This window comes from Photobacterium sp. DNB22_13_2, assembly GCF_052873915.1.
In genome coordinates, this window is the sequence record NZ_JBNNXU010000008.1 from 57,672 (window position 1) to 115,342 (window position 57,671).

43 protein-coding genes and 6 pseudogenes (2 of these 49 cut by a window edge) are annotated in these 57,671 nt (G+C 40.2%); 35 read left to right on the forward strand and 14 right to left on the reverse strand.

Annotated features, from left to right (window positions below; genetic code table 11):
• From ACVA58_RS13865 to ACVA58_RS13880, 4 genes are all read left to right on the forward strand, one after another.
• Positions 1 to 960, forward strand: the 3' portion of a protein-coding gene (locus tag ACVA58_RS13865) for a glycoside-pentoside-hexuronide (GPH):cation symporter (protein ID WP_446511035.1). 429 nt of this gene lie to the left of the window's left edge; the window shows 960 of its 1,389 coding nt (coding positions 430-1,389); its start codon lies off the left edge, out of view; it ends in the stop codon at positions 958 to 960.
• Between the two features lie 127 nt (positions 961 to 1,087).
• Positions 1,088 to 3,445 carry a glycoside hydrolase family 3 N-terminal domain-containing protein gene (locus ACVA58_RS13870; RefSeq protein ID WP_446511036.1) on the forward strand — a complete coding sequence of 786 codons (2,358 nt, stop codon included), beginning with the start codon at positions 1,088 to 1,090 and terminating at the stop codon, positions 3,443 to 3,445.
• A gap of 255 nt (positions 3,446 to 3,700) precedes the next feature.
• Positions 3,701 to 4,723 carry an aldose epimerase family protein gene (locus tag ACVA58_RS13875; RefSeq protein ID WP_446511037.1) on the forward strand — a complete coding sequence of 341 codons (1,023 nt, stop codon included), beginning with the start codon at positions 3,701 to 3,703 and terminating at the stop codon, positions 4,721 to 4,723.
• A gap of 15 nt (positions 4,724 to 4,738) precedes the next feature.
• On the forward strand, positions 4,739 to 6,229 hold the full coding sequence (locus ACVA58_RS13880) for an L-fucose/L-arabinose isomerase family protein (RefSeq protein WP_446511038.1): 1,491 nt from the start codon (positions 4,739 to 4,741) through the stop codon (positions 6,227 to 6,229).
• Between the two features lie 72 nt (positions 6,230 to 6,301).
• Here ACVA58_RS13880 and ACVA58_RS13885 read toward each other — a convergent pair whose 3' ends face one another.
• Together ACVA58_RS13885 and ACVA58_RS13890 are read right to left on the reverse strand one after the other, a co-directional pair.
• Entirely contained in the window at positions 6,302 to 7,351 is a 1,050-nt protein-coding gene (locus tag ACVA58_RS13885; protein WP_446511039.1) for a glycoside hydrolase family 43 protein, read from the reverse strand.
• Between the two features lie 93 nt (positions 7,352 to 7,444).
• Positions 7,445 to 8,788, reverse strand: coding sequence for a XylR family transcriptional regulator (locus ACVA58_RS13890; protein WP_446511040.1), 1,344 nt, complete (start codon positions 8,786 to 8,788; stop codon positions 7,445 to 7,447).
• A 68-nt stretch (positions 8,789 to 8,856) separates the two neighbouring features.
• Between ACVA58_RS13890 and xylB the strand changes: the two genes are divergently transcribed.
• The 4 genes and pseudogenes from xylB to ACVA58_RS13910 all read left to right on the forward strand — a co-directional run bounded on the left by xylB (position 8,857) and on the right by ACVA58_RS13910 (position 12,599).
• Positions 8,857 to 10,308, forward strand: a complete 1,452-nt coding sequence (gene xylB, locus ACVA58_RS13895; RefSeq protein WP_446511041.1) for a xylulokinase — start codon at positions 8,857 to 8,859, stop codon at positions 10,306 to 10,308.
• A gap of 459 nt (positions 10,309 to 10,767) precedes the next feature.
• The gene (locus tag ACVA58_RS13900; protein WP_446511042.1) at positions 10,768 to 11,409 is read left to right on the forward strand and encodes a DJ-1/PfpI family protein; all 642 of its coding nucleotides are present in this window, start codon (positions 10,768 to 10,770) and stop codon (positions 11,407 to 11,409) included.
• 215 nt (positions 11,410 to 11,624) lie between these two features.
• Positions 11,625 to 11,811: pseudogene (locus ACVA58_RS13905) on the forward strand (transposase); the annotation flags it as partial.
• Positions 11,790 to 12,599, forward strand: coding sequence for a hydantoinase/carbamoylase family amidase (locus tag ACVA58_RS13910; protein WP_446511136.1), 810 nt, complete (start codon positions 11,790 to 11,792; stop codon positions 12,597 to 12,599). The pseudogene ACVA58_RS13905 and the gene ACVA58_RS13910, both read left to right, overlap by 22 nt.
• A 498-nt stretch (positions 12,600 to 13,097) precedes the next feature.
• On the opposite strand, the gene ACVA58_RS13915 is transcribed toward ACVA58_RS13910, so the two are convergent.
• On the reverse strand, positions 13,098 to 14,261 hold the full coding sequence (locus ACVA58_RS13915; protein WP_446511043.1) for a glycoside hydrolase family 88 protein: 1,164 nt from the start codon (positions 14,259 to 14,261) through the stop codon (positions 13,098 to 13,100).
• 287 nt (positions 14,262 to 14,548) lie between these two features.
• On the opposite strand from ACVA58_RS13915, the gene ACVA58_RS13920 reads away from it, so the two are divergent.
• The 7 genes from ACVA58_RS13920 to ACVA58_RS13950 all read left to right on the forward strand — a co-directional run bounded on the left by ACVA58_RS13920 (position 14,549) and on the right by ACVA58_RS13950 (position 26,223).
• Positions 14,549 to 15,868, forward strand: coding sequence for a sulfatase-like hydrolase/transferase (locus tag ACVA58_RS13920; protein WP_446511044.1), 1,320 nt, complete (start codon positions 14,549 to 14,551; stop codon positions 15,866 to 15,868).
• 19 nt (positions 15,869 to 15,887) lie between these two features.
• A complete protein-coding gene (locus ACVA58_RS13925) occupies positions 15,888 to 17,666 on the forward strand; it encodes a sodium:solute symporter family transporter (protein WP_446511137.1) in 1,779 nt (592 codons plus the stop codon).
• Positions 17,667 to 17,762: 96 nt separating this feature from the next.
• The gene (locus tag ACVA58_RS13930; RefSeq protein WP_446511045.1) at positions 17,763 to 20,426 is read left to right on the forward strand and encodes a family 78 glycoside hydrolase catalytic domain; all 2,664 of its coding nucleotides are present in this window, start codon (positions 17,763 to 17,765) and stop codon (positions 20,424 to 20,426) included.
• A 25-nt stretch (positions 20,427 to 20,451) separates the two neighbouring features.
• Complete coding sequence (locus ACVA58_RS13935) at positions 20,452 to 22,125, forward strand: glycoside hydrolase family 43 protein (protein ID WP_446511046.1); 1,674 nt, start codon at positions 20,452 to 20,454, stop codon at positions 22,123 to 22,125.
• Positions 22,126 to 22,443: 318 nt separating this feature from the next.
• The gene (locus ACVA58_RS13940) at positions 22,444 to 23,157 is read left to right on the forward strand and encodes an oligogalacturonate-specific porin KdgM family protein (RefSeq protein ID WP_446511047.1); all 714 of its coding nucleotides are present in this window, start codon (positions 22,444 to 22,446) and stop codon (positions 23,155 to 23,157) included.
• Positions 23,158 to 23,239: 82 nt separating this feature from the next.
• The gene (locus tag ACVA58_RS13945; protein ID WP_446511048.1) at positions 23,240 to 24,703 is read left to right on the forward strand and encodes a sulfatase; all 1,464 of its coding nucleotides are present in this window, start codon (positions 23,240 to 23,242) and stop codon (positions 24,701 to 24,703) included.
• Between the two features lie 44 nt (positions 24,704 to 24,747).
• On the forward strand, positions 24,748 to 26,223 hold the full coding sequence (locus tag ACVA58_RS13950) for a sulfatase (protein ID WP_446511049.1): 1,476 nt from the start codon (positions 24,748 to 24,750) through the stop codon (positions 26,221 to 26,223).
• A 304-nt stretch (positions 26,224 to 26,527) separates the two neighbouring features.
• On the opposite strand, the pseudogene ACVA58_RS13955 reads toward ACVA58_RS13950, so the two are convergent.
• Positions 26,528 to 26,776, reverse strand: a pseudogene (locus ACVA58_RS13955) (transposase); the annotation flags it as partial.
• Between the two features lie 59 nt (positions 26,777 to 26,835).
• On the opposite strand from ACVA58_RS13955, the pseudogene ACVA58_RS13960 reads away from it, so the two are divergent.
• Positions 26,836 to 27,045 (forward strand): annotated as a pseudogene (locus ACVA58_RS13960) (IS66 family transposase); the annotation flags it as partial.
• Between the two features lie 40 nt (positions 27,046 to 27,085).
• Here ACVA58_RS13960 and ACVA58_RS13965 read toward each other — a convergent pair.
• Positions 27,086 to 27,304: pseudogene (locus ACVA58_RS13965) on the reverse strand (helix-turn-helix domain-containing protein); the annotation flags it as partial.
• A 488-nt stretch (positions 27,305 to 27,792) separates the two neighbouring features.
• On the opposite strand from ACVA58_RS13965, the gene ACVA58_RS13970 reads away from it, so the two are divergent.
• Positions 27,793 to 28,047 carry a hypothetical protein gene (locus tag ACVA58_RS13970; RefSeq protein ID WP_446511050.1) on the forward strand — a complete coding sequence of 85 codons (255 nt, stop codon included), beginning with the start codon at positions 27,793 to 27,795 and terminating at the stop codon, positions 28,045 to 28,047.
• 119 nt (positions 28,048 to 28,166) lie between these two features.
• On the opposite strand, the gene ACVA58_RS13975 is transcribed toward ACVA58_RS13970, so the two are convergent.
• The 3 genes from ACVA58_RS13975 to ACVA58_RS13985 form a co-directional block, all read right to left on the reverse strand.
• Complete coding sequence (locus ACVA58_RS13975; protein ID WP_446511051.1) at positions 28,167 to 29,663, reverse strand: BNR-4 repeat-containing protein; 1,497 nt, start codon at positions 29,661 to 29,663, stop codon at positions 28,167 to 28,169.
• 289 nt (positions 29,664 to 29,952) lie between these two features.
• Positions 29,953 to 31,104, reverse strand: coding sequence for a hypothetical protein (locus ACVA58_RS13980; RefSeq protein WP_446511052.1), 1,152 nt, complete (start codon positions 31,102 to 31,104; stop codon positions 29,953 to 29,955).
• 135 nt (positions 31,105 to 31,239) lie between these two features.
• Positions 31,240 to 32,217, reverse strand: coding sequence for an AraC family transcriptional regulator (locus ACVA58_RS13985; RefSeq protein WP_446511053.1), 978 nt, complete (start codon positions 32,215 to 32,217; stop codon positions 31,240 to 31,242).
• A gap of 433 nt (positions 32,218 to 32,650) precedes the next feature.
• Here ACVA58_RS13985 and ACVA58_RS13990 point away from each other — a divergent pair, with 433 nt between their 5' ends.
• The 10 genes and pseudogenes from ACVA58_RS13990 (at position 32,651) to ACVA58_RS14035 (ending at position 44,328) form a co-directional block, all read left to right on the forward strand.
• On the forward strand, positions 32,651 to 34,435 hold the full coding sequence (locus ACVA58_RS13990) for a sodium:solute symporter family transporter (protein WP_446511054.1): 1,785 nt from the start codon (positions 32,651 to 32,653) through the stop codon (positions 34,433 to 34,435).
• Between the two features lie 328 nt (positions 34,436 to 34,763).
• Positions 34,764 to 36,089, forward strand: coding sequence for a glycoside-pentoside-hexuronide (GPH):cation symporter (locus ACVA58_RS13995; RefSeq protein ID WP_446511055.1), 1,326 nt, complete (start codon positions 34,764 to 34,766; stop codon positions 36,087 to 36,089).
• Positions 36,090 to 36,208: 119 nt separating this feature from the next.
• Positions 36,209 to 37,882: a GH39 family glycosyl hydrolase gene (locus ACVA58_RS14000; protein ID WP_446511056.1), complete on the forward strand. Its 1,674-nt coding sequence runs from the start codon at positions 36,209 to 36,211 to the stop codon at positions 37,880 to 37,882.
• Positions 37,883 to 38,281: 399 nt separating this feature from the next.
• Positions 38,282 to 38,605 (forward strand): annotated as a pseudogene (locus tag ACVA58_RS14005) (integrase core domain-containing protein); the annotation flags it as partial.
• A 257-nt stretch (positions 38,606 to 38,862) separates the two neighbouring features.
• Positions 38,863 to 40,236, forward strand: coding sequence for a rhamnulokinase (rhaB, locus tag ACVA58_RS14010; RefSeq protein ID WP_446511057.1), 1,374 nt, complete (start codon positions 38,863 to 38,865; stop codon positions 40,234 to 40,236).
• Between the two features lie 12 nt (positions 40,237 to 40,248).
• Positions 40,249 to 41,514, forward strand: coding sequence for an L-rhamnose isomerase (locus ACVA58_RS14015; RefSeq protein WP_446511058.1), 1,266 nt, complete (start codon positions 40,249 to 40,251; stop codon positions 41,512 to 41,514).
• Positions 41,514 to 42,326 (forward strand): rhamnulose-1-phosphate aldolase, encoded by an 813-nt coding sequence (gene rhaD, locus ACVA58_RS14020; RefSeq protein WP_446511059.1) that lies wholly within the window; start codon positions 41,514 to 41,516, stop codon positions 42,324 to 42,326. The genes ACVA58_RS14015 and rhaD overlap by 1 nt, the downstream gene beginning before the upstream one ends.
• An 11-nt stretch (positions 42,327 to 42,337) precedes the next feature.
• Positions 42,338 to 42,652, forward strand: coding sequence for an L-rhamnose mutarotase (rhaM, locus tag ACVA58_RS14025; protein ID WP_446511060.1), 315 nt, complete (start codon positions 42,338 to 42,340; stop codon positions 42,650 to 42,652).
• A gap of 48 nt (positions 42,653 to 42,700) precedes the next feature.
• Complete coding sequence (locus tag ACVA58_RS14030; RefSeq protein ID WP_446511061.1) at positions 42,701 to 44,074, forward strand: sulfatase-like hydrolase/transferase; 1,374 nt, start codon at positions 42,701 to 42,703, stop codon at positions 44,072 to 44,074.
• Between the two features lie 95 nt (positions 44,075 to 44,169).
• Positions 44,170 to 44,328, forward strand: a complete 159-nt coding sequence (locus tag ACVA58_RS14035) for a hypothetical protein (protein WP_446511062.1) — start codon at positions 44,170 to 44,172, stop codon at positions 44,326 to 44,328.
• A gap of 57 nt (positions 44,329 to 44,385) precedes the next feature.
• On the opposite strand, the gene ACVA58_RS14040 is transcribed toward ACVA58_RS14035, so the two are convergent.
• From ACVA58_RS14040 to ACVA58_RS14055, 4 genes are read right to left on the reverse strand one after another with little or no spacing between them, the layout of a single operon-like run.
• Positions 44,386 to 45,675: an anaerobic sulfatase maturase gene (locus tag ACVA58_RS14040; protein WP_446511063.1), complete on the reverse strand. Its 1,290-nt coding sequence runs from the start codon at positions 45,673 to 45,675 to the stop codon at positions 44,386 to 44,388.
• Positions 45,676 to 45,683: 8 nt separating this feature from the next.
• Complete coding sequence (locus ACVA58_RS14045; RefSeq protein WP_446511064.1) at positions 45,684 to 45,953, reverse strand: DUF202 domain-containing protein; 270 nt, start codon at positions 45,951 to 45,953, stop codon at positions 45,684 to 45,686.
• The gene (locus ACVA58_RS14050; RefSeq protein ID WP_446511065.1) at positions 45,950 to 46,318 is read right to left on the reverse strand and encodes a YidH family protein; all 369 of its coding nucleotides are present in this window, start codon (positions 46,316 to 46,318) and stop codon (positions 45,950 to 45,952) included. The genes ACVA58_RS14045 and ACVA58_RS14050 overlap by 4 nt, the downstream gene beginning before the upstream one ends.
• Positions 46,315 to 46,944, reverse strand: coding sequence for a Crp/Fnr family transcriptional regulator (locus ACVA58_RS14055; protein WP_446511066.1), 630 nt, complete (start codon positions 46,942 to 46,944; stop codon positions 46,315 to 46,317). The genes ACVA58_RS14050 and ACVA58_RS14055 overlap by 4 nt, the downstream gene beginning before the upstream one ends.
• Before the next feature lie 143 nt (positions 46,945 to 47,087).
• On the opposite strand from ACVA58_RS14055, the gene ACVA58_RS14060 reads away from it, so the two are divergent.
• From ACVA58_RS14060 to ACVA58_RS14070, 3 genes and pseudogenes are all read left to right on the forward strand, one after another.
• Positions 47,088 to 47,909: a sulfite exporter TauE/SafE family protein gene (locus ACVA58_RS14060; RefSeq protein WP_446511067.1), complete on the forward strand. Its 822-nt coding sequence runs from the start codon at positions 47,088 to 47,090 to the stop codon at positions 47,907 to 47,909.
• Between the two features lie 144 nt (positions 47,910 to 48,053).
• Positions 48,054 to 49,205 (forward strand): iron-containing alcohol dehydrogenase, encoded by a 1,152-nt coding sequence (locus tag ACVA58_RS14065; protein WP_446511068.1) that lies wholly within the window; start codon positions 48,054 to 48,056, stop codon positions 49,203 to 49,205.
• Positions 49,206 to 49,373: 168 nt separating this feature from the next.
• Positions 49,374 to 50,129 (forward strand): annotated as a pseudogene (locus ACVA58_RS14070) (SDR family NAD(P)-dependent oxidoreductase).
• A gap of 78 nt (positions 50,130 to 50,207) precedes the next feature.
• Here the strand turns inward: ACVA58_RS14070 and ACVA58_RS14075 are convergent.
• A complete protein-coding gene (locus ACVA58_RS14075; RefSeq protein WP_446511069.1) occupies positions 50,208 to 51,716 on the reverse strand; it encodes a BNR-4 repeat-containing protein in 1,509 nt (502 codons plus the stop codon).
• A gap of 476 nt (positions 51,717 to 52,192) precedes the next feature.
• Here ACVA58_RS14075 and ACVA58_RS14080 point away from each other — a divergent pair, with 476 nt between their 5' ends.
• Entirely contained in the window at positions 52,193 to 52,909 is a 717-nt protein-coding gene (locus tag ACVA58_RS14080; RefSeq protein ID WP_446511070.1) for a sulfite exporter TauE/SafE family protein, read from the forward strand.
• Between the two features lie 26 nt (positions 52,910 to 52,935).
• Positions 52,936 to 54,069 (forward strand): hypothetical protein, encoded by a 1,134-nt coding sequence (locus ACVA58_RS14085; RefSeq protein WP_446511071.1) that lies wholly within the window; start codon positions 52,936 to 52,938, stop codon positions 54,067 to 54,069.
• Between the two features lie 57 nt (positions 54,070 to 54,126).
• Here ACVA58_RS14085 and ACVA58_RS14090 read toward each other — a convergent pair whose 3' ends face one another.
• Positions 54,127 to 55,026 (reverse strand): PocR ligand-binding domain-containing protein, encoded by a 900-nt coding sequence (locus ACVA58_RS14090; RefSeq protein ID WP_446511072.1) that lies wholly within the window; start codon positions 55,024 to 55,026, stop codon positions 54,127 to 54,129.
• Between the two features lie 444 nt (positions 55,027 to 55,470).
• On the opposite strand from ACVA58_RS14090, the gene pduA reads away from it, so the two are divergent.
• The 3 genes in view from pduA to ACVA58_RS14105 are tightly spaced (at most 19 nt apart) and all read left to right on the forward strand, a layout consistent with a single transcriptional unit that may run on beyond the window.
• The gene (gene pduA, locus ACVA58_RS14095; protein WP_039459926.1) at positions 55,471 to 55,761 is read left to right on the forward strand and encodes a propanediol utilization microcompartment protein PduA; all 291 of its coding nucleotides are present in this window, start codon (positions 55,471 to 55,473) and stop codon (positions 55,759 to 55,761) included.
• A gap of 2 nt (positions 55,762 to 55,763) precedes the next feature.
• Positions 55,764 to 56,597, forward strand: coding sequence for a propanediol utilization microcompartment protein PduB (pduB, locus tag ACVA58_RS14100; protein ID WP_446511073.1), 834 nt, complete (start codon positions 55,764 to 55,766; stop codon positions 56,595 to 56,597).
• Between the two features lie 19 nt (positions 56,598 to 56,616).
• Positions 56,617 to 57,671 carry the 5' portion of a glycyl radical protein gene (locus tag ACVA58_RS14105; RefSeq protein ID WP_446511074.1) on the forward strand. Its footprint extends 1,459 nt past the window's final position, so only the first 1,055 of its 2,514 coding nucleotides appear in the window; the start codon lies at positions 56,617 to 56,619; its stop codon lies beyond the right edge, outside the window.

Below are 57,671 nucleotides of genomic sequence, written 5' to 3' on the forward strand. Positions count from 1 at the left end.
CGCACCTCGCTTCAGTCTTACCGTTTTGCGTTGAGTACCGCTGGTGGTCTTGTGGTAGCAACGGTGGCTTTACCGCTGGTTGATATGATTGGTAAAGGTGATCTGCAGAAGGGCTATCTAGGTGCCATGGCCACCATGGGCGTTATCGCGATTATTTTGTTTCTCGTGAGCTTCGCTAATACCAAAGAGCGATACGTGGCAGAATCTGAAGAAAAACAATCTGTTTGGGCTGATTTGAAGCTCCTGATGAGCAATAACCAATGGCGTGTTTTATTCATTCTAAACGTCATCTTGCTCACAGGAGCTGTACTGAAAGGCGCAACAACCATGTATTACGTGAATGCTGTTATGAAGCGCCCTGATCTCGCTACATTGTTTATGATCGCTGGTATGGTTGCTGCAATTATTGGTGCGCTTATCTCTGCTCCGGTGTTTGGAAAGTATAACAAACCGACGGTATACCGAGCGTTAATTGTGGTATCTGGCACTACTTCGATGCTGATGTACCTAATTGACCCTTCAAATGTCGAGATGATCTTCTCTGTCTCTATCATTCTTGCGTTAGTACAAACCGCAACGACGCCAATCTTATGGAGCATGATGTCTGATGTGGTTGACTACGAGAAAACACGCAGTAACCGCTCGCTCGGTGGCATGGTGTTCTCAACTAACTTATTTGCTATCAAACTGGGTATTGCATTGGGTGGTGCAGCTGTTGGGTGGATTCTGGCCTGGTCTGGTTATGTTGGTGGGGCTGAGACACAAAGCGCAGAGGCAATGAATGCAATTAACTTGCTCTATACAGTCGTTCCAGGTGTGATGTTTGCATCACTGGCAGTGCTCATGCTGTTCTACAAGCTAGATACACAAAAACTGACTCAGATAAAAGCCTTGTTAGAGTTGGATGCAAAACAAACTTCCAATAAAGCAGAGCCAGCACATAACGCCCAGCTTAGTTAACCCCTAGCTCTCATCGCTCCTGATGAGAATCAAATGGCCCTGAAACCCAGGGCCATTATTTTGAAAGAATTTAATTAACAACTATTGCATAGAAACTGATCACAGTTTCAATTGTAGGAATTTATATATGTCTATCTACAAAGACGCAAAATACACAACAGCAGAGCGTGTGACGGATCTGCTTTCGCAAATGACGCTTGATGAGAAAGTCGCTCAGTTGGGTGCACAGTGGCTTATCCTAGATGAAAACGGAGACCACCAAGAGCGTGAACTAGAGATGTCTAGCAACGTTGTCTCACGTACTGTTAAAGAAAAACTAGCGCATGGTCTGGGACAAATCACTCGCCCGTTAGGTACCCATACGGTTGGTGCAGAGAAAGGTGTCAAAGCACTGAATCAGTTACAACAACATTTAGTGGATGAGACGCGTCTAGGTATCCCGGCTATTTCTCACGAAGAGTGTTTGGTCGGTTTGATGGCGAAAGATGCCACTTTATACCCATCGTCATTGAACTATGGCCATACTTGGAATCCGGAATTAATCGAACAAGTTGCGAAAGACATTGGTCGCCAAGCACGAACTGTTGGAGCAAAGCAAGGCTTGGCACCAGTGTTGGATGTATCTCGTGACGTACGTTGGGGGCGAACCGAAGAAACTTTGGCTGAAGACCCTTACTTAGTCGGAGTGATGGCCACCAGTTACGTAAAGGGCTTGCAGGGTGAGGACCGTGATTTGCTGGCGACGCTGAAGCATTATGTTGGCCACTCTGCGAGTGAAGGGGCGAGAAACCATGCACCTGTTAATCTCGGTTTTAAAGAACTTAACGACACGTTTTTGCTGCCGTTTGAAATGGCTGTGAAGTTAGGTAATGCAGGCTCGATTATGCCTGCATACCATGATATTGATGGTGAACCTTGTCATAGTTCATCATACTTGCTAACTGAAGTATTGCGTAACCAGTGGGGGTTTGATGGTCTGATTGTTGCTGACTACGGCGGTATTGAACTACTCAGTGAGCACCACGCTACAGCAGAAGATCGTGTTGATGCCGCTGCCCAAGCGTTCAATGCGGGTTTAGATGTAGAGCTGCCAGATGATGCTTGCACGACTTACATCAGCAAAGCAATTGAGCGTGGTTTGATCACAGAAGAAAAAATCAACGAAATTGTATCAAGAATACTCACGTTGAAGTTTGAAATGGGTCTATTTGAAAATCCATACACGCCAGTGCCAACGGAGTCACTTCACAACAAAGCCAGTGAAGATCTAGCATATCGTGCCGCGAGTGAATCGATTGTACTGATTAAAAATGATGGTCAATTGCCACTTAGCAGTGACACCAAGATCGCTTTGCTGGGGGCAACTGCTGACGATCCATTAGCGCTACTTGGTGGTTACAGCTTCCCTGTTCACTTAATCCTCAGTGGCAGTGAATCAAATGAGCGTGTTGCAAAATCGATTAGAGAAGCCCTTGAAGAGCGTGTGAACGTAGTGGGTTATCATAAAGGTTGCGATATCTTAACTGAGCGTTTAGGCGGAGCTCCTGTCTTCCCTGGAGATGTCGATATGGCGATTGCACAAGATGCGACGTCTCCTGTGAGTATGGATACGTCGAACATTGCCTTCGCAGCATCGATGATCAGCGATGCTGACGTGGCAGTATTGTGTGTCGGTGACCTAGCTGGCCTCTTCCAAACCGGGACAATTGGTGAAGGCTCAGATGCTGATTCTCTGGATTTACCGGGTGTTCAGCAACAATTATTGGATGCCGCTCTAGACAGTGGTAAACCAGTCGTCGTGCTTGTTACTGGCGGCCGCCCATATTGCTTAGGTCGTGCTGAAGAAGAAGCTGCTGCTATTGTTTATGGCTGGGCGCCAGGGCAAGGTGGTGCAGACGCTATTGCAGATATGCTTACCGGTGTCACCAACCCAAGTGGTAAATTGACTATTTCTATTCCAAAGAATGTCGGTGCGGTACCGTATTTCTATAACCATAAGTTGAAGAGTGCGGGTACGCCAATTGCCTTCCATTTTGGCTCAAAGTACAACTTCGGGCATGGTTTAAGTTACACTACGTTTGACTACGGTCAGGCTTGTGTCAATAAGTCAGAGTTCAACTTTGAAGAGGAGATTTCATTCTCAGTTGAGATTACCAACTCTGGTGAGCGTGCGGGTGCGGAAGTGGTGCAACTTTATGTGCGTGATAAATGTTCATCAGTGGTGCGTCCTGTAAAAGAGCTGAAAGGCTTTAAGAAAGTGTATTTAGAGCCGGGAGAGAGCAAAACCATTACTTTCTCACTACCAGTGGATATGCTTAACTTTACGGATGCTTCACATCGTCGTGTGGTTGAAGGCGGTGAGTTTGACTTGATGATTGGCCGCTCGTCTCAAGATATTGAAGCCCGTGAGACTATCCGAGTTGAGTCAGGTAAACATTACCTCAATAAAAACTGGAAAATGATTTGTCAGACTAGTGTGAATTAAGTACGAAAGCATTATGTTTCGTAACAATACGTTTAAGTAGAGCATTATTCTTGTTAATACTATCCCCAAGCAGCTTTGCTTCTTGGGGTTTTTTTATGTTCTTTTGTTAAGTAAAGATAAAGCTAAGCAGAAAAGTAATGAAACCTGAACCAGTTCACAATTACATTTTTTATGAATCGAGCTTTAAAAAATCATAATAGAATAACTGGTTGTAACATTTCAAAATACGTCTATTGAAACGTCGTGGGATAAATTATGTCGAGTATAAAAGTGCAAGAGTGGGGTAAGTATCAACTCTATTCGCTAGTTAATTCACAAGGTACACAAATCGATATTTCTGACCTCGGTGGTGTGATTGTTAATTTCTTCATTACAGATGCACAAGGCGAAAAGAAAAATATTGTCTTGGGATATGAAACACCAGAAGAGTACCTGAAAGGTCAGTGCTACTTCGGTTGTATCGTGGGGCCATGGGCAAACCGTATTGCCCATGGTCGCTTTACGCTAAATGAGGTTGAATACAATCTAGAGCAAAATGAAGGAACAAACCACCTTCATGGTGCTTCAGCAAATCTGGGTGCGAAAAGTTGGTTGGTTAACGTGGTTGATGACACAACTTTAGAGCTGACAACGCAAGTAAAAGCGGGTGAAGCAAATTACCCTTGCGATATTGATTTTTTAGTAACTTACACACTATCAGAACAAAATGAACTCGGTATCTGTTATCAAGCAATGCCACATGCGCAAACTCCGATCAATATGACTCAGCATACCTATTTCAATTTAAGTGAAAGTGAAAATGTGCTAGATCATCGTATTCAAATTATGTCAGGTCATTACCTTCATGTAGATGCACTTGCGATACCACTGTTTATTGATTCCGTCGATGAAACACCGTTTGACTTACGTGAAATGCAAGTGATTAAGGATGGGATCAACCAAGACAACGAACAGCTTCATAGTGCGGGTGGCTACGATCATTGTTGGTGTTTTGAACCAAACGGGATCGAACATGTAGCGACCGTAAAAGAAGATAAATCAGGTTTACAGTTAGATGTACTGACTGACCAAATCGGTCTCCAGTTTTATTCAGGTAATTTTATTAGTCAAGAGCTTGGTCGTAATAATAAATTATACGGCAAGCACGCGGGGCTGTGCTTGGAAACACAATGTTATCCAAACCAAATTAATATGGAAAACAAGTCGGATTGTATTTATAGCCCATCTAAACCTTACTGTCACAATGTTGTATACAAAGTACAGACGTCAGAAGTTTAAATAGAGAATTCAACTATGATTAATATACCTCAAGTTAATATGGGCATTGTTGCCGTTAGCCGAGATTGCTTCCCAATTTCACTTTCTGAGCAGCGTCGTAATAATGTTGTTAGCCAGTGCGCTGAAAAAGACATTCAGATTATTGAACTAGAAACCATCATCGAAAACGAAAACGATATGGTTAAAGCGTTGCAAGAAGCGCAAGATAAATCTATCAACTCGCTTGTGATCTACCTTGGAAACTTTGGCCCTGAAGGCCCACTAACACAATTGGCGCAACGTTTTGATGGCCCTGTGATGTTTGTTTCAGCAGCGGAAGAGTCAACATCTTGTCTTGCCGACGATCGCGGTGACGCATACTGCGGTATGCTTAATGCCTCATACAGTGCAAGCCTGCGAAACATCCGCCCACACATTCCAGAGTACCCAGTGGGCACACCAGACGAAGTAGCTGACATGATTGGTGACTTCGTACCAGTGGCGCGTACCATCTTAGGTTTGAAAGGCCTGAAAATCTTTAGCTTTGGTCCACGCCCACATGATTTTGTTGCGTGTAATGCACCAATCAAAGCGCTGTTCGACCTAGGCGTTGAGATCATGGAAAACAGCGAGTTGGACTTGCTGGATATCTATCAACAAGCGGAAGGTCACGAAGACATTCCAGGCATCGTTGCTGAAATGGAGCAAGAGCTGGGCGATAACAACCCATACCCAGATCTGTTGCCGAAACTGGCGCAATACGAAGTGGCACTACTTAAGTTCCATAAAGAAAACCTAGGCGCTTCGACCTTTGGTATCTTTGCTAACAAGTGCTGGCCATCGTTTGAGAAATTCTTTGGTTTCGTGCCGTGCTACGTTAACGCCCGTTTAGCTGAGCGTGGTATACCTGTGGCATGTGAAGTGGACATCTATGGCGCCCTGTCTGAATACATGATCACGTGTGCGACCAACCACCCAGCCACGCTACTGGATATCAACAACACAGTACCGAAAGATATGGTGGCGAATTCTGCCGATCAAATGGGCGACTACACAGAAAAAGATCTGTTTATGGGTTTCCACTGTGGTAACACGGCACCAAGCTGCATGAAGAACTCGCAACTTCGTTTCCAGAAGATCATGCACAGCCTGATGGAGCCAGGTCAGGAGCCGGATATCACTCGCGGAACATTAGAAGGGCAAATCAAAGCCGGTGAAGTTACACTGTTCCGTCTTCAATCCACGGCGGATACCAAGCTTCGCTCTTATGTGGCGCAAGGAGATATTTTAGAGATCGATCCTGAGTCGTTTGGTTCTATCGCGGTGTTTGCCATCCCTGAAATGCAACGCTTTTACCGGCACGTGCTGATCCAAAAACGTTATCCGCACCACGCAGGTATCGCATTTGGTCACGTAGGCAAAACGCTATACCAAGTGTTAGACCTGATTGGCGTTTCTGATATCGACTATAACCAACCTGCTCACGAGCGTTATCCAAATGAAATTCCGAGTTTTTTCATCGGTTAATTCAGAACTAGAGCAGTAAATCAAAAAAGAAGAAAGCGCTTCGATTGAAGCGCTTTTTGTCTATTTGGCAAATTACTTTCCGTAAGGAAAGATAGTTTCAATGCTACCGTCTTCATTGTGCTGAAGCTCAATCATCTTCATACAACGTAGGTGTGTCTGTCCCTCTGATAGAGAGCTATCATGGTAGAACAGGTACCATTTGCCTTGATATTGGACAACAGAGTGGTGCGTCGTCCAACCGATAACAGGTTCAAGGATGGTTCCTTGGTAGGTGAACGGCCCATATGGTGATTCACTGGTCGCGTACGCTATTTTGTGTGTAGTGCCTGTAGAATATGAAAAATAGTACAAGCCGTTGTGCTTATGGACCCATGGCCCTTCGAAATAGCGGCGCTCTTCATCGCCGGCTTTGAGGAGTTCACCATTTTCATCGACAATATCAACTTCAACCAGATCGTGTTCAAGACCAGTCATTGAGTCATCTAGTCTTGCCATTAACGGTTTAAGTGCAGGCTGATCAGGTTCTGGGTAAATTTCTTCACCAAACTCGCCGTCACGCCAACATTGAAGTTGACCACCCATAATGCCACCAACATAAAGGTAGTAGTCGTCATTATCTTGGTAAACGGCTGGGTCGATACTGTAAGTCCCTTGGATGTAGTTGTCTGTCGCTACAAACGGGCCATCAGGTTTATCACTGACTGCGACACCGATTCGGAAAATACCATCATACGCTTTCGCAGGGAAGTATAAGTAATATTTCCCCCCTTTTTCAGCAGCATCGGGTGCCCACATTTGTTTTTCAGCCCACTTGACGTCTTTTACATCGAGTGCATTACCGTGGTCGGTGACTTTGCCAAAAGGTTTCTCAAGTGAAAACACATGGTAGTCACTCATCGCAAAATGATCGCCATCATCACTTTGTCCCTGAGCAGTTTCAATATCGTGAGACGGGTAGACATAAATCTTGCCATTAAATACGTGTGCAGAAGGATCTGCCGTATACATGTGAGTGACAAGTGGTGCAGACTTGGCATTCAGAGCTTCTCCCGAGGCAAGGTTAGTTAGGGCAGTGCCGTTGCCTTCGACGGTTACATTTGAGTCGGTTGGCTTGTTAGTCATTTACAATCTCACTTTTATAGCTAAATACTAACCCACCAGTCGAACTTAATCGTACGACTAGAGGGATTAATAGAATAAATTTAAAGAAAAGGCTTAGATTCCGAACGCGGTTGTTTCGCTGTTCTCGCTTCGGTATTCTTTGGGGGTTTTCGCGAGGTTTTTCTTGAATACTGTGTACATATATTGAAGGGACGGATATCCACAAACTTCAGCAATCTCGACAATAGGTAGAGACGTTGTGATTAGAAGGCTACATGCTCGGTTAAGTTTAGAGTCATGGATCTCTTGATGGATAGAGTGACCTCGCTCTTCTTTAAATCGTGTTTCCATATTAGAACGTGAAATTCCCACGTAGCTCAGAACTTGGTCAACTTTTATACCTTTGCAAGCATTATGACGGATAAAGTGCATTGCTTGTATGACATAAGGGTCTTTAAGTGCTTGGTAGTCAGAGCTTTGTCGTTGATAAACCTGATATGGCGGAATCAATACACGTTCAAATTCTTGCTTTTCCGCTTGATTGTTATTGACGGCTGATTTTGCCTTGATGTACTTGTGCAGCATTTTAGCTGCACGATAACCCATTTCTTTACAACCTTGAGCGACAGAACTTAGCGAAACACGAGTCAAGTAACGAGCAAGCTCTTCATTATCTATACCGATAATGGCTACTTTGTCCGGTACCATTAGGTTGAGGTGATCACAAACTTGCAGTAGGTGCCGAGCGCGTGAATCTGTCGCAGCAATAATACCTGTTGGTTTAGGTAGCATCTGTAACCAATCGGCCAATCGGTTCATATCATACTGCCATGTCTTAGGATTCGTGTCGTTACCGCGAAAAACTGAGCTAGTATAGCCTTCTTGTTTGACTATTTTATGGAAGGCCTTTTCCCTTTCATTGGCCCAGCGTTTATCAGCATCATTAGCAAAGCCATAAAAAGCAAAATGTTGTAACCCTTTATCCTTCAAATGTTGAAAGGCAAGTTCAATTAATGCGTGATTATCCGTTGCTACATAGGGTACTGCTGGGTATTCGTCCATATTTTGATATGAGCCACCCACGCCAACAACAGGAATATCTGTGTTAGTCAAAAGCCTTTCAATCTCAGGGTTGTCAAAGTCCGCAATGATGCCATCCCCCTGCCAAACCTGAATATTTTCGATGTGAGTAGTAAAATCATCTTCAAGAAAAATATCCCAATCGCATTGAGAGGCTTGTAGGTACTCACCAATGCCTTCGATCACTTGTCGGTCGTAAGTCTTGTTGGCATTGAATAGTAAATTAATGCGGAGTTTTTTATCCATAAATATGACCTTAGCGTTAGATGCAGGGCAGTCTAACAACCAAATTGGAATTTCGGTGTGATCATGGACACGTTCGTGAAATCCATGAATTTCAGTATCAAATAACGTAATTGTGAGATGTTCGCCAGCCATGAATACTCTTATTAGACGGTATAGCATTTTGCTGGGCTCCAGAGTCGGGGCAAATAAGAGGATAAATTATGTATATTGGTATCGATTTAGGCACATCGGGTGTTAAATCTATTGTAATGTCACGAGATGGAGACATTGTTGCCTCTAAAACGATAAAACTAGAGGTGTCTCGCCCTTACCCGCTTTGGTCTGAACAAGACCCACAGCAATGGTGGGAGGCAACTTGCCAATCTATCTCAGGGCTCAGCGAACAGGTTGATCTGTCACAAGTGAAAGCGATTGGGCTTTCTGGACAAATGCACGGTGCAACCCTGCTAGATGCTAGCGGTGATGTTCTTCGACCTGCTATTTTGTGGAATGATGGGCGATGTGAAGAAGAGTGTTTCCAACTTGAAGCTGAGGTACCCAATAGCCGAGCTATCACTGGCAATATTATGATGCCCGGTTTTACTGCGCCAAAGTTAAAATGGGTTGCTAACAATGAACCTGAACTTTTTACGAAGATAGATAAGGTTTTACTACCAAAGGATTATCTACGCTATAAGATGACTGGGGTTTTTGCCACTGACATGTCAGACGCCGCCGGAACACTTTGGTTAGATGTCGAAAAACGTGATTGGAATGATGAGCTTCTTTCAGCAACTGGGTTGACCCGCAGTCAAATGCCAAAATTGTATGAGGGCAGTGCAGTGACAGGCTTACTCACTGACGAGGTTGCTACACAATGGGGTATCGGGCAAGTGCCTGTCATTGCTGGCGGTGGTGATAATGCTGCTGGTGCTGTGGGTGTTGGTATTATTAACCCAGGTCAAGCAATGCTTTCGCTTGGCACATCAGGTGTGTATTTTGCTGTTAGTGATGGTTTCATCTCTAACCCAGAGTCGGCACTGCATAGTTTCTGCCATGCGCTCCCAAACACCTGGCATACTATGTCTGTTATCTTGAGTGCCGCTTCATGTTTGCAATGGGTGGCTGACTTTACCGGCTTCCCTGATGTGGGCACCATGTTAAATGAAGTAGAGCAAAAGGCAGATACTTCATCGGGTGTTATTTTCTTGCCGTATTTGTCGGGTGAGCGCACACCGCACAACAACCCTAATGCTAAGGGAGTCTTTTTTGGGATGACTCACTTAACAACTCAGCTAGAATTGGCTCAGGCTGTCCTTGAGGGCGTTGGCTTTGCCTTTGCTGATGGATTTGATGCGCTGCATGTGACAAAGCAAATTCCAGAGGAAGTCTCTTTGATTGGCGGCGGGGCGAGAAGCGAATATTGGCGTCAGATGTTGGCAGATATAGTCGAGCTGCCGTTGGTGTATCGTAAAGGAGGAGATGTTGGCCCAGCTCTTGGTGCTGCAAGGTTGGCTATTCTTGGGGTTGAACCAAATAGCAGTTTGTCTGAAGTCTGTCCTATTCCAGAACTAGTTCAACGGCATGAACCCAACCCTGAAAAATCAGAGTACTACCAAGCAAAGCGTAAGAAATTCCAGGATGTTTACAAGAGACTTAAAGATCTTTTTTAGTCGATAAAACCATCCGTTTCGGATTTCAGACGCTAACTGGTATTTCGTATATGTCATGGTATTTATTCGTGAGTGTATATTTAATTAGATTTGTAACTGCATACTGGGTAATGAACATTTCAGAATTACGGTAGATTATATTAAAGTGTGAGCAAAACCATAAAGACACTATAAGTAATTATATAATTATACTTTGTCATGGATGTAAACTATGATTTCGTGTATTATAAATAAACTCATTACAATTTATCACATCAGACTTGCTTAGTTTGGTGTGATTTTTTTCTAAAAAACATATCGAAATCCATTTAACTTTAGGGTTGGCAATAATTACCCTTAAAAAAGTCAAAAATTAATCTTTAGTATTATAAATGTTTAATTATTATATGACTTAATGTTTAGGGTTTGATATTTTTTTTATGATTTAAGAAATTAAAAAATCTTATTAGGAATGGGAAAATGAAAAAAGTTGCTTTATTGTTAGCTTCTGGTTTTGAGGAAGGAGAAGCCATTAATGTTATTGATATACTACGTCGTTTAAACATATCTTTGACTGTTATTTCATGTGAAGCAAATTCGTATCTTATGTCTTATCATGGCGTTAATATTTATGCGGACGATTTGCTTGAGAACCAACGACAGAATAAATTTGATGCACTTGCATTAGTGGGTGGTCCACCGAACACTGATAGATTAGGTACAGACGAAACGGTCATTCAATTTATCAAGGAACACATTGATTCTGGTGCTTATATCGCTGCACTTTGTTCTTCCGGTGCAAAAGTATTGGCTAAGAATTATCTGCTATCTGGGCGTTGTTATGTCTGCTGCGGAAATTTACATCAAAATTACGAAAATGGTACCTATATCAACCAGCCTGTAGTTATTGATGGCCAATTTGTTACAGGTCAAGATTACGGTTATACCATTGATTTTGCATTTGCATTGGCAAGTGTATTGATTGGCAATCGTCGTACAAGGGCATCAGATATAGATGATATTGATTGGGTATCTAAACACATAAACTATCGGCGTTTTACTGATTATTACATACCCTCAGCAGAAGAGGTAAAGTTTGATGCTGCCGAAAGTATTTTATAGAAAAAGTTAACAGCTTATTAGTGTTGGATAATTATTTAAATATATAATATTAATTGAATTCTACGAGAGAAGATAGCGACATACGCACTATGATTTTTTGAAATTGATTAATCTTATAACATGTATTAATTATCTTTATAACGCTCATTGAAAACTGCTCCTAAACAAGTAAAGGAGCAGTTTTTTTAAATGTACCATCATTCGCTGTATGAACCATGAGTAACCCCAAAGCTCACTACAAGCCCAACAACTGGAAAGAGTACAATCAAGCCCTTATCAGCAGAGGCTCAATAACCTTCTGGATCGATGAGGAAGCATTATCGTCATGGGAATGCTTTTCACCACGGTCGGCCTGGTCGCGGTAATCAATATTCCGACCTATCCATCACGACAGCGTTGATGAAGCCGACTACTTAAAATGGAAATCGAACACTGATAGTAATGGTTTGAACGTATTTGATGCGATGAGAGCGCTTCATTATCCAGCTAAACGAATTTCGGATAGCGCGCTTAACCCATGTAAATATCATGCCTTTATTGAATTGCATATTGAGCAGGGCCGAGTTTTAGAAGCACTAGGTGCACAGATAGGTATTGTTGAAGGTATCGCCGCACCTAGTCGATACCGCGTGGATGTTACTGGTCACAGCGACCATTCTGGTGCAACGCCTATGGGGATGCGACAGGATGCGGTTGTCGCAAGTGCAAAAATTATCGCCAAGATATCAGAGTTGGCATGTGCTGAAGCTAGTTATGGGTCTGTTGGAACTGTTGGCAGAATGCAGATTGTTCCTAATGCTATCAATGTTATAGCGGGGGATGTTGAGTTTTATGTCGATATCCGAGGAGTGGATGTTGCATCAATTGAACGCATCATTAACGGGTTTAAAGATTACGCCAACACAGTTTCCGAATCTGAAAAGGTGCAAATTGATATTAGTGAGTTGTCGCATGATAGGCCCGTTGTTCTGAGTACTGAGATTGCAAGTATTTCGGAGTTATGTGCGATTAATGCTGATCTCAACTTCATCAAGATGAACAGTGGCGCAGGACATGACGCGATGTACATGTCTCAGGTTATGCCTGCATCGATGATTATTGTGCCCTCAAAAACGGTATCAGTCATCACAAGGATGAGCATTCTGATCTGTCCGATATTGCAACGGCAGCAGATCTGCTTGTCGATATGATACGTGTTATAGATGAACGGGATCGTCGTTTTAAATTTGAGCTTTAGGTTGCAAATTTATGGCACTAATTTCTCAAGCATACCATCCAGAAAACCATAGGCCCTCCATAAGGAGGGCTTAATTGTATCTGTACATTTGATCCGGCGCGAAACCTTCATGCCCTTTCGTGGGAAATGCATTCTGATTTATTTTTATTAAGAATAGTAAAATTGCGTTTCATTTTGTATTGAGTTATTGATGTTTTTGTATATAATGCTCTGAGCTTATTCTTACATATAAGCTATTTGAACAGCCGTCATAGCTAATACCAGCCATAACTATGGCGGCTTTTTTACGCTTGTTATTTGTGTCCATACCATTGGATACGAGTATTGAGCGCTTACCAAAGAAATAAATTTTCGTATGCTCGAATATCAAAAAAGCTCACATATCATAATATTGATATATGAGCAATTTCGTTAGGATCTGGAAACTACTTAATAGATATCAAGCTGAAATCTACCAGTATGTTGTCCAATTGCGAGATTTACGGATTAGGGCTTCAAGAAAGAAGTAGTCTCCCCAGATGCAGAACTCATCAATACCTCTGCCGTCAGGTTTTGCGTATGTACCATGCAGTAACACACCGTACTCATCATCATTTTCGCTGATGTAAGAGTCAGATAAGTTTTCAATAGCTTTATCAACAAAAGCTTCATAGCGAGCTCTGTCAGCATCTCCAACAGGCAGGTGCTTTAGTAACTCTTGCAATCCGCATAGGAAAATTGCGGTCGCTGAACTGTCGCGTGGCTCGTCCCCACTTGTGAACGTTAAATCCCAATAGGCGACTAAGTCTTCTGGAAGGTGATCAAGAAAATAGTCTGCAAGTTTTTTAGACATTTCAATCAAACTGTAGTCACCAGTATGCTTGTAACTTAGCGCCAAACCGTAAACTCCCCAAGCTTGCCCACGAGCCCAGGTGGACTCATCTGAATAGCCTTGGAAAGTCTTGCCACCAATAGCGGTACCGTCATTTTTATCAAAGAAATAGGTATGGTGTGTAGAGTAGTCATCACGAATGATATGGCTGTTTGAACGCGCAAGGTGGCTTAGTGCGATGTTTCTATACTTTTGATCACCTGTGATATCTGTTGCCCAATAAAGCAGTGGCAGATTCATGTTGCAATCAATGATCATACGAACCTTATGATTAGGGTCATTGACGTTACCCCAAGCCTGAATGACCTGTGCTTTATCGTGGTATCGATTGATGAGTACTTCAGCAGCACGAACAGCAAGCTCTTTTGCCTTCTCGTTGCCATTAATTTTGTATGGTGCAAGGCAGGAAAGTGTAAACAAAAAACCCATATCATGAGTTTCAAGACAGATCTTCTTGTCAAGTCGCTCTTCAAATTTATCCATTAACGATTCGCCAAGAAGGCGATATTTTTCATCGTTAGTGTACTCATAGGCCAACCACAACAATCCTGTCCAAAAGCAAGTAGTCCATTGAGTATTTTCTATTTTTGGGTAGACCAGGTTTTCACTAGCCGATGCAGGAAAACCATCATGATAAACCGTCATCATAAGATCAACTTTCTTAAGAACACGCTGAATTGACGTATCTAAAAATTCAGAATTTGAAAAAGTCTGATTAGGTGTATCAACCTCAATGGTAGTCATTACTTATATCTCTCTAATTAGTTAAATTTAAGTTGTCATTATGAAATAAATTATGGCTTCATAAAATGTGAACATCAATTATGTTTTTTACAATATACATTATAGTATTTTATACCTGTGGTTTTGCTCACTTAGATCAATATCGTTTTTTTTACATCAATAAATTGTGGTTTAGCTCTCAGGATTTTTAGTAAATTTATACTTTAATTAAATTGTGGTTTGATTGAGTTAATTATTTTTATCAGTCTCTGCATTAATTGAATGTGTTATTTTGGGAACTATTACCAATGAAAAAGAAAAACGTCATTATATTCTTTACTGATCAGCAAAGATTTGACACCTTGGGTGTGCACGGTAATCCAATGAATTTAACACCTAATTTGGATTATGACGCTGTTAGAGGAACGCATTTTGAAAATGCTTTTACTCCGCAACCTGTATGTTTGCCAGCTAGAGCATGTTTACAAACAGGCAAATATGCTTCAGAAACAAACTGCAATACTAATGGGGATAGTCTATCTTCTGATGAAAGAACTCTAGCTCATTATTTTAACGAGTCTGGATATAAAACGGGATATTTTGGCAAATGGCATCTGAATGCTTCATGCGTAGGCCCCTTTGAAAAACCTCAAGGCGGCTATCAAACTTGGAGAGCTGCAAATATACCTGAATTTGTTTCAGATGCTTATCAAACAGTTGTATTTGATGAAAAGGGTGAGGAGCTAAAACTTCCTGGTTATAGAGTTGATGCGATAGTCGATGAGGCTATTCGATATATCGATAATAATAAAGACGAACCCTTCTATATGATGGTTTCATTATTAGAACCCCACATGCAAAATCATAGGGATGATTTCCCTGCACCTACTGGTTACAACGAACGATACCTAGATAATTGGACACCACCGGATCTTAAGGCACTTGGTGGGACTAGTGCATCACACCTTCCTGGTTACTATGGAATGGTTAAACGAATTGATGAGGCCTATGGGCGTCTTAAGGACGTGCTAAGAAGCCTAGATCTATTAGATGACACTATTGTAATATTTACTTCTGACCACGGTTGTCACTTTAAAACTCGCAATGATGAATACAAACGTTCTTGTCATGATGCATCGATCAAAATCCCTATGGTGATGGCAGGTGGTCAATTCGAAAGCGGGGGCCGATTTACTAACCCTGTCAGTTTAGTTGATGTTGCCCCAACAATCCTCGAAGCCTGTGGCATTAATGTTCCTTCTGATATGTCAGGACAATCATTACTTCCACTTGTCGAAAGAAGAGATAAGAACGTGAGAAAACATGCTTACGTTGAAATAAGTGAATCACATGTCGGACGCTGCATAAGAACAGGACGTTGGAAATACAGTATCAAGCAGAAAGATGAAAATGTTTATATAGATGACTTCCTATATGACTTACAAGCGGATCCATATGAATTAGAAAATTTAATTGGGTATACATCACATGACAAAGTAGTAAGTAGACTAAGACAAGTTCTAACTAAACAGTTGGAAGATATTGGTCATACTGTTCCTGATATCATTTCTGCACCTCCAAGAGAAGCGAAGCAGAGAGTTGTTTATAATAATGAAGTTGAACTTTAATTAATAAAATAGAGAAATAATTATGATAGATATTGCAATTCTTTTAGTATATTTTGGATTCTTAATTGCTATTGGTTGGTCATTTAGGAAGTTTAGTTCGAATACGAGTGATTATTTTAGAGGCGGAGGTAAAATGCTGTGGTGGATGGTTGGTTCCACATCCTTTATGACCGCAGTAAGTGCAATGACCTTTACTGGTCATATGGGTAAAAGTCTAACAGGAGGCTTCGCCGTTGCGATTGTTGTTTTCTATGCCTCCGCACTTGGTTTTTTATGTAACTATCTATTCTTTGCGGCTAAAGCTCGACAAATGCGAGTTATTACGCCCTTAGAAGGCGTTAGGATGCGTTACGGTCGTGTAAACGAACAGATCATGATGTGGTCAAGAATGCCTTTGGGTATTCTTCAGGCAGCTATTTGGGTGAATGCGCTTGGGGTATTCGCAAGTGCTGTAGTCGGGGTGCCATTAGAAGTGACGATTGTCGTCACTGGCGGTATCGTAGTCTTTATGTCTTTAATCGGGGGCAGCTGGGCCGTTATTGCATCAGACTTTATGCAAATGGTGATTCTAACTGTTATGACGTTGGTGACTGGAATGGTAGCCCTTTGGAAAGGGGGCGGTGTAGTTGAACTCATGTCAAATGGTCTTCCAGAAAATCCAATCATTGGTGATGGTTACAATTATACCTACCTCTTTGTGGGTTGGTTCCTTTGTATGTTTATCAAGCAGTTCTTAACTACGAACAACATGTTGAGTTCGTACCGATACATCACAGCAAAAGATACAAAAAATGCTCGAAAAGCGGCATTGTTAGCTGCGTCATTAATGTTAGTTGGTCCTTTAGTTTGGTTCTTACCTGTATGGTTCGTCTCTGGCCATTATCCTGATCCTTCAACGTGGGGTCTTGACGGTCTAGGAAAGAAAGTGACAGATGCAACGTATTACATTTTTGTAAAACGTGAAATGCCTGTGGGTATGATAGGTCTGCTACTTGCTGCTATCTTTGCTGCGACGATGTCATCAATGGATTCTGGTTTGAATGGAAACTCCGGTATTGTTATTAAGAGTATTTACCAACCTTACATCAAAAAAGATGCTTCAGAACAACACCTTTTGAAAGTAGGGAAGATGCTGACTGCAGCGTTCGGGGTCGTGATTATTCTAGCAGCACTTGGACTATCATCACTCAGACAATATGGTTTGTTTGATTTGACGATGCTAATTAATACACTAATTGGTTTTCCAATTCTTATTCCTGCTCTATTGGGCATCTACATTAAGAAAACACCAGAGTGGGCTGTCGGTGGTACTATTTTGGTCGGTATGTGTGTATCAGCGATAATTGCTTTTGTTATTACACCAGAGATGATTGCTAGCTTCTTAAACTTAGATCAACCATTGACGAATCGTGAGTTTACAGAAATGAAGTCAGTGACTCTCGGTGTTGTTGGACACGGGTTGATTACTCTGCCGTTCTTTGTCTGTACGCAATTCTTCTACAAGGGCTTGTCTCCTGAGCGTGAGAAGAATATTGAGCAGTTCTTTACCAATATTGATACTGAGGTTGTTGTTGAGGATACGGCGGATAGTATTGAGTTAGATAACAAGCAGAACAAGGTACTAGGAAAAATGCTCCTTGTTGCTGCGGGATTCATCTCATTACTTACGTTGGTACCTAACCCTATGTGGGGACGCTCGCTATTCCTCATCATGTCTTTGATTGTCGCAGGAATTGGTTTCGCCTTACTTAAGGCGGTTAAAGAACCAGAATATAAGGTTACGGTGGCTACGGATTAACGTACAAGAATTATTCGTTAACTAAAACCTGGAGCACATATATGTAATTTTATATGTGCTCCAAATTTCTCATGTAAATATAATGAAGAGTGAGTGATGAATATGTTAAATATAGAAAGTCTATACATTAATAACTTGCAAGAAGTTAATTGTGTAGAGTCTTTACCTAACTTAACGTGGAAAGTGAAGGCAACTCACCGAGATGAGAGTCAAATTGCATTTCAGTATCAACTTTCAACTGAAAATGACTTTTCAAAAATAATTTTGGATTCTGGTCGACAAGAAAGTGCCAGAAGTGTAAATGTAAAAATTAACTTGGCACATTTTGATTTTTCACAACGATATTTCGTCAGAGTAAAGTGTTGGAACAACTACAATCAAGAATCTGATTGGAAGCAGTCGAGCTTTATATCAGGGCTCAATAAAAAAGATTGGCAAGCAAAGTATATTCGTTCAAGTCTGGAAGAGACAAGCTATGAACAGCAGGGGATATACTTTAGAAAGAACTTTGCTGTTGATAACCTCAATGAAGTAGAGTCAGTCATGATTCATGCGACAGCAGGGGGGATATATCAAGCATATTTAAACAATGAAGAAATTATAGATGGTGTTTTAAAACCGGGTTTTACCAGCTACAAAAAAAATCATCTTTACCAAACTGCAGAGATTACTAATCAGATCTCGAACAATAATACGATCGTCTTTCACGTAGGACCTGGATGGTACTGTGGACGGTTGGGATGGCTAGACGATAGTGCACTTTATGGTGTTGTGCCCGGCATGATTTGTCAAATTATTGTTCATTATAAAAATGGGACAAAAGAAGTTATCCCTACTGATGATTCATGGAAATGGTCAGAATCACCGGTTGTTTTTTCAAGTATTTATGATGGTGAAACATATGATTCTAGAAAAGAGATAGATTTATGGTGCGTAGCAAAAGAAGGCAATACTTCTTGGGAAAGTTGTATACCGGATAATTTTGATTTAAATGTATTAAAGCCACAGGATGCGTGCGTTGTCGAACGAATAGAGACAATTAGCGCTAAGTCTGTCTTTGAAAGTCCATGTGGTGAGACCATAGTCGATTTCGGCCAGAATTTGTCAGGTCTTATTGAGTTTGAAGTAGCTGGCCAAGTAGGGGATGTACTTACAATCGAACATTTTGAGGTGCTTGATAAAGAGGGCAATGCTCATATTGAAAACCTCCGCACGGCTCGACAAAAAAACACATTTATTATCGGACCAAAGAAGCGATATTCGTATAGTCCACATTTCACATTTCAAGGTTTTCGCTACGCAAGAATTAGTAAATCATCGAAAGAGATAGCGATCAGTAAAATTGAAGCTATCGTGATTCATTCTGCATTGGAACGAACAGGTCACTTTGAAAGCTCCAATCCGCTACTGAATAAGTTGCACGAAAATATCCGTTGGGGCATGAAAGGAAATTTTGTTGATATCCCAACGGACTGCCCTCAGCGTGACGAACGTTTAGGATGGACTGGAGACGCTCAGATCTTCTCGAAAACAGCATGTTACATGTACGATTCACAGAGTTTTTTTTCAAAATGGCTTGCTGATGTATCAGCTGACCAACTGCCAAATGGCGGTATTCCCTTTGTTGTTCCAGATACAATGACGGGAAGGGTAGATTCTCATCCATTTTTCAAAAAAAGTACGCACTCTGCCGCTGGTTGGGGAGATGCCATTGTGATTATCCCATGGCAACTTTACCTTATGTATGGTGACAAGGAAGTGCTGGAAAATCACTATCAATCGATGTGTAAGTATCTTGAATTTGTTGAGAGTAAATCTCACGATTATGTTTACGACTATGAGATTCAATTTGGTGACTGGTTAGCGTTAGATGCAGAGAAGGGAAGCTTTTTTGGTGGAACCCCTACCGAGCTAACTGGAACGGCATATTTTGCATATTCAGCGAAATTGCTCAGTAAAATATCTCATATATTGGGATATTCAAAACAAGGCGAATATTATAAATCTCTATATGGGAAAATTAAACGAAAATTCTTGTCTAAATATGTTGGAAATAATTGTGAGCTACTACCAAAAACACAAACTTCACACATTTTACCGTTACATTTTGAGCTGGTATCAAGCCGACAAAGAAAAATAATTGCCAACAATTTGGTGATGTTGATAAAAAATAATAATGGTCATTTGAATACAGGTTTCTTAGGAACCCCACATATCTGTGATGCCCTAAGTGATAACGGTCATCAAGAAGCTGCGTATGAATTGCTGTTACAAGAGGCTTACCCTTCTTGGTTATACCAAGTTAAACTCGGGGCGACAACGGTCTGGGAGCATTGGGATGGAATTAAGGCAGATGGTAGTTTAAGAGACCCAGGCATGAACTCTTTTAACCACTATGCTTATGGTGCCGTTGGACAGTGGTTATATAGTAATGTTCTGGGTATTCGCCCTGTTGAGTCTGAGCCAGGGTTCAAACTTTTTAAAGTATCCCCATTGCTAAGTTCAAAGTTAAAGAATGTATCTGGCCAATATTCGACCAGTTATGGCGATATTAAAATTTCATGGTCTTGTCGTAATGAAAGCGATTATGAGTTGGACGTTGAAATTCCGTTTAACTCTAAAGCTGTCATTTCAGTTCCAGGTTTTTGTATTGACAGCTTAGATGGTTATTCTACTAATAATCTAAATGAACTAAGACTCGGCTCTGGTAAATACAAATTACAAATAACCTCGTTGGTTAAAGAAACAGCATTAAATTAATCAATTGAAATTGGAAGTAAATACAATGTTAGAAAAAAAAATAGGTAGTTGGGGTGACCAAGGTGATGGCACATATATTAATCCAGTATTGAATGCCGATTATCCTGACTCAGATATTGAACAAGTCGGTGATACCTATTACATGATCACGTCTAAGCAGCATATGTCTCCAGGAATGCCCATTCTTGCCTCGAAAGACATGGTCAATTGGACAAATGTTGGATTTGGATTTAATCGATTAACATGGGCTCCTGAATATAACTGGAACCGAATGAATGGCTATTCTTTTGGTGTCTGGGCGGGCGATTTAGCATACAACGATGGGACATGGTACATCTATCAAATAGATTATAACCATGGCTTGATGGTGACCACGGCGAAGGATATTGCGGGCCCGTGGAGTGAGCCTAAGATTATGCTTGATACTTCCTACGTTATGGATGACCCTGCCGTCTATTGGGATAAAGAAACTGGTAAGGCATACATCATCGTCAACGCGGGTGTAAAAGCTGAGCACGCTGATGAACCATCACCAGTGAATACTAACGTGATTTATGAGATGAGTTGGGACGGCCTGTCAATTATTGATGATGGCCAGGAGGTGTATTCGGGGATCGGCGCAGAGGCAGCCAAAATCTATAAGTTTAATGGATACTGGTATGTATTTTTGGCTGAATGGACGATCGGCGACTGCTCTACAGGGCTTGGAAAAATCAACAAGAAAAATGACCGTAAGCAAGTTGTGTTGAGATCATCTGAAAGTATCTATGGTCCTTACGAGAAAAAAGTCGTGATGCAGAAAGGAAGCCACTTTGGTCACAGAAGTGCGAGCCAAGGGGCATTGCTGCAAGCGCCAGACGAGTCATGGTGGTATATGCACCAATTGGTTCAAAATGACGTTGATCCGTTTCAAGGCCGAGTTCAGTGTTTGGAGCCGGTTGAGTGGATCGATGATTGGCCAATCATTGGTATTGATGAAAATGGTGATGGAATAGGTGAGCCGGTTAAACGTTTCCGTAAACCTATCAATGGTTTCCCCGTTCAAGCGCCTCTAAGCGATGATGACTTTACTTCAGAGACGCTCGGTCTACAGTGGGAATGGAACCATAACCCAAGAGAATCGCACTGGTCATTGACAGAAAAACGGGGCTCTCTTCGACTTAAAGCGAGTAAATTAGTACCAAACACAGAAGGGTATGGTCCTAAAACGAATCAATGGACAAACAGTGATGGATCTAGTTCTGATTTTTGGCGAGCGTGTAATACGTTGAGTCAACGTATCATGGGTGATAGTCACGGTGTTGCTGAGGCCAAATTTGATTTAAGTGGCATGAAACCAAATCAAATTGGAGGGTTAGCTCGCTTCGGAGGGGTATTCAACCTGATGGGAGTCAAGGTCAGCTCATCAGGTAATCGTCAGTTAGTGTTTATCAATGCGAAAGGAGAACAAGTGGAGGGGGCAATTATTGACTCCGATACATTGTTTATCAGAACGACGAACAACGGCAGCAGTGCTTTCTTCGAGTACAGTTTAGATGGCGAGATCTATGAGTTTTTCGGCCAAAAGTTTGATATTGAGTTCGGTAACTGGACAGGTGACCGTATAGGTTTCTTTACCTGGAATGATAAGGACGAAGTCGGGTACATCGATGTAGAGAGTTTTACATATGACTATGATGGGCCAAAACAGTGTAGCTAAAACGGCATTTGCATTTTATTATTGTAAGGATTTAGTTTGTGCTTTATATAATGATTTTCATTGTGGTCTGATCTTTTAACTAATTTCAAATGTAAGGTTGATCATTAATTATATATAATCAAGGCGGAAACTTGCCATGTTGAAGAACTTATTCTGCCTTGGTTGTTTGGTTTTACTTTTATTTTATTTTATTAAAATTAAATCTTGAGCAAAACCACATTATTTTTATTTTAAAGTGGGATGTGTAAAACGCATTGTAATATAGTGTTTATATTGATTTTTTTGTTTACCAAATTTATCAATAAAGTGATTTGTTTTATGGAAGCAGTGAAGGGAATAATAATGAATAGCAAAAAAATTTTAGCAGTCATAGTAACATCAATGCTCATCAGCACGTCAGCGTCAGCAGCAACATTGATGCTTCGTCAAGAGCATAAGTCAAACGATCAAGTTGATGCAAATACAAATTCAACCCTTGTTAAAATTGGTGGTAGCATCGGAAATACCTTTATTGGAACTCAAATAGTTCACAAAGGTGAAAAGCTGAATAGTTACACTCTTAGTAGTACAGAAATGCAACTTGGTCATCGTTATAGTGTTAACGATGACCTAAGGGTGATACCACAACTACAAGTAACAGCTGTTAGTAGTGGTATTATATATACCCCTATGGCAGCTGTGGATTATAAACTTGGCGGGGGGTTTTCTATACAGCCATTGTATAAGCATAAATTCCATGTTGGTGTAAAAGATGGTGAATACAATGATACGAAACAGACAAGTCAGTATCAACTTAGTTTAAATTACGCTAAAGATGCCTTAAGGCTTGGTATTCAATATGACTACCACAAAGCTTTAGATGGACAAAAATTTTACAATGATAAAGAATTTAAACAAGAGCTTGAACTTAAGGCCTATTACCAAGTAGCTAAGGGTTTGACTCCTTTTGTCACATTTGCAGGGGTGCCTGAGGGAAATAAATCCGATAAGTATCAATTGCGAACGCGCTTAGGCTTGCTGTATAGCTTCTAATTGGTATCTTTACCCTTTTTTATATTGAGGCCACTAATTGTAATTAATTAGTGGCTTTCTATCATAAGGTTGAAAAATTAACATGAAAAAAATCTCTTATTTGGCAAAGAAGAAAAATAGTACTGTATTGTTATGTGCTGCTCTTGCGTTAGGTTTGCAAACGAATATATCAGTTGCTTCAGAATTACCTACGAACGTATTAGTCTTTTTGGTCGATGATCTTCGAGTTGATATCGGTAGCTATGGTCATAATCAAGTACAAACCCCTAACATTGATAAATTAGCATCGGAAGGTATGCAATTTAATAAGGCCTACGTTCAACAAGCGATATGTGGGCCTTCAAGAGTGAGTATTTTGACTGGTCTTAGGCCTGAAACCACAGGTCTTTACACCATCAATGACCAAGGGAGACTGCGCCCAAATCAACCGAACTTGATTTCGATGCCACAGTTATTCAAAGAGCACGGTTACAAAACAATAAGTATTGGCAAAGTATTCCACCACACGACAGATGATGCGGACAAGTGGACCACTCAAATAGAAAAACTCCCCAATTTTTATTCAGACCCCGAAAAAAAGCGCAATAAATTTGCTTATGATGTTGGTGATGTCGATGACGATTTCTATAAAGACGGTCAAGTTGCTAGAGATGCCGTGCGTGTACTGAATGAAATAAAAGATGATCCTTTTTTGATGGTTGTCGGCTTTAGTAAACCGCATCTCCCTTTCAATGCACCTAAAAGATACTGGGATTTGTATGAAACTGAACAGTTTGCTGTGCCATCACGGGCCGTGCCTGACAATATGCCAGCCTTGTCGTTAACAAATTGGAATGAATTAAGAAGTTATGGAGGCATACCTAAAGAGGGCTATTGCGACGATTTACTGACTAAGACTCTCACTCATGCCTATTACGCGTCAGTTAGCTATATGGATGCACAATTGGGTAGGGTGATGACCTCTTTAGATGACTTAGGGCTAAGAGAAAATACTATGGTTGTATTAATGGGTGACAATGGATACAAGCTTGGTCAATATGGTGCGTGGAACAAGCATAGTAATATGGAGTTAGATACGAAAGTTCCGTTGATAATTAGTCGAGAAACTAATCACAAGAGTGCTGCCGTAGGCAAGCAGTCAAACTCGATAGCAGAAGGTGTGGACATATTCCCTACTGTTATCGAAGCAGCAGGGTTACCCATGCCTAATTTAGATGGCGTCAGCCTTTTGCCAATAGTTGATGATCCGAGTAAAGAGGTAAAAGATCTGTCTTACAGTGTCTTTGCCAAAGAAGCGAGAGCAAAGATGGGTGTTACGGTAACCGATGGCACCTGGAGATACTCTGAATGGAGAGTGTCGGAAACACAAGAAATTTTATCGAGAGAACTGTATTCACATGCTGAATCAGACATCGCGACCAGTAATGTCATTGATATTCCAGAGTACGAATCAATACAGGCAGAATTGACAGATAAACTTCATGATAAGTTTCCTGTAGATGCTCCTTCTTTTAACGATAGACCTATTTTTGACAGAAATGATTAACTGAGTTTTTCAGAACTAGTTTAAAATGGAATGATGGTATATTTATGATTAATAGAAGACAGTTTTTATCTGGCGCAGCCGGTTTGGTTGCTGCTAGCACCTTTCCCAACACAGCATGGTTGAAAACAATTCAAAGTTCGCATACGAATGTTCTTATGTTTGCAATTGACGATTTGAATGATTGGATCGGCCCACTCGGTGGCCATCCACAAGCAAAAACACCTAACCTTGACCGACTTGCTTCTAAGGCAACAGTATTTAGCAATGCTCATGCATCAGCACCATTATGTGGGCCTTCACGAGCAAGTCTCATGACAGGACTTGCTCCATCGACAACAGGAATCTATGGTCATGTTGAAGATGATGACATAAAAAGCGCAAACGATAAGGCTAGCAGTGCGATATTTCTAAGTGAATATTTTGGAAAGCATGGTTACTATACTGCGGGCGTTGGAAAATTGTTCCACAAAAAAGTTGCGACTGGAAGCTTTGAAAATTATGGCGGAAGAGTCAACGGTTTTGGGCCTTATCCAGAAAAAACGATGAAATGGCACAAACAAGGAACCAGCACTGATTGGGGTGCGTTTCCTGATTCTGACGAACAAATGCCCGATTATGAGTATGCGCAATGGTTAGTTGATCAACTACAAATGAATCACGAAAGACCTTTCTTTATGGCTGGTGGCTTCATTAGACCACATGTGCCATGGCATGTACCGCAGAAATGGTTTGATCTTTATCCAGTAGAAGACATTGAGCTTCCTCCTTATTTACCGACTGATTTAGATGATGTACCTGAGTTGGCAAAATTGATTTCAGACTATCCACAAATGCCAACCACCGAATGGGCGATAGAAAATGATGAGTGGCGATATATTGTTCAAGGTTATTTAGCCTGTGTTTCATTTGTCGATGCCTGTATTGGACGTGTGCTGGATGCCTTAGAACAAAGTCCGTACGCTGACAATACAGCGATTGTATTGTGGGGAGATCACGGGTATCAACTTGGTGAGAAAAGTAAGTTTTCCAAGATGGCTTTATGGGAGAGGGCAACTCGTACACCCTTGATCATCAAGGTGCCCAATATTAATAAACCCCAAGTTGTAGACAAGCCAGTTAGTTTGTTGGATATCTACCCAACACTATTGAGTATTAGCGGATTACCAAAAAACAGTCAGAATGAAGGAAATGATCTTACGCCGTTAATTTTGGACCCTGACCGAGATTGGCCATATGTTGCGACAACAACCTTTGGTCCAAATAACCATAGTGTCAAGAGCGAACGCTATCGTTATACTCAATATGCTGACGGTTCTGAGGAGCTTTACGATCACAGCGTAGATTCTAATGAGTGGGTTAATTTGGCTGGTGATCCAAATTACACGGCAATCAAAAATGAGTTGATTGACAAACTACCAAAATACAACGCAAATTGGTCTCCCGTTTCCTTCTATACAGGGAATCCATATTTCAAAAACTTGACTTTAGAAGCTAGGCAGGATTTGCTTGAGCAGCGCTAAATCTTTCTGACTATCTAGACCTGAACATAGTACTGTTTTAGTCGATAATATTGAATTATTACTTTATCGGTAAATAAGCCATAGATTTTGCGAGATACAAGCTGATGACAGAAGCGTTAAACCCACGATGTTGAAGCCTGGCTAAAAAAGCAGTCTTTTATGACTGAGCGCTTTATTAGGACAACAACGTGCGGATCCCATCAAGGCCAGAACACTAGATGGTTCACAAACAGGCCGGATACATTGACGCAAACGTATTCTGGCAGCGAGCTTTTACTTGCAAAAACGGAGCAGACCATACATTTTTTACGATATCTAGCTCCTCCGTCTGTTCGGTTAGAAGCCGCTTCAATTTTGCATTTTCAGCGGCCAGTTCTTTTTCACGATCACTGACGCTGCTTGTCTGTCGAACCGCCTTACGCCAATTGTAGAGCTGAGATTCTTGAAGAGATAACTGCTTGGCTGCCGTGGACACTCCAACAGTTTCAGCTAGCTTGAGGGCTTCAGCTTTGAATTCAGGGGTATGCATTGTTCGTTTTTTCTTGTTTGTCATAGTTCACCTCGTTAGTTGTTGTACTCACTTAACGCGGTGTCCAAAACTGCTGGGGCGGATCAGAGGCAGAACGGTGTATTCGCGGTTTTGTGATCCAAAGGAAAATCAGTTTTGGCACCGCCTCAGATGCTGGAGACAAGTTCCGAAGCCGGATCCATACGCTCATCGAAACATGCAAAAAGCGAGGCTTATCAGCAATGTCTGTATTGAGCGAAATCATCACATCTGTCGTTGAGAAAAAGCCATACCCAAATGTTTTTGGCCTCTGAGCCAGGACCTCATGAGACTTTATCTTATATAGTCAAGCTATCCCGCTGAACGGTTACACTTCTCAGAGTGCTCATAGTCTTTCAGATGACGAAGTACTGTTGTTTCATGGATACGCAGCGCTTGAGAAATCATGGAGGTACTCCAACCTTCAGATGCAAGAAGTACCGCTTTTATACGGTCACGCACTCGACCGTCACGAGTCATATCATGCTGGCTTTTGAGTTCTTGTTTCTGCTTTTTGGTTAAAGTCATTTTCATTCATAGGACATAGCATGATCCTGATTTTCCAGGAAATCAAGCATCTTTAATGATCACGGGTATATGTTGGAGGCAGTACTTAGTGCCGGTTTAAACTCGGTGAGCAAAAACTAAACATTCATGCGGTCGCCCTGGGTGATGTCTATATTCGTTCTAATGAAGGTCAAAGGTTGCAACGTGTATATGTTGCGAAATAACTAAGTAATACACTATGAAATTCAGCCTAACTGAAAACTGGTTTTATTTACCTTGATTTGTGATTTTATCTTTTTATTATGTCAATTGTAATATTTGATTTTGCATGGTTATCGCGTCGTTTCGTGATGTGTCTATTGAGATCATTAAGGCTAGGGCAAATATTTACATAAAACAGAGTTAAGTTTGCGCATATTCGCGTGATTTAATTAGATTAAGAAGAATTATTTTGCGAATTTTGTGACTTGATCTAGGGTTACTTCGAAAGCAAACAAAACAGAGGAGAAGTGAAAATGAGATTACTAGTAGGTTGTATCGCCGCAGCGATGTCTTTGAGCGCATTTGCGATGACTGATCAAGAAGTATGTGAAGCTTATGGTGTGGCTTTAGCTTCAAACAGTGATAAAGGTAGAGTCGAGTTCATGTCTGAAATGGAGTCTCGCGTAAAAAACGATACATGGTCTTTAAGCTCTGAACAGTGCAATGAGATCGCGATGGAAAGTAAGTACGAGTTTGACTTAGATTTAGCCATTGATATGTCTTATTAAGTCTGCGCTAGGACGCATAGGTTTAGATCTTACGAAGTTCGTTTTATTTGTTCGATTTTTTGTGCTAATGCCTAAACGCCTAACCGGTATTTGGTTAGGCGTTTTTTAGTGTATAGAGTCTATTTGACTCGAACGTCAGCGTCTTCTTGTACACGCATAACCGGGCCATTATCACCAAGAAGGTAGAGATTTCTCCACTCTCTTTCGCCTTTCGGCTTTTCAGCTACAAAGAACCTAGCATCTGGGTGTGAGTTGGTGATCATTGCGGACATCGCCCAGCCTGATTGACCTTTTCGAAGGAGTTCTTTCTGTTTTTCGAAAGTTTCGCCACCGTCTTTGGAATTGAAGTAAGCGACAACACCGGCACCTTCTTCCTTATAGCCAAGGGCGAAAGTGATGTCGGTCGGTGATTTAATGAAGAAGTCGCCGCGAGTATCAACACCCCAGTTAACGGCTGCAGGGTTTACAGCAGTACCACCAACCCATTCTTCGCCAGTCCATCGAATGTGCGAAGTTTGCTTAGGCCCGCCCGTTTTCTTCACTCCCAAATCAACTCCAATATTAGTGCCGATATGAGGGTAACCATTCTGATCTAAGTGTACCGAACCGTTAAATGTCCATTTTTCACCCGTATCTAAAACTAGTGTTTTTTCATTAGCTAGTTCACGTGTTACAGGTAGGTCGAATGTATCACCTTCAATATTACGCCAGGTACCGGTTTTAGTGTTGAATACCATGTAGTAAGCATTGTGGCGTTCAGTTGTGTGGCCTCGACCATTATTTGCATGGACCTTCCAGCAAGGGTGGTAGTCATAAGTGATGATAATATCATCTCCATGCCCTTTGGTAGCCCAAGCGTACCAGCTGTCAACTGCTTCAATGTCTTCGCGATCTTTGTGTTTTAGAAACGATACTGGTTCGTCAAAGGTACGACCGTGATCTGTGGATTTTTGATACACCCAATCACTTTCATGGGCACCGTGGCGATAGAACAGATAAATATCACCGTTATCCATCTTAACGGCTTGGTTGTAGTTTCCGAAAGGTGGAATATTATCTAACTCTACCCATGCAGAAATGTCGTAAGGCTTCTTGGATACGATGTGTTTATTTTTGCCATCGTGGACATCACCTAGTGAATTTTCACCGTGACGTGCACTACCACCGTGTCCTCCGAAAAAGATGTGAATATAGCCTAAATCATCGATAATCATGGTTGGTTTGCCATGGTTATCAATAGGACGTCCAGATGGAGCCCAGTAGTTATCTTTGCCCAGTTCGCTGAATCCCGCTTTGATAGGACCTTGCCATTCGCCAGAGTTGTGATCGTAAGCGACAACGTAAGGATCTTCTAATGTCCCTTGATAAGTTAGGTAAGTAACACCGTTTTCGTGAATCCCCGCAGGCGCTTGTACTACAGCAAGGGGGTTACCAAACCCATTATCAGCAAAATAGTCAACCATGACTTGTTTGTCATTAATGTCTTGGGCATTAGCAGTAAATGAACCTGCAAGTAATGTAAGGGAGAAAATAGGAACTACTGTTTTTAGAACAGACCTGCGAGGGGAGGGGGAATAATGACGATTGTATAATTTTCTTAAAAGACCAAGTTTCATTTTTATTCCTTAAATATTGTATGATTGAGGCATAGTAAATTTTTATGTCAACTTGTGACAAAGTAAGTATGGAAATAGGGCTTTAAGTATTTTATGTAAGTTGCTTTTTTAACAAAGCACAATAATTATATTGTTTTTGGGAAATAATCTTTATAACTATTTTTGAATATTTGGAGGTCAATTTTTGCTGTGTGAATATGTATCGATGTTTTGCTAGAGAGATAAAAAACAATGAAGAAAAATGGGCTTTGCTTCATTGTTGATATTTTTGTGATTATTTAGCGTGAATTTATTCTATAATATTTTTCTCTTGATGATTAACTTTATCTAGCAACTTAGCGATAGCTTCAACATAATAATAATCGCCATAAATTAATGAACAATTTACGCCCAAACCTTTTGGCACGTTGAATGCTCCACCAGTCAAAATACCCTGTTCTTTGGGCTGATTAAATGTAGTATATTTTAGATGTAGACTGTGAAGGATATTGTTTGCCGCTTGTAGATATTTCTCAGCTTCTTTCTTGTCGTCAATTAAATCGGCAATCAACAACATCCCACTGGCTGCGCAGGCAGCAGCAGAAGTGTCTCGAGGTGTCGTTTCATCTTTTGGCGCTCTAAAGTCCCAATGTGGTACATGGTCATTAGGTAGGTGGCTCAAAAAGAAGTCAGCTGCTTTCATTGCTGTCTCAAGATACTTACGTTCCTTAGTGTACTTATAACTTAACGCAAATCCGTGTATTGCCCATGATGCGCCTCGACTCCAAGCAGAGTCTTCAGAATAACCTTGTCCACCGTGATAGGCTTTAACACCACCTTCCAGGTAATTGAATTCAACCATGTGTCGAACAGAACCATCTGGGCGAATAAACTCTTTTAAAACAGTATCGGCATGGGCTTTCGCAATTAATGAAAAACGTGGTGAATTAAGTTGCTCTGCTGCCCAATATAAGATTGGCAGATTCATCATACTATCTATGATGCTTAAGCCGCGAGGATCAGCACTGCTAACGTCATTCTTATTCCAAGCAGTAAGGAAATTACCACCGATGTTATAACGACTTGCTAAGTGGCTAGCCGCAGTCAAAGCGCGCGTTCGAGATTTTTCATTCCCGAGTAATTCATACTGTTTGATCGAAGTCAGTTGCCACATGAAACCGACATCATGATGGATGTTTACGTACTCCTCTAGAGGTTGATCCATCAGCTCTTCACGGTTAATCGCGATGGTTTTAAACGGCTCGTAACCCTCTTTTTCGTACAGTAACCATAAAAGTCCAGGCCAAAACCCAACAACCCAAGCCCAAGGAGCATGAGTATCACAATATTGACCATCAGTGGTCATTGACGGGAAGTTTACGGTTAACTCATCACTTGTTACTTTAACTTTGTTTACAATATCTGACCATGCGCTGTCTACCCATGATAAATCGTTATACATATATTACATCCCGGTGCTTAGTTAAAAACTCTCAATACAACGTATATGATAATGTAAGTTACCCCTGAGAAGTATGCCGATTTTTGGTGTCTTTAAGGGCATTTTTTGCTGCATCAGGAGTGTTAATCGAGATGATTAAAACATCCTAGCGCTGTCAGACATGTTGCGATATTCACGTGGTGAAATACCAAAATTAGTTCGGAATTTTTTATAAAAATCGCTTGTGTTAGAGAATCCAACCTCAATCGCTAGCTCATTAATACTAATATTTGTGACTTTGATCAAATCACAAAACTTGTTAAACCGAATGTCACGCAATAATGCATTGAAAGTTTTGCCACTTTCTTTCTTAATTAACTTAGAAAGGTTGTAGTTTTTCATATTAAGCTGCTCAGCAATAATGTTGAGATTTGCCTGTTGCAAATCTTTTTCAATATGACCGATTACTTGTGCCAGAATCTTGCTTTCATTAGATTTCTTATCGATGATCTGGGGTGTATCTTGAATCAGTTCTATGACGAGTAAACCAAGAATAAACTTGATTTTTGCCTCCATAAATTTTCCTTTAGTTGTTAATAAATCTATTATTTGATCTAATAATATTTCAATGGGCTCTTTGTCAAAAGTATCGAATATAAGTGCTTTTGAAGTAGAGTTTTTAAAAATGGCATCAATAAAAAAAGTTGAAAGGCTACTGCTGTCATCGATAAACTCAAAAATGTAGTTAAAAAACTTTTTGTGGACGATAAAGTTAATCATGATGTCATCTTTTAAAGAAGGTAGTATCTCATGAACGGCTCCAGGTCCCATGAAAAGAATTTGTCCTTTATTAAGTCGAATTTTTTCCCCCTCGATAATTTGATCCGACTTTCCATTTAAGATATAGCAAACCTCTACATAGTCATGGGTATGCGCGGGGTAATGAATATATCGTGTATGCTTTCTGATTGAAATCATCTTGCCTTTTGACACTAATCTTTCAAACGCAATTGTGTTTTTACTCACATCTTTAAATATTGACATGTCAATACTGTTCTGATTATCAAGTATCCCTCGCTCCTCAGCATTGTTGTCTTTCATGTATTCGGTAATTCTGTTCAATCCATGACTCATCGCTAACCACCTATTGAGTTGCTGTTGTAATTCTATCGATGCAAAAAATGCCCTATGGGACGTCAAAAATAGTCATTAATTATCTCTTTAAAGAAATATACAATGTAAAAGTGTCAAATAAATCAAAACACCGGTTCATTTGTGATCTTGTTCAAAGAGTTACAGTTTAAAAAGTTATTATGTGACATGCGTCACTTATATGTCTGAATATAATTTATTATGAAAGTCCATTTTTGTGATTAATTTACTTTGTTTTTAATCTGTTAATTTAAATGACTTGCAAAATATGTGATCTAGAGCGGTAAATTATTTACTAACTAATTTTAAAGTGTGATTGATATAACTTTTTTTAAAGAACAGTCGCAATTGAACCACATAAAAAGTAGTTGAGTTAACAAAAGATGAATAAATTCTGGTTTGAAAGGGTAGGTTTATGGTAGATATTGCGGTTGTCATTGTGTACTTTGGTTTTTTGATCGCTATTGGAATGGCGTTTAAATCATTTAGTGCTTCTACAAGTGATTATTTTCGTGGAGGCGGTAAAATGCTGTGGTGGATGGTGGGATCTACCTCATTTATGACTGCAGTAAGTGCAATGACTTTTACAGGTCATATGGGGAAGGCGCTAACAGGCGGTTTTGCCGTAGCAACGACAGTATTTTATGCTAATGCTTTAGGTTATTTGTGTAATTACTTGTTTTTTGCAGCCAAAGCACGCCAAATGCGTGTTATTACACCGCTAGAAGGTGTACGTATGCGTTTTGGTCCAGTGAATGAACAAGTCTTTACTTGGGCTAATGTCCCGTTAAGTGTACTACAAGCTTCAATATGGGTTAACGCGCTGGCAGTATTTACAAGTGCTGTTATCGGCATTCCACTTGAACAAACCATCATTGTAGCTGGTAGCGTTGTTTTATTTATGTCCCTTGTTGGCGGAAGCTGGGCTGTTGTTGCATCTGATTTCATGCAAATGATCATCCTGACAACGATGACGTTAGTAACTGGTGCTGTCGCAATCTGGAAGTCAGGTGGTTTAATGCCACTTATGGAGGCTGGATTGCCTGAGCAACCGTTTGTTGGTGACGGGTATAACCACACGTATTTGTTTGTTGGTTGGTTTATATTTATGTTTATCAAGCAGTTCTTTAGCACCAACAATATGGTTGACTCATATCGTTACATTTCAGCTAAAGATACAAAGAATGCAAGAAAAGCAGCGATGCTTGCAGGTACATTAATGCTAATTGGCCCCGTATTATGGTTTGTTCCTGCATGGTATGTTGCTGCACATTATCCTGATACAAGTACTTGGGGGTTAGCTGGATTAGGTAGCAAAGTTGCAGACGCAACCTACTTTATGTTTGTTAGTCGCGAAATGCCAGTAGGTATGGTCGGTTTGATGCTAGCTGCAATGTTTGCTGCCACCATGTCTTCGATGGACTCAGCATTAAACCGAAACGCTGGGATCATCCTTAAAAGTGTATACGAACCTTACTTCTGTAAGAATCACTCTGAAAAGCACCTGATCTTTGTCAGTAAACTTTTAACTGCGATGTTTGGTATTGTTATTATCATTGCAGCTTTATTCTTAACATCGTTAAAAGAGTTCGGTCTGTTCGATTTGACAATGCTTATTAGTACATTGATTGGATTTCCAATTTTGATCCCTTCTATTATGTGTTTCTTCGTGAGAAAAACACCTGATTGGGCAGGCTGGGGGACTGTGCTAGTCGGTATGGTGGTCTCTGGCATAATTGCGTTTGGGATGACACCTGAAGTTCTACAATCGATTCTGAATTTGGAACAGCCGCTAACTTCTCGTGAGTATACAGAGATGAAATCAGTGACTTTGGGCTTGATTGGTCATATGAGCATTACATTACCATTTTTTCTACTATCTCAGTATTTCTACAAAGGTCATTCTGAGCAGAGACAAAAAGAAGTGGATCAGTTCTTCTCTAACGTTGATACCGAAGTGATTGTGGAAGATACACCAGAAAGTATTGTAATGGATAACCGTCAGAATGGCGTATTAGGTAAAATGGTTCTGATCGCGTCACTATTCATTTTAAGCCTGACGTTAGTACCAAACCCTATGTGGGGTAGAATGCTATTTGTTATCATCGCATCTATTCTAGCCCTTGTTGGTTTTATTCTGGTTAAATCTAAGCGCTCGGTAGAAACAACAACCGTTACTGAACAAGAAGCTAATGCGTAGTTATAATAAGCTATTTTGCTATTAATTAATAATATATAAGTTTAAAAAGGCCTATTCATGTAGGTCTTTTTTTTGTCCCTATAAAAATCACAATTTTTATTTATATGGGGAGTGGGGAGCTTCATCAGATGTTTAAGGTGGGTTTATAACTGTTTAAGTATAGTGGATAGATAACCTGTTAGGTTTGTGGAAATAAGTTGAGGTTTTGCTCACGAAAAGTTTTGCTTGGTAAGAATATAATTATTGATAGTAGGTAAACTGACGTTACTTATAATTTATTCTTAACTGAATTCTACAGCTGTAGGTTGTGGAATAATAAGGTGATGTAATGATAGGTTTGAAAGTAAGAGAGAAAATTGCTTACGGAGCAGGGGATGCAGGCTGCGCTTTTGTATGGCAAACAGTGATGCTTTTCTTGGCATTTTTCTACACTGACGTCTTCGGATTGTCTCCTGCACATATGGGAACCATGTTCTTAATCGTCAGAATTCTTGATGCAATAACTGACCCTCTGATTGGTTCACTGGCAGATCGAACTAATTCAAAATTCGGCCGGTATCGCCCATACTTACTTTGGGTTGCTGTGCCATTTGGGATTTCTTGTATATTAGTTTTCTATACACCAGAGTTTGGAGAAATAGGCAAGCTAATATACGCATATGCTTCATATATATTCCTTACCTTAATGTACACAATGATCAATGTGCCTTATTGTGCGATGGCAAATACGCTTTCTAGTGATTCAAATGAAAGAACTAGTTTGCAGTCATATCGATTTACAATGACTTCAATTGCAGGCTTAGTGATTGTTGTTCTTGCAATGAAGCTTGTCGACTACATTGGTGATGGTGATTTACGACTGGGGTATATCGGTGCAATGTCGGTGATGTCTAGCCTTTCTGTTGTTCTATTCCTTTTTTGCTTTTTCAATGTCAAAGAGAAGCATGATGTTAGACAGACTAAAAGTGGCAACTTAAAAGATGACTTGAAACACTTGTCTAAGAATCCCGCATGGCGAGTGCTATTTATTCAGAACATCTTCATGCTAGTTGGCTTTGTGCTTAAAGATGCCGTCATTATTTATTATGTGGTGAGCTTTTTAGAAAGACCTGACTTAGTGGTAATATTTATGGTCTTAGGCAAATTGGCAGGTGTTTTAGGCGCGATGTGTGCGATACCTCTGTTTGGAAAACTTGATAAAGTTAAATCATATCAGATCATCAATTATCTAATGGGTATGTTTGCAGTATTAATGTTCTTCATACCAAGTAATCAAGTTAATTTACTCATTGCTCTGATGATTATTGTTAACTTTTTGAAAATGGCAGCAAGTCCATTCCTATGGAGTATGATGTCTGACGTGGTTGATTATGAAAAGCATCTTTCGGGACGCTCTCTAGGTGGTGTGGTTTTCTCAACAAATCTATTCTCAATTAAATTTGGAGTCGCGCTAGGTGGGGCCATGTTGGGTTGGTTGTTAGCCTTCGGTGGATATGTTGGAGGCGCAGAGGTTCAGTCTGGTAGCGCTCTAACAATGATTAATGCGTTATATACACTCATTCCTGGTACTATTTTTATCACAGTAGCAGCTATGGTTAACTTTTACCCACTTACTGAAAATCGCGTAAAAGAAGTAAAAGAGAGTTTAAATTAGAAGTTCTAAACCGCAATTATTTAATTGTTTATCTTTAATAGACTGCCTAATATTTATTGGCATTAACCTGTTAATGAGCTTCATTGCGGTAGTCTATTCACACATCTGGAGTTTGATAAGTGAAAAGTAGTCTTTTTTTTAGATCATGTTTAACCGCTATGATTGTTTCTTTGTCCGCGGGTAGTTATGCGGAAAATATTAAGGTTATTTCTAGTGATTATACTGATTCCAGTAATCAAATTGGTGAAGTGTATGATTTCTTTGATGTGAGCGTTCGAACTGAAAGAGGCAATCCGGTTGAGAAGCCAGCGAGGTTTGGTCGTAATGCCAAAGTAAACACGGTGCGCATGCTAGGAGGGTGGTATAACCAAGACCTTTCTGGCGATACCTACTTATGGGATGGTGAAAAGTTTACCTATAATTTTGAGGCTGCGACTCGTCGTATCGACCATTGGATTGAGAATGATTGGGATATATTCCAAATTGTTTTAGATAATCCTCCTTGGGCTTTCCAAGAGGGTTATAACTTCGTGGATGAGCCGGATGGTGTTCATTACCTCGCAAAAGATCGTGTCGGAGTTTATGGTAACGGCTTACCGCCACAAGACCCTAAAGCTTGGAATACGTACATTCAGTCATTTATTGGCCACCTTGTAGAGAAATATGGCAAAGAGACAGTAGCATCATGGCGATTTAGAGTCGGGTCAGAGATTGATACTCGACCACAGCACTGGTCTGCAACTCGTCAAGAGTTCTTTGAACACTATGAAAATACAGTGGATGCAGTACATGCTGTGTTGCCTGAAGCTGTGATTGGTGTTCACTTTAGGGAAGCTGATTTTGTTAGTCAGTATGTAGATTATACCGGTGAAAAAGAAGACGCGTACGCCACTCACTTTGTCAGTTGGGCCAAAGAAAATAGCGTGCCTTATGATTTCTTAGCGATATCTTACTATCCACAGGTCACACACCCGGAAGAGATGGATATGGATTCCGTCTATCAAAACCACATGGCACCAATTTTAGAACATGGTGATTATAATTCAGACGCGAGTTTTGAAATTCATGAGTTTAAATATATTGTAAAAATGAAGCGTGCTGGATTTTCAAGTGTTGAGTCCTCACACGGTTCGGCATTTTTTGCTTTGTTCTCAAAAATGATGTTAGAGAAGAATGTCAGTCGATTATTTCAATGGGGTAATGTAAAACGAGACGGTACCTATAACTCAGAAGCTCTCACTCAGTCTGCTCTTTTTGATATGGTTGGGAACGAGTTATACCAGAGCAATGTAGAGGGTGAGTCTAAGACAGCTGGTAACCTGATTGACGGTATTTTTACCCGCAAAGCAGATGATTCTGGTTTTGATGTTCTGATGTTCAGCTTTAACAAAGATGATTTTAACTATCACGATGATGAAACCATTAAAGTAGAATTAAAAGTTGATCAACCGAAAAATACCAATTATCGATATCGTGTTGCCCAGTTCGATCGCTCCAATAACCGAGAGCAGATGTTTTTTGCAGAGTTTCCGAAATCTAAACTATCTTCCAATGAAGGAGGGTGGAGAAATGACGATGTGCACCCTCTAGCCCCGGTGAATGACGCGCTTAATGAAGAAGGCCGCAAGTTCTTCAATAGTGTCAAAGATAAATATGATGGTGTGAATGAACTTAAGTGGAGTGAGTGGGAGACCTCCAGTGTTGATGATGGTGCTCAAGGTACTATAATTCAAATTACAAATACAATTCCTTCGTTCTCCGTCCAGAAGTACCAGATTGAGTGGTTGAATTAAGGAATCGCTACACGAAAAAACCTGATAAATAACGTATATAGTAGACACCTCTAATTATATTACTTAGAAAAATGATTAGAAACCCCTTGTCTACATTGGTGTAGCAAGGGTTTTCTTTAGCGCTTCATAAACCCCACATTTAATTAAGCTCCCCCAGAGACTTATGATTTTGTTTTCACTTATAAGAGACAATATCATAGTTCAACATCGACACAGCAACCAAGAATGGTTAACAATTTTAGAATAGCTTCCTCTTTGAAAGGGGGGGGCCGCAAGTATGGCATCAGTACCTCGACATTCTTTGCATAACGGCGCCTACTGGAGTGCCACAGTAATAATAAGCAAGGTGGGCTTGTCGATGCCGAAGTGGTTGAACATACTACCCATTACAAAGCCGCCAGTAATGATAATCCGTTCTCGGAATCATTGTTCAGGACATTAAAGTACAGGCCACAGTGGCCTTCATCCGGCTTCAAGAATTTGGACGATGCCAGAAGTTGGGTTAAGAACTTCGTCGAGTGGTAGAACGAAGAACACCGTCACAGTCGAATAGGCTTTGTGACTCCAGGGCAACGTCATCGTAATGAAGATGCTAAAATCCTGGCAAATAGAAAGACAGTATTCGAACAAGCAAAGGCTAAAAATCCAGAGCGTTGGTCTGGCGAAATAAGGAAGTGCGAACCTGCTGGGCCAGTTATGCTGACCCAGAGAAACCAGATATAAACGAGCAGCTGGACCAAGCTGCTTAAGTATGACTAGGCGACAACTACCTTGAAAAACACCGGACCAACCGGAACTAGTCTCGACTATTTACTTCCTTGGAACTTCACGCATCAATACTCGCCCCGTGGGATCGTCTGTCGGATACGAATTATTAACAAAAGTACGCAATTGCAAAAAATGACACTCTTTAGGGCAGATTAGAGCATTTTGGAAAGTTTGCATTCCGGTATTATTAAATTATTAAGTCGGAGGTTGTTATGAATTATTTTCTAGCCGTAGATATAGGTGCATCTAGTGGCAGGCACTTATTAGGTTACCTACAGAATGAAAAAATCATTCTCGAAGAAATTTACAGATTCACTAATAAGTTATCAGATAAAGATGGTCAACTTTGTTGGGATTTAGAGTCACTTTTTTCACATGTTTTGTCCGGCCTTGAAGAGTGCGTAAAGCTAAATAAAATACCTAAAAGCATTGGCATTGATACATGGGGTGTCGATTATGTTTTACTTGATAATAAAGATAATATAATCGGAAATACCGTGTCTTATCGTGATGAACGCACTAAAGGAGTAATGGATACTGTATGTAATCAAGTTGGTTGTAAAGAGATTTACAATAAAACCGGTATTCAGTTTATGAGCTTTAATACGTTATATCAACTAAGTTCAATGGTTCCTGAAGAGAAAAATCGTGCTTGTTCGTTTCTTATGATTCCTGAGTACCTTAACTTTCTACTCACTGGTAAGAAGGTTAATGAATATACCAATGCAACGACAACCCAGATGTTTAATTTGAACAATGATCAATGGGACAAAGACCTATTAGAAGTTGCGGGTGTTAAACCAGATATCTTCGGTCAAGCCCAACTTCCAGGGCATTGCATAGGTCGCTTCAAAGATAGCATACGAGACAAAGTTGGTTTTGACTGTGAGGTCGTATTGCCAGCTACTCATGATACCGGTTCAGCGTTTATTGCTAGCGTTTTTGATATAGAAGAAGAGGGCGTAATTTTAAGTTCTGGTACTTGGTCGCTATTAGGTAAGGAAATTGAAAAGCCTATCGTTTCAGATATATCTAGAAAAAACAACTTTACTAATGAAGGCGGGTACAACAAACGATTTCGTTTCCTGAAAAATATAATGGGACTGTGGATTATTCAAGAGGTTTCTAGAACGCTTGACTACAGATACTCATATGCAGAACTAGCTAAATTGGCGAGAGAATCAAGGGAGTTTACTTCAATAATTGATGTAAATGATGAACGCTTTTTTGTTAGTGAAAATATGATTGAAGAAATTGTTGATTATTGTAAAGAGACAGGTCAACCATATCCAACAGAAATCGGCGAGATTTGTATTTGTGTTTACCGCAGCCTTGCTAAGTGTTACTCAGAATTTATTAATGAGATGGTTGATATTACAGGAAAGGAAATCAGCAAGATTAATATCATTGGTGGTGGAAGCAAGAATGAACTTCTCAATGAACTGATTGCAGAAGAAACAGGGAAAGAAATTGTTGTTGGTCCAGTAGAGGCTACAGGCATGGGTAATATCATGGTTCAGATGTTATCGATGAGTGAAATTAATAGTTTAGAAACAGCGAAAAGCTACATAAAAAATAGTATTTAAGTAGGAATTATCATGGAAAATACTTTGAAAGATAGATATGAGTTAAGCAAGTCCCTTTATGCAAAATGGGGTATTGATGTTGATGCTGTTTTAGAAAAACTAAAGAGTGTTAAGGTATCTATTCACTGTTGGCAGGGTGATGACGTCACCGGTTTTGAAGAAGCCCGTCATGAGCTTTCTGGTGGTATTTCCGCTACAGGTAGCTACCCTGGCAAGGCAACCAATGCTCAAGAGTTACGAGCTGATTTAGACAAAGCCTTGAGCCTAATTCCTGGCACACACAAAATTAACCTTCATGCTCTGTACGCAGAAACACACGGTGAAGTTGTAGAACGTGACGAGCTAAAGCCAGAGCATTTCGCTGGTTGGGTTGAGTGGGCTAAAGAGCGTGGATTAGGGCTAGACTTTAACCCGAGCCTGTTCTCTCACCCTAAAGCAAGTGATGGTTTGACTCTTTCTCACCCAAACAAAGAAGTGCGTGATTTTTGGGTTAAACACTGTATTGCTTCGCGAAAAATTGGTGAATATCTTGGTAAAGAGTTAGATCAAACATGTCTAACTAATATCTGGATTCCAGATGGTTACAAAGATACTCCAAGTAATCGTTTTGAACCCCGTCAACGACTTAAGGAATCTTTAGATGAAATTTTCGCTGTAGAAGTCGATGAGAAATACAACAAAGACTCAGTTGAGTCTAAAGTCTTTGGTATCGGTGTAGAGTCATACACAGTTGGCTCTCACGAGTTTTACATGGGCTACGCGATTGCAAATAACAAACTTTGCCTATTAGATAATGGTCACTACCATCCAACGGAATCTGTCGCTGACAAGATTTCATCAATGCTGCTTTATCAAGATGAATTAGCTTTGCATGTTACTCGACCAGTGCGTTGGGATAGTGATCATGTGGTGACATTTAATGATGAAGTAAAAGAAATTGCTAAAGAGCTTGTCCGTACAGATAGCTTAGATAAGGTTTATTTGGGCTTGGACTTCTTCGATGCCAGTATTAACCGTGTCGCTGCTTGGGTATTAGGCACACGCAACATGCAAAAAGCGTTGCTTGAAGCGATGTTGATGCCAAATGAAAAACTCACCCAGTTGCAAAATGAAGGTGACTTTACTCAACGTTTGGTTCTCATGGAAGAGTTAAAAACATATCCACTTGGTGACATTTGGAACTACTTCTGTGAAATGAATGATGTACCAGCAAATGAAGACTGGTTCAGAGCAATCGAAATTTACGAAGAAGAAGTTCTGCTTAAGCGAGGTCAGTAATGGAACAGTTAGCATTTGTAAAAGAATTCAAGAAAACAGCTCAAGATGCGTGGCTAAAAGGTTGGCATGAGCGTAATGGCGGTAACTTGTCTTACCGACTCACTGAAGCTGAAGTGAAAGAAGCAAGCGCATTTTTCTCTGAGTCTGACACTTGGATCGATATTGGTGTTGCAGTACCAAACCTAGCGAATCAGTATTTTATCGTAACAGGTAGTGGCAAGTACTTTCGAAATGTTGAAGTTTGCATTGAAGAAAACGCTGGTGTTATTCAGGTTTCTCAAGATGGATCTCAATACAAGGTATTGTGGGGTCTTGAAAATAATGCAAAACCTACGAGTGAGTTACCAGCTCACCTAATGAACCATTCAGTTAAGTTTGATGTAACAGGCGGTAAGCATCGTGTTGTGATGCATTCGCACACAACTAACCTGATTGCTCTCACATTTGTTTTACCACTCGAGGCAGAGACATTTACCCGTGAGTTGTGGGAGATGGCAACCGAATGTCCTGTGGTTTTCCCTGATGGGGTAGGCATTGTTCCTTGGATGGTTCCTGGCGGCAAAGCGATTGCTGAGCATACTAGCGAGCTGATGAAAAAGTATGACGTCGCGATTTGGGCTCATCACGGCACTTTCTGCTCTGCCGAAGATTTGAGCTTAGCGTTTGGCCTTATGGATACGGTTGAAAAGGCTGCAGAGATCTTGGTTAAGGTGCTTGCGATGGGGGGGAAACGTCAAACAATTCAACCTCAAGAGTTTAAAGAGTTGGAATCAGCTTTCAATGTCAAATTGAATGAAAAAGTACTGGCTTAAGGGGGCGTTAAATGATTAGAAAAGCATTTAAACTAAAAGTTAATCAAGGTCAGTTTGAAGAGTACAAACAGCGCCATGATAATGTTTTTCCTGAGCTAGTGCGAGAGCTTAAGTCTGCAGGGGCAAAGAATTACTCCATTTTTCTTGATAATGAAACTGGTTGTCTATTTGGGTATGTTGAGCTAGAATCTCTGGAAAAATGGAACGGCGTTTCAAAAACCAAGGCGTGTCAAAAGTGGTGGAAATATATGGACGATATTATGGATACCAATCCAGATATGAGCCCTAAATCTACTGAACTACAAGAGATGTTTTATCTTGCGTAGTTGATATGACTCAGCAAAAAGAAACGTTGGATGTATTAAGAGGGAAATATGAAAAAGCCTAACATTATTGTTATCTTTAGTGACCAACAGCGGTGGGATACTTTAGGTTGTTATGGTCAAGAGTTACCTGTAACTCCTAACCTTGATGAACTCGCACGTGATGGTGTGATGTTTGAAAATGCCTTTACCGTGAACCCTGTATGTGGGCCAACACGTTCGACAATGCAAACAGGCCTTTATCCTACAGAGACTGGTTGCTTTAGAAATGACATCATCTTGCCAGAAGATAAAAAAACTGTGGCTCATTTCTTATCTGATGAAGGCTATAGTGTTGGATATGTTGGTAAATGGCATCTAGCTTCAAACAACACTGCGCACGAGGGTTTTGTAGTAGCTGCACCTACTGAAAGTTCAGGTGAAACTATTGATAATTGTTTTACTGCTATTCCAAAACAATACCGTGGTGGCTATAAAGACTTCTGGATTGCTTCAGATATTTTAGAAGGCACGTCACATGGTTATGGCGGTCATATGTTTGATATTGATGGCAATAAAGTCAGTTGGGATGAAGATGTGTATCGTGCAGACTTCTTGACCGACTTGACGACAGATTACATTGATAATTATGAAGAAGATAAACCGTTCTTCTTGTTTTTATCTTATCTTGAGCCTCATCATCAAAATGACAGAAAAACCTATGAAGGCCCTCACGGTTCGAAAGAACAGTGGAGTGACTTCCAAGTTCCTGGTGATTTAGCTCCGTTTGTAAACGGTGACTGGGCTGAAGAATATCCAGATTACTTAGGTTGTTGCCATAACCTAGATGTGAACGTTGGTAAAATCCGTCAATCGGTTAAAGATAAAGGCCTTGATGACAATACAGTCATCGTTTACTTGAGTGACCATGGTTCGCACTTTAAGACGAGAAATGGTGAGTACAAACGCTCGTGCCATGATTCTTCAATCCGTATTCCGTTTGTTATCTACGATCCGCGTGCAGAAGCAGGCCAGGTTATTGATGACCATGCAAGTATTATTGATGTAGTTCCAACATTGCTCAAAGCTGCTGGAATTAAAGTGCCAAGTTATATGCATGGTCAACCACTTCAAGATCTCTATATTGATAATACTTCCAAAGATAATGTGAGCTTTATCCAAATTAGTGAATCTCAAGTTGGTCGTGCAATTCGCACCGATGAATGGACTTACTCAGTATCAGCACCAGATCAAAGTGGTTTGCTAACAAAAGATAGTGACGTCTATCAAGAAGAGTTTTTATACAATCTTGTTGAAGATCCAAACCAACTTGAAAACCTGATTGTGAATTCAGATTTTAATGATGTTAAAGCAACACTTAAGCAAAAACTGCTGGATGAGATATATAAAATTGAAGGTAAGAAACCTGAAATTCTAGACGCTTAATTGTCAACCAATCTAAACCATTATTAGTATTTGCCGTAGTTTAAGTCTTGAAAACAATATTGGGCTTAAGCTATGGTTAATGTTAAGGAGTTTTTATGAGCGTGCAAGGCGATAAAAAAAATAGAAAGCGTATTGAAAAGATCAGCTGCTTGTCTGAGTTAACTAAAAAGAAACGAAAGACAGATTTTCGTAAACAAGCGGCTCATCAGATTAATATAGCAAGACAAATAAAATACGCTTCGGTTAACCAATAACTACTGCAATTCTGAAAAAGGCCCAAATTCAATAATGTATTTGGGCCTTTTTATTCATTATGCACAACAGCGTTTATATTTATTTCCACTTCCGCATGGGCACAACGCATTGCGGCTTACCTTGGCATTTTTTTGCTGTTCGGCATAGTAGTCCATGATAAGAGCAGGTGACTTACCATTTTTGATAAGTTTAGCCATGAAAGCCATAGCATGCTGGCTGTGGTCGAAAAAGCTATAGTAGCCTTCACATAAATAATTATGATCAAGGTTGCCGTTGGGGCCTGGTAAGAATCGGTGTTTGGGACACCCACCATGACAAGCGAATTGGTAACGGCAAGACTGACACTGACTATTGAGTAGTTGCGATTTATTTAAACCAAACTCTATCGCTTCGTTGCTATTATTCATTGTTTTGATAGAACTTGCGTGGATGTTGCCAAGTTTATATTCAGGATAGACATAGTGATCACATTGAAAGAGATCACCGTTGGCCTCGATAGCGAATGCATGACCACATCTTGGGGCGAATACGCAGATTGGGCTAGGCTGACCAATCCATGTGGTTAAGGTGGCATCAAATTGCTGCACAAAGATTCTGCCAACATCATTTGTAACCCAATGGTCGAATATTTTATTTATAAAGTTACCATATTCTTTTGGCTTTACCGACCAGCGAGTTACTTTCCCATGTTTTTCATCGGGGTTAACCAACCATGTATCGCTGCTAGTTGAATCTGAGGCTTCTCTTTCAACTAATGGTATGAACTGGATGAAATTTGAACCAATACTTTTGAGGTACTGATAGGTTCTCAGTGGTTGCTTAACATTTTTATCATTGACGACAGTGAGTGTATTGAACTCGACTTTATGTTGTTTCAGTAACTCAATAGCATTGAGTACTTTATCGTGTGTACCGCGACCGCTAGTGTTTGTCCGATAAGCATCGTGTAGATCTTCAGGGCCATCAATAGAGACACCAATAAGGAAGTTGTTCTCTTTAAATAGCTTACACCACTCATCGTTGATGACTATTCCGTTTGTTTGAAAAGCATGCGATATCGTTTTAGTACCGCCATACTGCTGGCATAGCTGGATAACTTTTTTATAAAAATCTATACCTAGCAAAGTGGGTTCACCCCCTTGCCAAGCGAACTGAACCGTATCACCACTTTGAGCATCAATATATTGTCGAATGAACGCCTCTAAAGTTTCGTCATTCATGCGCCAGTTTTTTTGTCTCTCAGGGTAAAGTTTCTCCTTCTCTAAGTAGAAACAGTATTCACAGTCAATATTACATACTGAGCCGGACGGTTTCGCCATAACATGGCAGTTGGTTATTTGGTTCATTTATTATCCTATGAGATGAATTTATCTAGCATCGTACCTAGGTAAGTACATGCTAATAGAAATATGATTGTTGAAACGATAAGTTTAATTCTATGTGAGCTAAATATAGAGCAACTAAATGCAATCAATATTGCGATCACACTCGTTATGTAGATAGCTGGTTGTTCATGAAAAAGGGCGTGTCGAAATAAAACGATACCAATTCCAAACAGTACAAGTTGCGTTCTTAGCCAGGAAAGTGCCGTCCGTTCTCTTTGAAGTCCGTTATCCTTGTTCATATTGTGATAGCTAATGTGATCGTGATCGTAAGTGTCAACAGAATTGCACTAATTAACTTGATATAAGATGGATAGCGGAGCTCTTTGTTATGCCTCATAGCTTGTTCATTGAGTGACCAACGTCGATATGCATATATGGCAACTAAGCCAGAACAAACACATAAAAAACAAGAGATGATTAATCTGATAGTTGGGTTTGCTAAGTCTGGTGTCAGTTGGTCAAGAGCAATTGCACCAGCAAGTAAAGCAAGCGAGGTTCGAATCCAGGCTAAGTAAGTTCTTTCATTGGCTAGTGAGAAACGGTAGTCGGGTGCAGTGCCTTCTTCTCTCCATTTTCTGTTATTTCTCGAGTAGAGTTTTCTCACTTGGCGCTTTCCTTTGAGTTATGTCGATATCGGTCAAGTTTATTTAAATCAAGAGGGTGGGGCTTGCGATGATGTGGGCACAATACACCAGATTCTTTTAGTGATTTACAAAATCGAATAACCGTTGTCACGTCAGTAGCACTGTACTCGCTTATTTCGCGATATGTCCAAGGATACTGAGGGTAGTAGGTAAAGAAGTGGTGGATGGTATCGATGATTCTATGCTTAGCGTTAAAGGCACTGAATTGAACGAGACGTCTTTCAGCGTCACCTAACTCTTGGCAAACCTCAATGGCTAAATCCTTTGCTAATTCAGGAGACAATTTCTGTAATGACACAAAGTCTTTTACGTCAATCTTTCTAAGTTTGCTAGTTTCCATAGCCCGCGAGGTGGCTGGGTAACGTTGTTCAGTAAATAGGGAACGATAACCGAAGAAAGAGCCGGGACCATAGAGTCGTAGCAGAGATTCTTTTCCTGTGTCGGCAACTTGATATAAGCCAATAAAGCCTTCTTCAACGTAATAGAAGCCCGAGGATACAGTGTTGCTGATGTAAACAGCCTCTCTCTTGCTGACGGTCAACGAGCTAGTTTTGTTACGTATTGAGTATTTAAAAATGGGTTTCACTATAATTGTCTTCCCTTCATCTTGTTAAATTTATTTTACTGCAAATATTTAATGAAAAATATGATCAAAGCCATAAATTAAACGTCATTTAGTACGGTAAATTATAAATATTGAAATAATGTTTTAAAGAATGGTGGGGCGGTATGGATATGAGTGTTTTTGAGCTACTAATAAGTGTGTGGACATCAGATGGCGTACTATTAAAATTGATGCTTGGAAGTGTTTTTGGCTTATGCCTAGGGCTAACTGGTGTTGGTGGTGGCGTTCTTTTGATCCCTATGTTGCAACTGTTTTGTGGAATGTCACCAGTACTTGCAGTGGGTACTGCTAGTTTGATTTCTGCTATGGTGAAAGTAAATGCTTCATTTCTTCACATCAAGGCAAAAAATGTTTCTTGGAGAAAGATTTTTTTGTTGTTCGTTGGTGCTGTCCCTGTAACATTAATAGTTACTCAAGTTGTTATTTACTTTAATGCCCATCCTTTCTATTCAGACGTCACACAAACCACAATAGCATGGTTGGTGACCATTGTTATGGTTGGCTCTTTGATATCGGTATTTTCTAAGTACAAGAGTAACAAAGCTGGGGGGGAGCAACTTTCTGAACCAAAAGCAAATACCAAGAAGGTCATTATGTCTGGAATGTTTTGTGGTTCGGTATTGGGATCAACAGGAGTTGGTGGCGGCGTATTGTTACTCCCAGTATTGAATAGTGTTCTTCAGGTTGATATCAAAAAAGCGATTGGTTCATCTGTTGTTCTAGCATTGTTCTTATCATCAATTGCAGCGATTGGCTACGCGAGTGGTGGTCAATCTGATATCCATACTGCAATTTTGTTCTTTGTTGGTTCGTTTGTTGGTGTGCCAGTTGCTGCTAACTTAATGAAACATATGTCTGAAAATCATGTTTATCTTGCAACTATGCTGGTGATATCTGTAAGCCTTTTGTCTTACATTTCATTCTGAAAATTAACCTGAATTGTATTTAGGGTAAGGCTATAACTGACCGTCCAAAAGTTTAACATCGCATGTTACACCATACTGCTTTTTTGCGATTCAACGTTTTAAAAATTTATATTTTTTATAATCGATTTATCTAAGGAAAATGACATGGCTTTTACTTTAGCATTGCCAAAAATTAATATTTCTGGAGAAAACGCAATCAAAGAGCTTGTCTCGATGTTGGCCAATAAGAGCACTGGTCACGGATTTATTATTGCGGATCAAGCTCTAGAGCAACTTGGCCTTTTAGAGCCATTAATTCAAGAGCTTGAGCAGAATCATTTAATGTTTAGTTGTTTCACAGATACCGTTCCCAACCCGACTGTTACAGTTGTGGACCAAGCTTTCGAGGCATTTAAGGCGTCTGGTGCTGACTACATCATTGGTTTTGGTGGCGGTAGTGCAATTGATACGGCCAAGGCAGTAAAGATCCTAACTGCAAACCCACAGCCTATTACGATGTATACAGGGGCTGGTAACGTAAAAAATGTAGGGGTGCCACTTTATGCGATCAATACGACTGCAGGTACTGCAGCTGAGGTGACCAGCAATGCTGTGATTACCGATGAAGATACAAAAGTGAAGTGCGTAATTATTGACAGTAATATTATTCCAGATATTTCAGTCAATGATCCAGCCATTATGCTGGGGCTGCCTGCAGAAGTGACTGCAGCAACTGGGATGGACGCATTAACGCATGCTATTGAGGCATATGTCTCTGTAGGGGCGCATACGCTAACAGATCATTCTGCCCTGGAATCTGTGCGTGTTATCAGTAAATATTTGCCGCATGCTGTTGAAGATGGCACAAATTTAGAAGCACGTGAAATGATGGCTCTAGGCCAATTTTTAGCCGGTATGGCTTTTAATAGCGCAGGGCTAGGTATGGTACATGCTATGGCTCACCCGGCAGGTGCTCACAAAAACTTACCCCATGGTGTTTGTAACGCAATCTTGCTTCCTATTGTATGTGAGTTTAATCGTCCCCATCGAGTAGAAAAGTTCGCTAAGTTGGCCTCCGCTCTTGGGTGTAAAACCGAGGGCTTATCACAGGAGCAAGCCAGCATTGAAGCAATAAAAGCTATCCGTGAACTTAGTGAAAAAGTCGGCATTCCTAAAGGTTTTACTCAGTTAGGTGTAATCGAGCAGGATGTTAAAGCATGGGTGGCGAGTGCACTCGCCGATCCGTGCGCTGGTGGCAATCCAGTGGAAATGACGGCTGACGATGTACTGGCTTTATACAAAAAGTCTTTGGGGTAATCCGGCTTCTGATGGAATCTCGTTATATGGTAGTGAGATAGATGTTGTATCCTTCTCATGATAAAGAAAGAACATTTTCAATAATATAAATCAAAACACCATTTCATTTTATGACATGGTGTTTTTTTATGTATAAGGATTAGAAAAGTGTTTAGTGATTTAAAAGATATGCGCATCATAATTACGGGCTCAACGAGTGGAATTGGCCTTGCTGCGGCGAAATTTTTGGCTTTGAGTGGCGCTGTTGTCACGCTAACTTCTTATCGTCATCACGAGAACATTGAGAAGACCATTAAGGAGATTGAATCTCTTGGTGGGCGTGCTCAATTTTACAAAGTCGATTTTGCAAATGTGTCAGAATGCCAAGACTTTGTGAATCAGTTTGTGAGCGAATACGGTGGCATAGATGTACTTGTTAATAATGTTGGTGGCTTAGTTGACAGAAAGCAACTTGAAGACATTGATGCTGAATTTTTTGATGATGTTGCATACCTGAATATGCGCTCGGCTTTGGATATGGTTCGTCTATGCCTGCCATATCTCAAGGAATCGGCATCTCAACATGATTGGTCTGCATCAGTGATCAGTGTTGGTTCTATTGCTGCATATTCTGGTGGTGGTCCTGGCGCCTCGCTATATGCCGCGTCGAAAGCTTGGTTGCATACAGTTAATCGTTAATGGGCAAAAAACTATGCGAAAGATAAGATCCGGTTCAACATTATTGCCCCTGGGACTGTAGATACCGCTTTTCATGCCGATAAAGATGATGCTGACAAAGCACGAATGAGCAAAGGTATACCGATGGGACGATTGGGTACCGCAGAAGAAATGGCGCCAACGTTTGGTTACCTCGCTTCACATATTATGTCAGGTTATGTGACAGGGCAGATACTTCACATCAATGGCGGGCAATACATGTCGTAATATTCGAAAAGATTCGATGTAAAGAATCATTAAAAAGCCAGTCAGATTGTAACGTCCGACTGGCTTTGAAAGGTGATATTAGATATCTAGATCAATTACTTGTAGGTAAAGTGGGCGAGACGTGCCTTCAGAACGCTCCATTAAGTAGTAATACAACTTACCATTTTTAATGTGAACTTTACCGTGACTAAACTGCTTGCCCGAGTCAGCCTCATAAACTCTTTCGAAGTCATTTGTACCGCCTTTCGCCTTTTCAACGTAAGGTCTACCTTGGTTATTTAAGCCAATGATATAAATATCATCCCCAGCGGTATGAATGTTGGTTGCACCAGCAAAGTCATCAGTGATGATAAAATCATCTGCACCTGCGGGTTTGTACGAATGAAGGTGAACCATCTCAAAATCTGGGCGTTTGTTGTCTCTAGACTTGACGCGGCTAATGATATGAATGTCACCTTTTTCTGTTACAGTCCAGTCGAAGTTCTGGACGATATGAACTGAATCTTGTTCGGTGTGAGAGATATAGTCACCTGGCTCAAATACCTTAATTTCATCAGTATTGATTAGAGGAAATGACATGCTTTCCCCTTTGTGGTTTTTCCAATTACCTTCTCCACTTGGATGGTCAGAATAGGCATAATAAACACCGTTTTGGTACTGGTACTTGTCATCACGTTTAGCACGTTGCTGGAAGCCAACTCTCAGCTTATCGTTGACATATTTCATGCTGCCGTAAAGACCCCAATTGTAGTCATTGCCGTGTGACTTTGCGTCAAGTACATTGAATTGGTTCCATTCCGTCCACTTACTTTCATCGGCATTATAGTGAGCGAAAACGTAGCCCCCGTTATTATTTCCGCCTTTTCTCATGTATACCAACAAGGTACCGTCAGTATTAGTAAAGAATGTTGGGTATGTTAATCCAGAGTAGTTGTCGTAATCGATTTCACCAGTCAAGCTGAGGTGCTTATAATCGTCAGGACCTTCACTTACAGGTGAGGTATCTTTAATAAACTTATCTAACGTGAACTCATCATCTGATACATCTGCAGCACCAGGCACTGTGTATGAGTAACGGAAATAGTCATTGCTAAAGCTCCCATCAGCAGGACGGTCAGCTCCATAGGCGTGCATATCATAGAGCATATGAATCGTGCCATCGATAGGGCTGATCGCGACGGAAATGTAGTTATGTGATTCACCTATATGTCTTTGACCCAGGAAACCGGTGTGGCGATGTGGAAACTCAATGGTTTTTATTGCGCCAGTTTTTGTATTGTAACGAGAAAGCATAACCTCACGATTTTGTTTGCCGCCTTTGTACCAAGTGAGGAATATGTAGTCTTTGTATTTCTTTATACTGTCACCATGTGCCGAGATATGAGGACCAAAGAAATAATCGTATGTTTCAGTGTTATTATCTTCAGCAAAGCGGGCTACTTTCTTTCCATCGAAATGCAGGGCACCATTTGTGATTTCAATTTCACTTTCTAAAGATATAGAAGCATTTGCTGCGCCGAGAGGTAAAAGTAACATTGAACTAATCAACGTTTTAATACAACTTTTTTTCATTATTTTATTTATCATATATTCCAAATAAATATTGTTTATTTATAATTTCAACAATTGATTTTATTGTTGATTGTGGTAGCTGTAAATAATGCTTTTTGCCTTAATGTATGGCAATGTTTGCACAATGGTATAGTTTTTTATAATTATAAATAAGTATTATCATCTTGAGTTTTTATAGGAAGCTAATTATTTTTATTAATAATTAAAAGGGTGGATTAAAATCAGTTTTTCTATATACAAGGACACGTAGGGTGTTGTTAGATATGCTATTAGCAGTAAAAATAATAGGTATTGCATATTATATGACATAACAAGGTGGCAGCTAATTTGAAACAAATTTCAGGTGAAAGCTTAACAGCACCGTTCAAGATGCAATAATGTTATATGCCATCAAGTGATCATGCCTGATTGAAATGGTATTCTAGATAATTTGACTTGCTGTTTTTTGTATTACAATAGTATCTTTAAGCCAGAGTTTAATGAGATTTCCGATGGAATTAAGTATATTGCTTTCTATGTTATTGATATTTATCGGGGCTTTTGTTCAGACTACAACTGGCTTTGGTATGGCTGTTGTAGCTTCACCATTATTACTTCATGTTTCACCTGATTATGTTCCAGGCCCTATTGTTGTTGTAGGGTTATTCTTGGCATTGGTGAATATGTATAAATATCGACTTCATGTTAATTGGCTTGGGTTGAGGAAAAGTGTTTTTGGCCTTCTTCCTGGGAGCATTTGTGGTGCAGGGCTTCTCTACTTGGTTGATGTTGAACAACTATCACTATTTCTTGGCGCGACTGTATTGGTTGCGGTAGGGGCAAGCTTATTACCTATAAAAATTGAAGTCACGCCAAATCGGCTTACTGCCGCAGGGTTCTTATCAGGGTTTCTAGGTACGAGTTCTGGGATCGGTGGTCCGCCAATGGCTTTATTGCTTCAACATCAAAAACTTCATTTGATTAGAGCCAACTTAGCAGCCTTCTTTTTGATGAATTGCATCTTATCTCTATTAATACAAATACCTATTGGGTATATGAGCATGCATCATTTGTTTTTGGCATTGCCTTTGATTCCAGCTAGTTATGCTGGGCACAAGCTTGCAGTTTCTGTTAATGATTATATATCACATAAAGCAGTTCGTAATGCCTCTTTACTCTTGTGCATCGTTGCTGGGTTAGGTGCGGTTTTATCTGGATTAACTCAATAATTTACTTCTGATAGAAAGGAAAAAACGTGAAAACGGATATTACTTGGGTTGAAAAAGCCTGGAAAGATACATTCGATAAAGTAAGAAAAACTAGTCAAGAAATGACTGTTGATTTCCCATCAATGACTTCTGGTGGAATTTATAGCGACACACATCAACCTTGGGCTTGGGTTGTTGGTTTTTGGCCTGGCTTACTATGGTTGCTATATGAAAAGCAGAATTATCAGCCATTTAAAGATATAGCAATTCATCGTGAAATTATCATGGATGGGCCATTGAATGAGTATGTAAATATTCACCATGATGTGGGTTTTATGTGGCAATTGACATCAATGAAACATTACGAGCTTTTAGGTAATGAGGAGTCTAGAACAAGAGCATTAAGAGCAGCGAGCCATCTTGCGAGTCGGTTTAACATAAATGGTAGATTTCTAACTGCTTGGAATAAGAATGATGTTAATTCTGCTGACCCTAGGGGGTTGAGTATTATTGATAGCATGATGAACTTGCCAATTTTATATTGGGCAGCGGAGCAATTAGATGCTCCAAGATTTAAAATGATCGCAATGGCTCATGCTGATACGGTGCTAAAGGAGTTTATCCGTGATGATGGCTCGGTTAGGCATATGGTAGAGTTTGATTATTTACTTGGTAACGTTAAAAAATACCATGGTGGTCAAGGCCATAGTGAAGATTCTGCCTGGAGCAGAGGGGCATCTTGGGCGATTCATGGATTTGCACTAAGTTATCAATATACCAAAGAAGCAAGGTATCTAGAGACAGCAATTAAAGCCGCTGACTTTTTCATCAATAGTCTTGCAGATGACTTTGTTCCTTACTGGGACTTTAGGGCTCCTATGAATGCGGAGACTCCAAGAGATACGTCTGCAGGGGCATGCGCTGCAAGTGGATTATTGTTGCTATCTGATTTAGTGGAAGATAAACAGAAAAAAGAGTTTTACTTGCTGGTAGCTAATAACATTTTATATAGTTTATATAAAAACTATGGAACATTTAAAGATGATAGCCAGCAAGGTATTTTAGTAGGCGGGACATTCAATTGCCCACAAGGCTTGGGGATTAATTGCTCTTTAATTTATGGGGATTACTACTTTGTAGAAGGCCTCTATAAGTTAAAAAACAATCTAGAATCTTTATAAAAAATTGATACTTTAAAATATAAGCCATTATCTGAATAGGGTAGTGGCTTTTTATGTTTATAAAACAGGAGTGTTATTTCTAAATTCTAGTGGTGTCATGTTACATTGTTTTTTAAATTGTTTTATAAAATAACTGGTATTGTTGTATCCTACAGATTTGGCAATGTTAGAGACTGACATGTCTTTGTTGGTAAGCATCAGTTTTGCATCATTAACTCTTTGCTGGTTAATGTAGTGGTTAAACCCCATTGTTGTATGTTTTTTAAATATTCGACTGAAATAAAAAGGACTTAAGTCAATATGAAAAGCTACATTTTCAAGTGTTAATTCTGATGCAATGTTTTTGTTGATGAAATCAAGTGCCTTTTCTACCTTATACTTTGTGAGCGTGTTGTTTTGCTCAAAGTTATGTTTGGTATGGTCACCATCGGAGAATTGACTTAAAACAAGTTTTTCAGATAGATAGTTATCTACTATTTTCGTTAAAATGGCAGATGATGATACAACCTTGCGCAATTTTACTTCGGGTATGTCCTCATAGAGACTTAAAAGCTCATTATTCTTTTGCCAGTTATGTTTATGATGAGTAATGACTGGAATTTGATGTTTATCAGTAACCTTTGCTTGTCCACACTGGATAAAACCAATTAGATTACCTTTGATTGTTAATGGAATAGAAAAGTCTATTAGGCCAATATGACACTGATAAAACATCGTTTTTTGCTCTTGAAGACTAGTTAATCCACCTACACGATCACAGCGCTTACAAACTTCAAAAAGTGAGTTATGAGTTCTGATTTTTTCACAAAGTGTTGTAAAGTTAAATCTTGGTGATATTTCATTTCCCTCAAGGTCTACGACGAGAACGGCTAATCCGGTTGCCATTGAGAAGTCATAGGCTATTTCGTTTATCATCGTATTTGAAATCATAAAGATAACCTCTTCTTCATTTTCCATTACATATTAAATAGTAATTTTAATAAATTTCAGCTTAACAGAGTTTGACAGGTACCACATTTTTTAGTACCACATTAAATACACGCTGCGTAGTTTTGCCGTTATTGTTTTATACAGAGCGACATTAATTTGATGTCAACCACATATTTCAATGTTTATCTTTAGCGACTTAAGCAAAATTCTTTCATCAGTGTGCTTTACCCTTAAGTTACTAACCATTATAAATACAAAATTCTTGCTTATTTATGAGACTATCTTGCTGGAAAATAATCCATAGAGCGCAACATAGTTATTTTTTTTATTGTTAACCTCATAGTGTTCAAGAAGCATAAGTCGTAAAAAAAAAGAAATTTAACTTAATTTTGTTCGATGAATTAATCAACATTGAAAGTTTATCAGTTAATTATACTGCTAATTGTTTCAATCAATACAGAGGTGACTGCAATGCAACAAGAAGCTTTAGGAATGGTAGAAACTCGTGGTTTGACTGCTGCAATTGAAGCGGCTGATACCATGGTTAAATCAGCAAATGTTCAGTTGGTTGGTTACGAAAAAATAGGTTCAGGGTTAATTACTGTTGTCGTTCGCGGAGATGTTGGCGCCGTTAAAGCCGCAACAGATGCAGGTGCTTGTGCTGCTAGTAATGTTGGTGAAGTTATTGCTACTCATGTGATTCCTCGTCCACATACTGATGTAGAAGCCGTACTTCCTGCCGCTCTTCCTGAAGGAATTTAACAATGACTACAATCACTACAGTCGAACAGATCATTTCAGATGTGTTGGACAAAGTCGGTGATAAAGAAGAATTATCGACTCATCCTGCAACCAATTATACGCCATCAGTTCCTGCTGAAAATGTGATGCCAGTTAAGCAAGCAAAGACAAATTCAATGACTGAATTTGTTGGTACTGCTATTGGCGACACTATTGGATTGGTTATTGCCAACGTAGATAGTCAGCTGCTTGAAGTTATGGATCTTGAAAAGAAATACCGTTCTATTGGTATTTTAGGTGCTCGTACTGGTGCAGGGCCTCATATTTTAGCTGCTGATGAAGCTGTTAAAGCTACGAATACTGAAGTCGTAAAAATTGAACTAGCGCGTGATACCAAAGGTGGGGCAGGCCATGGCTCTTTGATTATCTTTGGTGGCTCTGATGTTTCTGATGTCAAGCGTGCCGTTGAAGTGGCATTAAGCCAGTTAGAGCGAACCTTTGGGGATGTTTATGCCAATGACGCAGGCCATATCGAACTTCAGTATAGCGCCCGGGCAAGCCATGCATTAGAAAAAGCATTTGGCGCACCATTAGGTCGAGCATGTGGTGTGATTGTTGGGGCTCCTGCTTCTATTGGGGTACTAATGGCTGATGCAGCGCTTAAAGCTGCCAATGTAAATACTGTTGCTTATAGCTCACCAGCCAAAGGCACAAGCTTCTCAAACGAGGCTATTTTAGTGGTTTCAGGTGACTCTGGGGCTGTTAGGCAGTCAGTTATGACGGCTCGTGATGTGGGCGTTAGCTTACTCGAAACAATGGGTGGCCCAGCACCTTCACAGACAAAACCTTATATTTAGGCATTAAAAGGACAATATCATGAAACCTGTATCCCAAGGTTTTAGTGAGCCTACGAGTCGTGTAGAGTCACTTCGTAACCAAATTTTAGATGCTGTGCCTTGTATTGAAACAGCACGCGCCCTATCTATCACCGCTTCTTATAAAGAAACCGAAGGGCAACCCGCAATTATTCGTCGCGCAAAAGCTTTTGAGCGCATTCTTGCTGAACTACCCATTGTTATCCGTGATAATGAGTTGATTGTTGGTAGTGCTACGATTGAACCTCGATCGTCTCAGATTTTTCCTGAGTTCTCGAATACCTGGATTGAAGATGAGTTTGAGCGTGTTGGCAAACGTAGTGGTGATTCCTTTCAAATTTCTGAGCAAGCAAAGCAAGAATTGCGAGAAGTCTTTCCTTATTGGCAAGGAAAAACAACCAGTGAACTAGCCACTTCATATATGTCATCAGATACACAGGCCTGTATGGATGCAGGTGTGTTTACTGTTGGTAATTACTATATGAACGGTGTTGGCCACATCTCTGTTGATTATGCCAAAGTGCTTAAGGTCGGGTACAAAGGCATCATCACTGAAGTTGCTGAAAAGATGATGTCTGCTGATAAAACATCGCCAGAATATATTAAACAAGAGCAGTTTTATAAAGGTATTATTATTTCTTGTAATGCTGCTATCCAGTTTGCAAAGCGATATGCAGACAAAGCCAGTGTCTTGGCGGCTACAGCTGTTGGTGAGCGAAAAGCTGAATTAGAAAAAATTGCCGCAACATGTCGCGCCGTTCCTGAGAATGGGGCCAGTAATTTCCATGAAGCTTGCCAGGCTTTTTGGTTTGTTCATCTTATGATTGGCTTGGAGTCTAATGGCCATTCGATTTCTCCAACTCGTTTTGACCAATACATGCAACCTTATTTTGAGATGGATAAAGCCATTTCAGCAGATTGTGCTCAAGAGCTAATTGATTGTATTTGGGTTAAGCTTAATGATATCAATAAGGTACGCGATGAAGTTTCCACCAATGCTTTTGGTGGGTACCCGATGTTTCAGAACCTGATTGTAGGCGGCCAAGACAGTAAGGG

Bases quoted from the DNA above. Each gene is read 5' to 3' on its own strand.
- pduB (WP_446511073.1), top strand. From the start codon at position 55,764: ATGACTACAATCACTACAGTCGAACAGATCATTTCAGATGTGTTGGAC.
- ACVA58_RS13920 (WP_446511044.1), top strand. From the start codon at position 14,549: ATGAAAAAGAAAAACGTCATTATATTCTTTACTGATCAGCAAAGATTT.
- rhaD (WP_446511059.1), top strand. From the start codon at position 41,514: ATGGAACAGTTAGCATTTGTAAAAGAATTCAAGAAAACAGCTCAAGAT.
- ACVA58_RS14035 (WP_446511062.1), top strand. From the start codon at position 44,170: ATGAGCGTGCAAGGCGATAAAAAAAATAGAAAGCGTATTGAAAAGATC.
- ACVA58_RS14080 (WP_446511070.1), top strand. From the start codon at position 52,193: ATGGAATTAAGTATATTGCTTTCTATGTTATTGATATTTATCGGGGCT.
- ACVA58_RS13995 (WP_446511055.1), top strand. From the start codon at position 34,764: ATGATAGGTTTGAAAGTAAGAGAGAAAATTGCTTACGGAGCAGGGGAT.
- ACVA58_RS14060 (WP_446511067.1), top strand. From the start codon at position 47,088: ATGGATATGAGTGTTTTTGAGCTACTAATAAGTGTGTGGACATCAGAT.
- ACVA58_RS14045 (WP_446511064.1), bottom strand. From the start codon at position 45,953: ATGAACAAGGATAACGGACTTCAAAGAGAACGGACGGCACTTTCCTGG.
- ACVA58_RS13880 (WP_446511038.1), top strand. From the start codon at position 4,739: ATGATTAATATACCTCAAGTTAATATGGGCATTGTTGCCGTTAGCCGA.
- ACVA58_RS14065 (WP_446511068.1), top strand. From the start codon at position 48,054: ATGGCTTTTACTTTAGCATTGCCAAAAATTAATATTTCTGGAGAAAAC.
- ACVA58_RS13915 (WP_446511043.1), bottom strand. From the start codon at position 14,261: ATGACTACCATTGAGGTTGATACACCTAATCAGACTTTTTCAAATTCT.
- ACVA58_RS13890 (WP_446511040.1), bottom strand. From the start codon at position 8,788: ATGGCTGGCGAACATCTCACAATTACGTTATTTGATACTGAAATTCAT.
- rhaM (WP_446511060.1), top strand. From the start codon at position 42,338: ATGATTAGAAAAGCATTTAAACTAAAAGTTAATCAAGGTCAGTTTGAA.
- ACVA58_RS13945 (WP_446511048.1), top strand. From the start codon at position 23,240: ATGAAAAAAATCTCTTATTTGGCAAAGAAGAAAAATAGTACTGTATTG.
- ACVA58_RS13870 (WP_446511036.1), top strand. From the start codon at position 1,088: ATGTCTATCTACAAAGACGCAAAATACACAACAGCAGAGCGTGTGACG.
- ACVA58_RS13930 (WP_446511045.1), top strand. From the start codon at position 17,763: ATGAATATGTTAAATATAGAAAGTCTATACATTAATAACTTGCAAGAA.
- ACVA58_RS14040 (WP_446511063.1), bottom strand. From the start codon at position 45,675: ATGAACCAAATAACCAACTGCCATGTTATGGCGAAACCGTCCGGCTCA.
- xylB (WP_446511041.1), top strand. From the start codon at position 8,857: ATGTATATTGGTATCGATTTAGGCACATCGGGTGTTAAATCTATTGTA.
- ACVA58_RS14075 (WP_446511069.1), bottom strand. From the start codon at position 51,716: ATGATAAATAAAATAATGAAAAAAAGTTGTATTAAAACGTTGATTAGT.
- ACVA58_RS13990 (WP_446511054.1), top strand. From the start codon at position 32,651: ATGGTAGATATTGCGGTTGTCATTGTGTACTTTGGTTTTTTGATCGCT.
- ACVA58_RS14015 (WP_446511058.1), top strand. From the start codon at position 40,249: ATGGAAAATACTTTGAAAGATAGATATGAGTTAAGCAAGTCCCTTTAT.
- ACVA58_RS13975 (WP_446511051.1), bottom strand. From the start codon at position 29,663: ATGAAACTTGGTCTTTTAAGAAAATTATACAATCGTCATTATTCCCCC.
- ACVA58_RS13980 (WP_446511052.1), bottom strand. From the start codon at position 31,104: ATGTATAACGATTTATCATGGGTAGACAGCGCATGGTCAGATATTGTA.
- ACVA58_RS13935 (WP_446511046.1), top strand. From the start codon at position 20,452: ATGTTAGAAAAAAAAATAGGTAGTTGGGGTGACCAAGGTGATGGCACA.
- pduA (WP_039459926.1), top strand. From the start codon at position 55,471: ATGCAACAAGAAGCTTTAGGAATGGTAGAAACTCGTGGTTTGACTGCT.
- ACVA58_RS13985 (WP_446511053.1), bottom strand. From the start codon at position 32,217: ATGAGTCATGGATTGAACAGAATTACCGAATACATGAAAGACAACAAT.
- ACVA58_RS13940 (WP_446511047.1), top strand. From the start codon at position 22,444: ATGGAAGCAGTGAAGGGAATAATAATGAATAGCAAAAAAATTTTAGCA.
- ACVA58_RS13900 (WP_446511042.1), top strand. From the start codon at position 10,768: ATGAAAAAAGTTGCTTTATTGTTAGCTTCTGGTTTTGAGGAAGGAGAA.
- ACVA58_RS13885 (WP_446511039.1), bottom strand. From the start codon at position 7,351: ATGACTAACAAGCCAACCGACTCAAATGTAACCGTCGAAGGCAACGGC.
- ACVA58_RS13875 (WP_446511037.1), top strand. From the start codon at position 3,701: ATGTCGAGTATAAAAGTGCAAGAGTGGGGTAAGTATCAACTCTATTCG.
- ACVA58_RS14030 (WP_446511061.1), top strand. From the start codon at position 42,701: ATGAAAAAGCCTAACATTATTGTTATCTTTAGTGACCAACAGCGGTGG.
- ACVA58_RS13950 (WP_446511049.1), top strand. From the start codon at position 24,748: ATGATTAATAGAAGACAGTTTTTATCTGGCGCAGCCGGTTTGGTTGCT.
- rhaB (WP_446511057.1), top strand. From the start codon at position 38,863: ATGAATTATTTTCTAGCCGTAGATATAGGTGCATCTAGTGGCAGGCAC.
- ACVA58_RS13970 (WP_446511050.1), top strand. From the start codon at position 27,793: ATGAGATTACTAGTAGGTTGTATCGCCGCAGCGATGTCTTTGAGCGCA.
- ACVA58_RS14090 (WP_446511072.1), bottom strand. From the start codon at position 55,026: ATGGAAAATGAAGAAGAGGTTATCTTTATGATTTCAAATACGATGATA.